Below are 40,691 nucleotides of genomic sequence, written 5' to 3'. Positions count from 1 at the left end.
AAGTTCTATCCTTATTCATCATGTAAGTACCGTTTTAATGACTAACACGAAGAGAATAAAGAATAAAGAATAAAAAAACTCTATTAGAACATAATAAAACCACCAAATTGATAATACAGTTCAGGATATTTAAATAATTTCATTAAAGCCATTGTTAGTATCTGTATCTTTGTTATAATGCGCCTATGTGCCGGGGTGGCGGAATTGGTAGACGCGCCGGATTCAAAATCCGGTGATGGTGACATCGTGTCGGTTCGACTCCGACCCTCGGTACCAATGAACTATTTTGCAACAGTTCTTAATAGTTCATAATCGCACATAGCCTCTTGATTTTTATTGTAATAATACAGGCTCTTTCGGCTCTTTCGCATTAAAGGGGGAAGCTTTAATCACCCGCAGAGCACCTTAACACGCACCCTGTAATTTGCAAAATTCCTAAATCCATAAGCCATTTATAGCAACATCACAAAGTGGAGACCTTGATTATACCTTTGGCTTCATCAAGGCTACAGAGCTATAAAAATCAAATCATTTCCTTACAAAACTCCTTTGTTTTGATTTGGGGAGGACAAGAGTGCTTTTAAAGGGCTGTCGCCAAAATCGGAACCTATAGCTTTGATAAGACTGAGGTATTCTTTACTATTAGGTAAGCGGACAGTAATGTCATTCTCTTGTTCCTTAATACCAGCCAAAACATCATTAAAATTGTTGAGAGTCATCAATTTAATCTCTTCTTTTAATTGTTTTGCCAGATTCACTTGAGGAACATCTACCGAGAAAAAGCCGAAAGTACTACGAAGAAGGTTACGCCCTTCTGCAACCTTAGTGTAAAAGCTATCAAAAGTATCAGTATTAGAGTAACTGCCTCTGCTATTTATGTAACTGTTAATTCTTAAGATCGCCTGACATTTAAAATTAATTAAATCGTTTTGCGCATCAAGAGACGAATGGCCTGTATTCTCCGGTATTTCTTTTTCTGTAGACTTTTTACTTTTTACAACAGCTTCATTTTCTTGCTCAATAATATTTTCTAAGATACTTCCTGATTCTACACTATATTCATCTACAATAAGAGTTGGTTCCATTTGAACAGCTAACACTTCATTGATGGCGTGATTTTTTTCCTCTGAAGTACCGCCTTGTATATGACTCATAGTTAAGAGTGCTGATTCTGCCTGGCCCCAATGTCTAGGACTTGCTTTACCAAGAAGGCTGTTGTATCCAATATATGAAATTCCGTGGATGACTCGTTCTCCGGGCTCACCATCATGACCATGACGAAAACGTAGATTATAGTTTGTTTTCTTAGGCGCCTCTAAAAGTTCCAGATCATTCAGGCGTGTCCACAAAAATGCCTTGATTGGGTTACCACTCGTTGGTGCCCCAATGATTGCTTTATACATAAGGCTATTTTTATCTGTAAGTCCATTTTGAAACACCGCATTTAACTCATCTAAAACCTGCGCCATATTATCGACCGACTCATAAATATCCAGGCGCTTCTCTGGAGGAAGAAAGGTCTTCATCGCTTGTTCAATCATATTAGGCGTAATGGGTGCATGTGCCATAATATCAATACCACCGTCTTCCGTTCGCACATAATCAACAAGCTTTAATGCAGGAAGATAAGCCGTTTGAAGCATCTTCTCCACTTCAGCATAAGGAATAATTTTTTTATCGATTAATTGTTTCAAGCGAATTAATGAATGGCAAGGGTTTAATTCAATTGATGGTATTTTTCCAGGCAGCAACATCCCCTTTAAGTAGTTACCTAAAAGTGCCTTATCATGATTAGAAATTAAGATGGTGCCGCGTAGATTAGGGAAACTCTCTCGTAACTCAGTTAGAACAATGAGATTTAAGATATCATTACTGCCCCGATCAGCGAGCATATCCCCAAAACAGCGCACATGAATGCCTTCAGGCACATGAGCCGCAGCAAATCCTTTTTTTACGATATCCCTGAATAGTTCACAGTGCTTGGCAGTTAATTTAGTTACTTTTGTTTCTGCATCAAGAGCATAAATATCTATTAATTGATCATAAGCCTTTTGATCTATATTGATAATTCCGGCCTCATACAAGTATCTTATTAATACGATGGCATTACCGTGAGTATCTCCAACGGAATAGGAGGTATTAGGCGTTGGTTCAGTATAAGAACCTGGAAGATCTCTTAATTTAGAAACATCATGACTAACAAGTTTTTTACTGTCTTTTGGCATTACATCTCCCCTAATCAATAAAGGCATAATTTTAATATGATTACAGAATAAATAATCAATATGATTCCTTATTAATACTTAAGATTAAAAATTGAAATATACATCAACATCAATATCGTCCTTATCTTGAAGCCCCTGATGTGAATCACAGCAGGAAAGAACATCTATTCCCGCATCAATATTCTGCAGGGTCACGCCCCAATTGTTTTGTATATCCTGGTAAGATTCGACCGATTGCTTATGAAAAAAACAATGGCCTAAATCATATTTCATTATTTTAAGCTCAGTCGGATTGGGGGAGTGTGAAACGCTTAATTTGCGCTTATTTACAACAATAAAATTTTGATCTGAAGACTCATCCTCTGAATCATCGGATGAAAGAGTACTGTCAGCATATTCTTCTAACTCATCTACCCATAAATCTCCATCAGTGCTTAATTTAATAATTGACTGGAATGGTACATCCTTTATATGTTCATAGGCACTCTTGAATAAATCAAATCGTTGTTTAATCTTCTCAATCAATTGCAATTTTAGTGAGATTAAATCGTCTGTGTTTGCAACGACCTGATCCATAACAATACTGGTTATTCCGTTGACATCCATCGAGGTGAAGCGGGATAGAAAATCCATTTTTTCTTTATGCGCCTCTTCGCTATGTAAAAGATACAAAAGCTCATCCTTAAAATTTCCGGAATTGTCACTAATACTTTCCCAAAGCCCCTTTGAATGGTGCTCACCCACCAAATAATACATTAGCTTTTTTCTGATTGAATTCACAGTCACTTCATCATCAGTAAAATAGTGATAAAAACTACATTCAGGATCAATTTTAACGGCAGTAAGCTGGTTATGCGTGCAGGTCAATCCAAAATTGCCGGGATTTAAGTCAACGTCATTTAAAAACAGACTGGCAATCAAAATTTCTGTTAGCTTAACAATTGGTAGTGTAGCGTGTTGCTCTTTTACATGAGTTGATCCACTGATTATAGACTTCCCATATATACGTAATTGATTCCCATCGTCTTCAACACAATCAGCCCATTCTTTAAAGAGATCAACATGCTTTGATAACTGCCAATAATTCCCTTTATTATCAACTCCCAAAGACATTTTTGGCTGTGGCTCTCCTAGCAGAAGGAGGTACATATTTCCCGCAGCAACAGCTAGCGAAATTTTAAAATGTTGAGTCGATTTGTCATCTGACGTTATTACGTTTTCTAAACTCAAAGATCCATTATTAGCATGCCAAATATCTTTTTCGTCGTTCACATTAGTGGCAATTATAGTGCCTGGAATCTTCTTTAGGCTGTATGTATTGTCAGCAACCCTTATGATCAAGTCGTCTAATTCAGATTTAAAATACATCTCGAGTATTTACTTATTGTTTGCCGATAATGCTTATCATCCTATATGAAAAGGATTAAGGAATTATTAACCTATTAGTCCTAATCCTATTTCCAAATATCCTTATCTTCGAGAATTTATGAGATAATCGCCAATGTTTATCACAATATCTGCACTAAATAAATACAATCATTGAGAAGTTTATATCTAATAAAACAATTCCTGATCCCAATAGCATATACCCCATTGAAGGAGTAACAAGAACCGTTTTTTTTAAACATCATAAAAAACCCACAGATTATTGTAGGAGATTACACCTACTATGATGATCCGGAAGATGTTTATAATTTTGAAAAAAATGCACTTTATTTATTTGAATTCATGGGAGATAGGCTCATTATTGGCAAATTTTGTCAAATAGCCACAGGCGTTAGATTTATTATGAATGGCTCCAATCATGCAATGGATGGAGTCTCAACTTATCCATTTAAAGTATTTGGTGATTCCTGGTCAGAAGCTTCGATGAATGTCGTAAATAAAGGCGATACAATCATTGGAAATGACGTATGGATAGGTAATTCAGCCACCATCATGCAAGGAATTAAAATTGGCGATGGCGCCATTATTGGAACGAACAGTCTCGTTACAAAAGACGTTGCTCCTTATTCGATTGTTGGTGGAAACCCTGCCCGCGTAATAAGAAAACGATTTGATGATGAGTCTATCGAGTTCCTTACCAACCTCTGCTGGTGGAATTGGGATGCAGATAAAATCACTCAACATTTAAAAGCAATTACCGAAGGCTCTATTGAGTACTTAAAAAAAGTAAAATAGCTTGCAATATGCTATGAACCAGAATCAATCCTGCGCCAAAATATTATTTTTGGCGTCAGCGATTTTCGGGATCAGATTTAGGGTTTGAACGATGGTTACTTTCCAATAGGATTAAAATTCCCTTCGTTTAATCCTATTTCTTGTTGCTGCGTTTGATTCGTTTGATCTTTAATCAACACGAGAAATGGTATAAAAGCCAAAGCCAATAGAACGGACAGCTGATATAGGCCAACCCAACCAATATTCATTTGAATACTGGCAGCAAGAGGACCTGAGAGTATTCGTGGCAATGTGGATAAAGCGACTAAAATAGAAAATTGGGTTCCAGTAAATTGTTTGTTTACTATACGCATAAACAAAGCAACCAAGGCGGTTGAGCCCATACCGGCAGCAAAATTATCAGAAACTACGGCAATGGCCAGCATCAGTGTATTTTTTCCGGTCATGGCTAAAACAACAAATAATACATTTGTAAATGCTTGCAATAATCCAAACAAAAGCAACGAACGATACAGAGAATACTTCATCAGAATAAAACCTGCCGTTAATCCTCCTAACAATATGGAGCTAATTCCCAACATTTTATTAATATAGCCAATAGTATCTAATGAAAATCCCAATCCCTGAATCAAAAATGGCATAACTATACCACTGGTTGTGGTCGTAAAGGCCTCACCTAACTTATAACAAAAGACAAACATTAATAAATAAATAATTTTCGGACGACTAAATAACTCTTTAACAGGTAAGATAAAAGAAAGAGCAAAATTGGTTTTCTCATTAATTTCGACAGAAGGTTCTTGACTAAATAAAGTAGCCCCCATCCCGACTATCATCAATAATCCCATAAATCTGTAGGTAAACGCCCATCCAAAATGCCCTGCCATCACTAAAGCAAGACCGCCGGATAACAGTAAGGCCAATCGATAACCCAAAACAGCTAGGGAAGCTCCCAAGGCGTGTTCAGGTACAGGAAGATACTCAGCCCTATGGGCATCAATTGCGACGTCCTGAGTAGCAGAAAAGCAAGCGAGTATTAAAGCGAGAAAAGCTAAAAGCCTGGGGTATTCTTCAGGGGTAAACCAGGCCATTAAATTAAAGCCAAGCAATAATAAAAATTGCATAGTCAAAATCCAGCTACGTCTTTTACCCAGCTGAAATAATGAATAGCGATCTAAAATTGGTCCCCAGAAAATGCGATAAGCATAAGGAAGACTCACCAGACTCAATGCCCCTGTAGCAAGAACGGACATACCACTGTAAGCATACCAGGCTTGTAAGGTACTGCTGATCAACGCCATGGGCAGGCCTGAAGAAAAACCTAAAATGAAAACGATAAAGAGGCGTTTGTTCATTTTTTTAGATCACACAAAGAGAAATGATGAAGAAATGAGTTCACCCTGAATCAGAATATCCAGGGTGAATAGGCAGTTAATTATGCTGCAGCTTTTTTCACGGAGATCAAATGAATTTTAAAAATTAATGTTTCATTTGGTCCAATAGGTCCGCCAACACTGCGTGAGCCATAAGCCAGAGCTGAAGGAACAACTATTTCCCATGTAGAGCCAGCAGGCATTAATTGTAATGCTTCAGTCCAACCGGGAATTACCTGTGACACCTGAAACGTTGCTGGTTTACCAGTTTTTTCAGTGCTATCAAACACAGTTCCGTCAATTAAACGACCGGTATATTCAACAGTAACAGTATCGTTCTTGCCAGGTTTTGCGCCTGTGCCAGCTTCAATAATTTTATATTGTAAACCGCTTGGTAACACTACTACACCAGGTTTGCCTTTATTCTCAACTAAAAAAGCTTCGCCTTTAGCTTTATTTTCGTCTGATTTTTTGTTGAATTCAGATGTACGTTTTGCCATCAAATCTTTTTGGAATTTATTAAGAACATCTTTCATTTGCTGTTCGGTCAAAATTAATTGAGCACCAGTCATTCCATCTTGCATTCCTTTAGCTAATGCTTCTGGATTAACATCAATACCTTGATTTTTAAAATTTTTTCCTAAATCAGCACCAATACTGTAAGACAGTTTGTCTTTATCAGTAGGTAATGAGGTAGCATCGGTTGCAGCCATTGCTGTTGACATTGCCAGCCCCATGACGGCCGCAGTGACCAATTTCATCTTCATAAACAATCCCCTTTTAGTCTTTCTTTAAGTACATATCTTCCTTAATTGAATATCGAAAGATATAGAACATTGTAAAAATGCCCATTCATTCTGCCTAAATTCATGTAAAATTACCAGTATTCACCATGATTTAATTACAAATAGACAAACAGCCAATATCCTTCTACACTTGCCACTAATTAGAACAAGAGATTTAAAGAGTATGAACATCAGTGTATTCGATTTATTTTCCATAGGTATTGGTCCCTCAAGTTCTCACACAGTAGGCCCGATGTCTGCCGCAAATGCATTTTTACAATTGCTTGAAGAACAGCACGTTTTTGACAAGACACAACGGGTTAAAGTAGAGCTTTATGGCTCCCTGGCTTTGACCGGTAAAGGTCATGGTACTGACAAGGCTATATTAAACGGCTTGGAAAACAAAGCACCAGAAACCGTAGTGCCAGAATCAATGGTGCCGCGTATGCACGAGATATTGAGCACTCACACCCTTAATCTGGCAAGCAAAAAAAACATTCCTTTTAATGAAGCAACCGATTTTTTGTTTCTACAAAAAGAATTACTGCCTAAGCATACAAACGGAATGCGCTTTATTGCGTTTGATGAACAAGAGACTGTTTTAAGCAGCCAGGTTTATTATTCAATTGGCGGCGGCTTTATTATAACAGAAGAAGATTTTAACCAATCCACTGAAGACGGAGCACCGCCTCCTTTTCCATTCTCAACTGCCGACCAGCTGTTAAAATTATGCGAAAAGAATGGAATGACCATCGCTGAACTCATGATGGCTAATGAAAAAACCTGGCGAAGCACCGAAGAAATTCATCAAGGAATTCTCGCTATTGCCAAAGTAATGGATGATTGTATAGCCAGCGGATGCAAGCACGACGGAATATTACCAGGTGGCCTTAACTTAAAGAGACGTGCGCCTGATTTGTATAAAAAACTGATGGAGCAAAAAGGAGTCAAAAGCGTTTTTGAACAATCAGACATCATGAATCAGTTAAATCTTTACGCCATGGCTGTTAATGAAGAAAACGCAGCGGGCGGACGGATTGTAACTGCTCCAACCAATGGAGCCGCAGGCATTATTCCGGCAGTTCTCAAATATTGTCAGCAAGCACATGACAAAATGAGCAATGAGGATGTATACACCTATTTTCTCACTGCTGCAGCCATAGGCATACTCTATAAGAAAGGGGCATCAATTTCAGGAGCAGAAGTAGGCTGCCAGGGAGAAGTTGGCGTCGCTTCATCAATGGCAGCAGCTGGCCTGACTGCTGTTCTTGGAGGAACTGTCGCTCAGGTTGAAAACGCTGCCGAAATAGCAATGGAGCATCATTTGGGGATGACCTGCGATCCAGTACTGGGACTAGTACAAATACCGTGCATAGAACGAAATGCCATGGGATCAGTCAAGGCCGTGAATGCAACGCGTATGGCTTTGATTGGTGATGGACAACATCACATATCTCTGGACAAAGTTATCAAAACAATGAAACAGACCGGTATGGACATGCAAAGCATCTATAAAGAAACATCAATGGGTGGATTGGCTGTTAATTTACCTGAGTGTTGATCCAGGGGTAGCGATAAAAAATGTACTGAGCTCCTTTTGATGTTCCTTAGCATTACATCCTGACTCCTGTATTACGACTTCGTCTAATACGGGTTACTTCTCTCTGTTCTAGCTGTATTCTATCTATTCTTTTTGTAAAACAGGTTTGAACTAATAAAAGAACGAATACGAGGCTCCATAATCCTGCCAATACAGTTACAAAACCAATCAAGGAATTAGTACTTATCCACCCAATAACAATCACCGAAATGGTTGCCGTAACCATATTGATAAAACTCATCATGGCAGCACCACTGGCTTTATCGGCAACAGAATTGGATGCAATGAATGAACCTCCGGCAAAAAGCAATCCACTGAACAGATATAAGGATAAGGTGCAGGAAAAAAACAAAATCACTGAAGTAAGCTGATAACAGGAAATCAACAGTAAACAACTTAGGCCTAAAACAGTCCCCGACAAACCCAATTGCACTACATTATTCCCAGAAAATCGCAACAGCAACAATTTCGCCAACAATCCTCCGGCTAACATTCCCGTCATATTAAAGAGATTCCAATACCCATATTCCGCTGGTGATAATTTGAATAAATCAATTGCAATCTGTGGGCCTACGGCTGAAAAACAATAACCAATAGCGGAGCATAGGCCAACAACTATGGAGTAAATGACTAAAGTACCAGAATTCAAGGCATCTTTATAACCTATCATAATAACCTTCCAATTCAATGGTTGGGGGGTTGTTAAGGTTTCACTAAAAACCCTGGTTCCCCAAAGCATTATAGCTCCGTGCGCTAGCAATAAATAAAAACAATAGGTCCAGGATGTGTATTCAGTAATAATCCCTCCGAGAATCACAGCGCTCCCGATACCCAAAGTGAACGATAAAATAGTATAGGCAATAGCTGTTTTTCTTTGTTCCGGTGGGAGCCACTCATTAATAAGCATAAAAGTACAGGCCAAACCACTAGCAGCCCCTAATGCACTAATTAAACGACCCCAAATAAGCAAACCAAAGGAATAATGATTAATACCAATAAGGCATATCAGAACACCTATACAATTAATTACTAAACCAATACGTAAGGCGATAACACGGCCGAATCGATTGGCTAATGGCCCATAGATTAATTGTCCGATAACATAACCAATTAAAAAAGCAGAAACCATCCATTCAACTTGCCCTTGAAGCAAGCCAAACTGATACTGAATTTCCGGCAAGGCAGGAGTGATTATTGTTGCAGAAAAAGAGGCAATTGAAATATAACTTAATAACCAGCTCACATAAAATAAAGGCATTTAAATACTCCTAAAACGGATAGTGAGACAGCAATGGATAATTAAAATCACCCAAAGCAGTACTACAGACACTAAAAATAATTGCGAGGCGATAACAATAAGCACTTTACGCAAAATTCAATGTGCCTTACATTTATTTTAATTATTAAATTAATTTTAATAAACACTAGAAATAGTCAACATTAATTAACATTATATTAACAATTGGAATTCAGAACACTGTTTTCACGGAGAATGCCGATGAGTACTAATAATTAATTAATAACTTCCAGGCCGTTGATGAGTTTTTAGTAAAAAATAAATCGCTTACGGCATGGCCTGCAACAGCAGCGAGATGCTCATTAATATAAAGAAGTGGAATTCTGTCTCTAAGCCAGGGCGGAATTCCCCATTGTTGAAACAGTTTTTTTAATTGCTTCGTTTGGCCATGCCAGGAAAAGCGTTCTCCCCCCTGCCGAAATTTTATCGTTATTCGAGCATTGTCAGGTATGTTTAATCCTTCATCAGCTTTTTTGGCAGTCATGACAAACCCAGTATCGTTTAAATTTAAAGGGCTAGGAAAATCAGTCCATTCGATAGATGATGGCAGAATAGCCTCTTTCATTTTATCAAGATACAGATAAGACTGATAACGGCGAATAGAAATATTATTCCAACTGACCACAGGCATGCAGTCTTCACCAGCAAAAATCACTTCATGGATAATACGTTGAAAAGTTGCTGTAGAAGGCAAACGAATTTGATTTTTTTTTAACCAAACACGCAATATGTTAGCAATACGATCAACACCCAACGATTTTACTGGCTCAATAAAAATCGAATGGAGCGTGCGATTTAACTCAGGACAGTCCTGAAGCGCAAGCTCGTCAAGATTAACACGGGCTTGCTGACAATGTCCCGCCGTTCTGGCAATATTGCCAGCAACCCCCGGCCAGCGAGATGCTAGCAGAGGTATAATCTGCTGTCTTAGGAAGTTACGCGAATAGTACGTGTCGTCATTGCTTTCATCCGTAATCCAGGTCAAATGATTATTTACGGCATAGTTCTCAATTTGCCTGCGCGTATGTGATAGAAAAGGCCTGACCAAGCTCCCTGCTCCCAAAGCTGCGGATTCAGGCATGGCTGCCAAACCATCTATTCCAGTGCCTCTGAACAGCTGTAAGAGGAGTGTTTCCGCCTGATCATCCAAATGATGCCCTAAAAGCAAACATCCATCAGCTTCTAATAGCGAAGTAAACACTTTATAGCGGGCATTTCGCGCGCCCTCTTCTATATTTGTTGAGCGATCGAAATCAACAGATTCAGTGAAAAACTCAATTGCTAAATTATCGCAAAAATCAGAACAATGTTTTTGCCAGGATAATGCATTGGGGCTTATGCCATGATTGACATGTACGGCGAACAATTTATTGCGTAATGAGGAATAAGAGGCAAGAAGGTGCAACAAGACTGTAGAGTCTAGTCCACCGCTAAACCCTACAATTAATCGTTCATATTCTTCCAGTTGAGCAAGCCACGGCGTGCTCAATAACAGCTTACTCACATGCCCCCATTGCCATAAACTTCTGATATCTCAATTCGATTAATCGATCAGCAGGTATTTTTTTCAATGCCTGCAATTCACTAATCAATATTTGTTTTAATCTTTTGGCCATGTCATCCAGATCACGATGAGCCCCACCTAGTGGTTCAGGAATAACCATATCTACCAGCTTGTTTTCAAATATTTTATCAGCAGTAATTCCCATAGCACGAGCAGCCTCACTGGCTTTTGCAGCATCTTTCCATAATATTGAGGCACAACCTTCTGGTGAAATCACGGAATAAATGCCAAATTGCAGCATTAATACTCTATCACCGACTCCAATAGCCAAAGCACCACCAGAACCCGCCTCACCAGTAACCGTACAGATGATAGGCGTTTTTAAGCGCGACATGGCAAAAAGATTACGCGCAATTGCCTCAGATTGGTTTCGTTCTTCTGCCCCAATACCTGGATAAGCTCCAGCAGTATCAATAAAAGTAAATACCGGCATTTTAAATTTTTCAGCCATTTGCATCAGTCGCAAGGCTTTTCTATATTCTTCAGGTCGTGCCATACCGAAATTTCTATATACTTTTTCCTTGGTACGCTTACCTTTTTGGTGCCCTAATACGACAACAGGCTCATCATTCAATCGTGCCAAGCCTCCAATAATAGCGGGCGCTGAAGAATAGCTTCTATCCCCATGCAACTCCTGAAAATCAGTGAAGATATGTTCAATGTAATCTGTAGTCTGTGGTCTTAGCGGGTGCCTCGCCATTTGAGCCACTTGCCAAGGCTCCAGACTCGAAAAAACATTAGCCGTTAGCTCAGAGCATTTAGCTTCAAGACGGGCAATTTCCTCACTTAAATTAACTTCATTATCACTTCCAACCATGCGGAGTGCTTCAATTTTTTGATTCAACTCTTCAATGGGTTGCTCAAAATCCAAAAATTGTCGGCTCATCGATTACTCTTTGTTGAATTAAATATCATGGTATATGATACTCTTAACCGTTAATAGACGCTAGATTCAAAGCACTCGATATGATAATAACTGGATTTACCCCATTAAATACACAAAACTGCATTCTAAATGAGTCACGTATTGATCTTTGGCAGTTCTCCCTTGAGCATGAATTGCATGTAGCAGAGCAGTTACTTAATGCTGATGAGCGTGCTCGGGCAGACAGATTTTACTTTAGCAGGCACAAAAGACGCTTTAGCACAGCCAGAGCTACTTTGAGAATTATCCTGGCGCGTTATTTGAATACAGCTCCGGAACGTCTTGAATTTATTTATAATTCGTATGGAAAGCCCACCGTTATTAACTCGCAAAAATTGCAATTTAATATAAGCCATACTGGTGATCTGGCCATGCTCGCAGTGGGTAAAGGCTATCCGATGGGCGTGGACATTGAAAAATATTCCGCAAGACCTTATGAAGGAATAGCGAAAAGCTTATTTTCCGAACAAGAGTTTATGGAACTTAAAAAAGCGCCAGCATCAATGAAAGCGGCTCTTTTTTTTCACGTATGGGCTCAGAAAGAGGCGTTTATTAAAGCCAGCGGTTTAGGGCTTTCTTATCCCACAAAAGAATTTCATGTGCCCACCATCATCCCAACCAAGCAGTTAGTAGATGATCCTTTGCACAATATGACCTGGCAATTGCGCACATTCATGCCAAAAGTAGCATGTAGTGGCGCACTATGTCATCACCCGACGGTACGAGAAATTCGCCATGGATTGATTCAATTGCATCAAAATGCCAGTTTAAAGTTTTAAGATATGATGCAATTTAATCCATCACAAAAGATTCTGCTCCAGATCCTTGGGGATGGCCTTTGCCATAGTGGGAATGAATTAGGTCAAGCTCTGGGTATTACTCGATCGGCTATCTGGAAACAAATGAATCAGCTTATAGAGCTAGGGATCCCAATTATTCGCATAGCACACCAAGGATACAAATTATCGACTCCCCTTCATCTGTTAAATGAATCAGAACTCATCAATCAAATGAAATTGCATGATTTTAAAATGCCATTCAAACTGCATCTATTTACTTCAATAGATTCAACCAATCGATATTTAAAAGATATTCCTTTAAGCCCATTCCTGGATATTTGTTGTGCTGAAATTCAAACTCATGGTCGAGGCCGGTTTGGCAGACAATGGTATTCACCGTTTGGAGAAAATATTTACTGTTCCAGCCGATGGAATTTAAATTGCGATCTAAGCCGCCTGTCTGGATTAAGCCTGATAACCAGTTTGGCAGTATTAAATACGTTAACCCAATTCATTCCAACTGATGATGTCAAGATCAAATGGCCCAATGACATTCTTTGGGGCAATAAAAAACTGTGTGGAATCCTGATTGAAATAATTGCTGAATCCAACGGAAACGCCCAAGTAATTATCGGAATTGGACTTAATGTAAACACAGACACCCAGAACCACTCTACCCCGGAAAAACCATGGGGCTCGTTATTTGAACTATCCAATCAACGATTTAATCGTAATCTTCTGCTCGCGGCCCTATTAAGCAATTTAGAACGCTATATTAATCATTTTATAAGTACCGATCTCGGCAAGTTTCTCGATGATTGGAATAAATACGACTATCTGGCAGGTAAACACATTGAGGTCACTCAATCTCTTACCAAGCTCTCAGGTACGGCGAGAGGAATCAATGCTTCAGGGCAATTGATCCTACAGGATGAACAAGGGGTATTCCATGCACTATCATCAGGAGATACTTCACTGCATTCAAATTATTCCGATACGTTAGAATAATAAACGTTCGCGAGAAAAAATCGTACAACATTTCTCAAAAATACTATGGCTGTTCCATAAAAAATAGCGTCTTTCCAAGCGAAGCGAGGAATCTCCTGCAAACCGATCTGATTTTTGCTAGAACATAGATTAAAAAGAGCTTTTAAGCTCCTCGTTATGATTAGATATATTATTTTGAACGAGCTACAAAAATACCTCGAAGAAATTGAAAGGTATGAGCTTGAGGCCGCTACAGAAAAAATGGATTGAGATGACTCTACTCTTGATATGATTCTAGCTGCGGCTTTCTAATGATATTTGCTATTCTGCAGGAGATTCCTCGCTTCGCTCGGAAAGACGTCTCTTTTTTAAGAGGGTAGCAGTAAAGATAGCAAGAGCGTTTGACCGCCTAGAATTCTGCGTGCAGTTTCAACGCCCAATGGATTCCCATCGAAAAATAGATCTCTAGCACGAAATATAATTAGCCTTAATTTTAAATTATTCAAAAATCGTGCCAGTCAAGACTGTTTTTTTAATTTTTTTGTTGTTAATATGACGTTCCAGATAGGTACATCGATAATTTCCTCTTGTGGATATTTTTTTTCACAACACATGTTTTATCCCCAAACCAAATAGTTTATTCGCATCTAACCTCTTGCCGAATATAGCTTATCGTAATTTATTATTCATAAATCAGTTGATATCTTATCCACATTTTCTGTGGATATCTCTGTGAATAGCCTCTTAGTCACCTATGAATTCAGAGATAAATAAACTGAATGTGATTGATTCATAAAGCCACTAGAAGCAATAAGGCAGTCTTCTGTTCTACGAATGGCCTGAAATTCAGATTGTATTGAAGAAGAGAAGGGAGCTATATATCTTGAGATGAAGAACGAAGGGGTTAAGTTGAGTAGCTATTTATTGGGTTGCTGGTTCGTCCCGAGCAGTATTAAGTACTCGGAACTGGATGTACTGCGAGGAAATCAATTTATGCTGGTTGCTCAGAATCATCAGATTCTTTTTCTTGTTGTATCCGTAAATAAATTTCTTCGCGATGAACTGAAACATCTTTTGGTGCGTTAATGCCTAAACGAACCTGATTGCCTTTAACACCTAACACAGTAATGTTTACATCATCACCAATGATTAATGTCTCACCTATACGTCGAGTCAAAATTAACATGACTAAATCTCCCTAATGAGGTAGCTACCTACATTCCCATAAAACGCTTCCATGGTGTTCTTGGTAACCACATATTGACTAAAAATTAAACAATAATTGTTGCTCGGATCATATTCTACACGCTGATTATTAACGGAGTATTAAGGCCGAGATAATATTTGTCTTAAATTTTCACCAATAATTACCTGTTACAGGTACTGATAATGATACCAATTCGTAGATCAACTGGTATCCGAGCTAATATTAAAAATAGTAAAATCAATGATATGTCATCAAATCAATAAACAATTTACCTTTTAATCTTAGTAAATGCCAGCAAAAAACTAAGAAATATTAAAATTTATAAAAATATAAAATTTTTTTATACATTCACCGTCAAACCATTCATTAAATTAGCAGGAACCGCAAAATGTATATTTTTAGGCGGTGCCAGATTTAAATTACTCATTAATACCACATACTCATCTTTGGATTTCACTTGTAATCTGGGGTTATGATTTTTTTCTTGCTCAATAGTGCTAAATTTCCTGGTATTATAATCGTGACCAGGAAACACCATAGTCGAACCAGGTAATATTAATAATTTATGAAAAAGGCTCTCGTATTGCAAACTGGCGCTGCCTCCCTGAAAGTCTGTACGTCCTGTCGCATTGATTAAGAGAGTATCTCCAGTAAAGACTCGATCATTCAATAAAAATGAATAGGAATCAGGAGTGTGCCCAGGAGTATGCAATGCTTTTATAACCAGATCACCAAAAGTTAATAGTTCATTGTCACGAAATTTGTACTTTATAAATTGTGCTTCTGTTTCAATACCCATCATAGATTTACATGTTGTTAAACAGGATAAATCACCTGATCCGGTTATATGATCAGCATGAGTATGAGTATCGATGGAGGCAACTAAATTCAGGCCTACTCGATTAATAAGATCAATATAGCTGTGAGCATGGGATTTTACCGGGTCAATAATGATGCCATGTTTACTGAGAGATGAACCGATTAAATAGGTATAAGTAGACGAATCCGTATCAAATAGTTGGTGAAAAATCACTCGTGACTCCTTAATCCTTAAAGAACACTCACTAGTCAGTAAGTTTGGCTCAATGCCCTTTTAAAAGTCAGGCCAATAGTTCGGGAACATTGTGTTGAGCCCAATTTTCAAATAATTTCGATAACTGGATACTTCCATACTCAGAAATATGGCCATAAGCATCTCGGAGTAATGGCTTACCATCATCTATGAATGAACATTTATCGTTTTTACAAAACAATCTGCTCCTGTCAAAAAATGCAACGTCAGGATTCGATGATTGAATAAAAGAAATAAGTGGATCATATTTTTTAACAATTTCTTTAATCCTGACAGGATCTAGATCACAATTTTCTTTAGACTTCCCGAAAGGTCTCGCGTAACACCCTCTTATATCAAAATCAACAGGTATATGAGGATAAAATACAATGACTCTAGCCCCACTTGCTTCAATTAAATCAATTCGTTCTTTCAGATGAAGAATATATTCCTTATCTGGATTAGGATTAATTCCATCAATGATTACAAATTTAAGGGAGCCTGAATTGATAATATTATTAATTAATTTCTGTTGCTCAGCATGCCTGTATCCGACACAAGGACCGTATTCAAGGCCTGGCTTTGATTGGACAAATTTAGTTTCATCAATGTTAGCGGCGTCACATGTACCAATAGATAAAATATTGTGGTGATTGATACTGTTATTTTTCAATAATCCAGGATAAAGCTCATTGGCATAGCTGGTTCCTAAAAGTAACAATGTTGGTTTCTCTTCTGTGCTTGCCATACAAAACCACCAGCCATAATCTTCAGAGCCAGCAAGAGGATATTTATTCAGACAGGTATCATTTTTTGTATAATTCCATAACGGACCAACAAAGGCATCATTGACGTTCTGCAACGCTTTAATATGGTCACGAGATTGCAACCCGTCATGGCCGAATATATTCAGTCCTGCACCAGCAAGGAGCACCATCAGAAGAATAGGCACAAATGCTTTAGCATTTCTATTTTTGCCAAAGCGAATAGGCTTCTCGATAAATCTGTAGGTAAGCCATGAAAGCAGCACTGCTAAAAGTATGGCAGCAATTCTCGTACCTCTTGAAGGTGTTCCATTTTCAAGAATTCGTGCAAAAGCTAAAAGAGGCCAATGCCAAAGGTATAAAGGGAAGCTGATAAGCCCAACCCAGACAATGAATTTGTTTGATAAAAAAGTTTGATTAACCCAGGCGTTCGCACCAGCAGAAATGATAAGTAAAGCCCCCATAATAGGGAATATAGCCCAATAGCCAGGAAAAGCTCGTTCTTTAGTAATAAAAAACAGACCAACGACAATAAACACAATACCTAAAATAGATTGAATATTCCTTAATGTAGCGCCATTATTTTCGGGTGATGACACATAAATAATAGAGACAAGGAATTTATCCAATTTTATTTTTAAATCGTTAAACAGTTCGGTCTTGTAAATATTAAGATACGCTAACGAAGCTCCGGCAAGCAGCTCCCAAAAACGTGTTTGCGGCAAATAAAAAGCGGCGATGGAATTACTTCGTATTGTATACAGGTTAAATAAAAATGATATTAATAATAGAGTAATAGTGATTGTTAAATAATTAAATCTCTTTTTCCAGCTGAACCATAAAATAAAAGGCCATACAAAATAGAACTGTTCTTCAATTCCTAAAGACCACAGGTGCAGTAAAGGTTTAGTTTCGGCCAGATTATCAAAATAACCACTTTCAGACAGGAGGATAAAATTTGAGGAAAAAATTGCACCACTGGAAATATGTTTGCCAAGCTGTTTGTATTCATCTGCATATAAAACGAACCAACCAAATACTATACATCCCGATAAAACCAAAATCAGGGCTGGAAAAATACGAAGTATTCGGCGTTTATAAAACTCAAGAAAACTAAAATGATTATGTTCCAGACCGGTAAAAACAATTGTCGAAATCAGAAAGCCTGAAATAACAAAGAATATGTCAACACCAATAAAACCACCTTTAACCCAATTTGGAAAGGCATGAAATAGGACTACTAGGCTAACCGCAAGAGCGCGAAGACCATCAATGTCCGCGCGATAACCAGGATTTTTTTTCATTTAATTCTAAAACTCTAAATTAAGTTTCGGAAACATTGGAAATCGTTTTTCTATTAAATAATAGATAGGCAATATAATAGCTAATTGAAGACAAATGACCCCAGCGAGATTCAGTTTATTAGCTTGAAAAAACAACAATAAAAATAAAAAAGTCACATTAATCATGGTTTGACCTAATAAAATTTTGTAGGAATCAATCCCTGATTGTTTTAACCGCTGATAAGCATGCTTTTTATGTCCAGCAAACCACTCTTCTTTATTAATCATTCTTCGTACTAATGTAATAGTGGCATCAAAAAGAAACAGGCTGTTTAGCAAAAACCAATAAACAATTGGAATATCATATTGTTCCTGACCAATAACCGCAATGGCGATAGTAATAAAGCCCAGAGTTGCACTTCCGACATCCCCCATAAATAATTTTGCGGGCGGAAAATTAAACCACAAAAAACCCAGGAGACATATAATCAGAGACATACAATAGTATTGATATAGAAAAGCAGAATGAACATTTAAAAACAAGGTATATGCGGCTAATAAAAATAAAGCCTGGGAAGCACAAAATCCATCAAGTCCATCCATAAAATTAAAGTGATTTATTGCCCAAATCACGATAAAAAACAGAAAAGCTACAATCACATACTGATTTGAAATTGAAAACCAAATAAAATCCAAAGATTCAGGCTGCATATAAAAAGTTACTAAAAAGGCAACAATACATTGAACCAAAAGTCTTAACTTGGCAGTCAGATTATATAAATCATCAAGAAAACCAATTAAAGCTAATAAAAAGATGCTCCCCATTAAAATCCATTGCCCAGAAGCAAATAATTGCTTGTAATAAGAAATCAGGGGTATAGCCAATAAAGATAAGCCAATAAAGATAAGCCCACCGCCCCTTACTGTGGGAATAACATGTAAGGATCGGGAGTTTGGTTTATCCATAAGTTTCGTATTTTGTGCCAATACACAAAAAATACGAGTCAAAACAACGGAAGCTAGAAACAAAAAAATACTATAACTTATATTCATTCTGATACCATTTTACTGTTTTAGCTAAACCCTCCGCCGAACTTACTGGAGGACGCCATCCTAATTGGGATTTCAATTTATGATTATTCACTTCTAAAGAACCGAACAATCTTCTATTCATGTTGCTTAACCCCAAGAGCTTGAAAAGATGTATTATTCCTGGAACAGCAAATAATCTTGATTTAACATTCATCTCTTGAGCAATAAGGCCTAGCAGGTCTGATAACGACCAGGCATCATCATCAGCAACTAAATAAAGTTGATTTGCGGCACCAGGTTCTGTTGCGACAGTACAAATCGCAGATACCAAATTTTCAATGAAAACAAAATTACGCTTATTATCCACCTTTCCAAAAGGTAGCGGCCAGCCTTTGTTAACCAATTGAAGCATTTTCAAGAAATTGGCTTTAACACCAGGCCCAAATATTAACGGAGGCCGTAAAATAACCACTTCCATCTCCGTTTGCTTGCTGATAGCTTGTAACTCTTGTTCTGCATATAATTTGCTTAAGCCATAAGGATCATCGGGCTGTGTCAAGCTGTCTTCTGTAAACGGTTTATCAAAAGTAAACTCGCCATTCACTTTAATAGAACTCAGAAAGACAAAACGTTTTACTCCATACTGCGCAGCTTGCTGCGCCAGATTTTTAGTGGCAGTACTGTTTACCTTGCAATACTCATCCAGAGAAGTAGTACCAGTCTCTACTTTCTCCTTCATAATGTGCACCCGAGCTGCCAAATGGATGACTATATCGATATCTTTAAGCACTTCGCTCCAGTCAGACTGAAGTTCTAATCGATTTATTACTGTTTGTTCCGCTTGAAGCCAGTCAACCTTCTGAGAGACGGCGCAGCGTACCTCATGGCCGTTTTGCAAAAGAGCTGGAACCAAACTGCGTCCGACAAAACCTGTAGCTCCTGTGACTAATATTTTAGACATAACCAACCTTAATGAATACTGTATTTTATCCCATTACCCTAATGAGTCTACCTTCCCGTGGCTAATAGGTCTGGTTTCGTAGCTCACATTAGCCCCCGTATTACGTTACGCAACTACAACATCTTTACGTAATGGCAGTCCCAGAATCCTTATGGATATGCAAAGAGCATAGGTAGTTTCGTAGCCTGCATTAGCGCAGCGTAATGCAAGAAAGTAGCTTGACTCCCGCGACAACCTTCACCTGCGCACATAGGGATTTAGACCAGAGTGTCAACAAATCCTAAGCAGGATTATGAGTGTACGCTTTTCTTCTAAGAGTTGACCCACTAAATAATTGTTCTAATTTATCAAATAATAGAGAGGACCGAAAGTGCTGATTATAAAAATCAACTCCATCTCGCCCCATCAATTGACGCTCTTCCACACTCAGCTCAGATAGGGCACATAAATTTTTAACCAAGGCATCAACATCACCAGAAGGTCCAACCAGCCCACTTCCCGACTCTCTGATCACATCAGCAGCTTCCCCATCCACCATACCAATGATAGGCTTACCTGTTGCCAGATATGCCTGCAATTTTCCAGGAATAGTTCGGGAAAAAATTTCAATTTTTTTAAGTGACACAAGCAATGCATCAGCACAAGAAAATAATCCAGGCATCTCGCTTACCGGATGCCTGCCAAGAAGAGTTATATTATTTAATTTACGCGTGTTAATTTCATTTTTTACCCATGGCAACATGAGGCCATCACCTACAATTATCAAACGAATTGAAGGGTTATCTTTTAGCTGTTCAAAAGCATTAATAATGGAAGGAAAATCTTGGGCCTCACCTAAATTACCAGCGAACATTACCGTAAAGACTCCATCGACTTTCTGTAGTAATTGGCACTGTTCTGAGTCCCCTGTATTAGCAATAATATCCTCGCTCCAACTGGGGAAATACACCAGGCGATCATCATGCACCTTGCGAGTACAATAACCTAATATATTCGATTTGAATGATTTCGACTGGAATAAAATATAATCCGCGCGATTATAAATCCAGGAAACAACCCAACCAACACTTTTAAGAATATGCTTATTAGACACAACGCCTACAGCTGATAAAGTATCAGGCCATAAATCCAATACCCAAAGAAAAACTGGAGCATTTTTTACTCGTCCAATAACGATAGCGGGTATTGCAGCCATAATAGGAGAGACGGCGTAAACAAAAATCGCATCAAATTTTCGTTTACGTAATTTAAACAAGCCTAAAACTGACGCACTTAAAAAAAAGGTCAAGTAGTTCAGCATAAGGGTCAAACTACGCTTACCTCTGGGCAACATTGGAACTCGTACAATTTCAGCTCCTTTGTATTGGCAAAACGCTCCCTTATTTTCTTTATACTGCGCAAACACTTTACCATCAGGATAATTAGGCAGACCGGTTAATACAGTTACGTTATGACCTTTCTTCACAAAACCTTCAACGAGATCATTTATTCTCATGTTTTCAGGCCAGAAATATTGAGTCACAATAAGAATGTTCTGCTTGTCATTATTCATAATAATTAATACTCAACCAAAATATCGTTAACTGTTCCAGCTATTTTTAGTATCGCTTCCAAACAACTCGATTTATATAATCGACATAACTATGAATAATGCGGATCACTTTCTCTGAAACATTGGGCATACTGTAGTCGCTAACCTGACGAACAGTTCGCTCATCACTCCCTCGGGCCTGAAAATCCAGAATATTCAAAGATTGTAACACTCGGGCAGTATCTAACCCCACCATCATTACAGATGCTTCTTCCATCCCTTCCGGACGCTCATGAGCTTCGCGTATATTCAAGGCTGGAAAATTAAGAATTGAGGATTCTTCAGAAATAGTGCCGCTATCCGATAAAACTGCTTTAGATGAAATTTGTAATTTATTATAGTCTTTAAATCCTAGAGGTTTAATTAATTTAACCAATGGATGAAATTGAATGTCCATGCTATCAAAACGCTTTTGCGTTCTTGGATGAGTAGAGATAATTACTGGATATTGATAGTGTCCAGCAATACTATTGAGCATAGTGACTAATTTCAATAAATTTTTATCTGAACTAATATTCTCTTCCCGGTGTGCGCTTACAAGGAAGAATTTGCCCTCAGTTAATGCCAGATCAGTTAAAACTCTTGAGTTATCAATTCCGTGTCTATAATAATTCAACACTTCAAACATTGGGCTGCCTGTCTTAATAATCATGTCAGCAGGCAATCCTTCCTGCAATAAATAATCGCGGGCAATGGTACTGTAAGTGAGGTTCATATCCGCCGTATGATCCACTATACGTCGATTAATTTCCTCCGGAACACGCATATCAAAACACCGGTTTCCTGCCTCCATATGAAACGTAGGAATTTGGTGTCGTTTTGCCGGGAGTACGGCCATACAACTGTTCGTATCTCCTAATACCAAAAGAGCTTCTGGTTTTATTTCAGGTAACAATCTATCTACTTCAATAATCACCTTGCCTATAGTTTCCGCACTGGTCGCTCCTGCTGCATTCAGAAAAAAGTCTGGTTTGCGAATATTCAGATCCTGGAAAAAAATCTCATTCAACTCATAATCATAATTTTGACCAGTATGCACCAAAGTATGAGAACAGTGTTCATCAAGCTTCGCTATGACTCTTGAAAGGCGAATAATCTCCGGTCGTGTTCCAACCACAGTCATTACTTTTAGTTTGTTCATTCATATCTCACAAGCATAGGTATCTGGGTGATCTCTATCAAAAATTTCATTTGCCCATAACATCACTATCATCTCAGTATCACCGATATTTGTTATATCATGAGTCCAGCCAGGCACTGTTTCAACAATCTCAGGCTTATCACCATTGGTGATGATTTCGTAATATTCCTGGGTAGCAATATGACGGAATCTGAAGCATGCAGCTCCAGTTATGACTAAGAATTTCTCAGTCTTGGAATGATGGTAATGGCCACCCCGGGTTATACCAGGATGCGCTGTAAAGTAAGAAAATTGCCCCGCATTTTTGGTTTTAAGCATTTCGACAAATGTTCCTCGCGGATCACTGTGCTTGGTTAATTCATATGAAAACCGTTCTTTAGGTAAATAACTTACATAAGTTGAATATAATGCTCGGGTAAAGCCTGTACCAACATCTTCAGTTATCAGATTAGTACGGGTATCGTGAAAGGCGGTAATTTGAGAAACCAATTCACCTACGGTTGTTTTATATATGGGTGATACCTGGCAAAATTGGGCGTTATGAAACTCGTTTCCATCCAACTTATTAATAAAATCTGCAACTACATCATCAATATAAACTAAATTAATTTCTGCAGATGGGTTATTAATCTGCACAGGTAAATCTCGTGCAATATTGTGGCAAAACGTTGCAACGGCTGAATTATAATTTGGCTTAGTCCATTTCCCAAATACATTAGGTAGTTGATAAATATAAACAGCTGAGTTGTTCTCTTTAGCAAAATGCGACAAGACTTCTTCTGCACTTTTTTTGCTTATTCCATAAGGATTGGATAACACCGCTTGGGTTGACGAAGAAAACAGCACCGGTATTTTTTTATTGCTTACTTTTATTGCTTCGCACAAAGCCTGGGTCAAATCTCTGTTGACGGTATTGAAATCCTCTAATTCCTGAGGTCGATTAACTCCGGCAAAATGAAATACGAAATCCACCTCTTTGACCATCTCAAAAAGCTCAAAGCTTTCATTTGCTCTGGTAAAAGTTACAATATCGATGTCTTTACGTTCCATTAATTTGGCTTTTAGATTACGCCCTATAAAGCCCTCTGCCCCCGTAATCAGTATCTTCATAATTAATCCTCAAGTCCTGAATAATTACCTCGTTGAGCTTCACGGATAAAATTAAGATTTAATAACAATTTTTGCATGCCAGAAACATCAAGCTGAGTCGTATTGTGTGAATTATAATCTTCGGAATTTGAAATTTTTTCTTCACCAAGCTCTACAAATTTCTCATAATTTAAATCACGTAAATCTGGTGGAATACGGTAATAAAGCCCTAAGTCTTCTGCCGCAGCCATTTCTTCTCGACTCAATAAAGCCTCGTATTGTTTTTCACCATGACGAGTACCAATTATTTTTATGGGGTAATGCTCATCATCAGCTAAAATATGGGCAACAGCTCTTGCGAGATTATGCAGAGTAGCTGCAGGTGCTTTTTGAACAAAAATATCGCCATTTTTGCCGTTGTTAAATGCATATAAAACCAGATCCACTGCATTTTCCAAAGTCATCATAAAGCGGGTCATATTAGGGTCAGTAATAGTTAACGGTTTGTTAAGTCTAATCTGGTCAGCAAATAAAGGGATAACAGAACCACGGGAGGCCATTACATTTCCATAACGTGTTCCACAAATTACCGTTTTGTTTTCATCCAGGTTACGTGATTTGGCAACCATAACCTTTTCCATCATTGCTTTAGAAATTCCCATGGCATTTATGGGATAAACAGCCTTGTCAGTACTAAGACAAACAACACGGCTCACTGAATTATGAATCGCTGCTTCAAGCACATTCTCTGTTCCAATAATATTGGTTTTTACTGCTTCCATCGGGTGGAATTCACATGAAGGAACTTGCTTTAGTGCTGCGGCATGGAAGATATAATCCACATCACGGGTAGCATTTAATACCGCTTGATAATCGCGGACATCACCAATATAAAACTTCAACTTATCATTAGAGTATAATTTTCTCATGTCGTCTTGTTTTTTCTCATCCCGACTAAAAATCCGAATCTCCCGAATATCAGTATCAAGAAATCGCTTGAGAACAACATTTCCAAAAGAACCTGTTCCACCGGTTATTAATAAAGTTTTATTTGCAAACATATAAATCCTGAAAAATCATATGATAATAAATAGTTAGGCATGAATTAAAGCTGATGATGTTATTAATTTATCCTTTTCAATAGTGCCCGGATAATTTATTAACACGGCCTTATAAGGTCCTTTAAATACAAAAAGGCTCCCCGCTGATGCACCAATGATTCCAAACTCTGCAATTAAACGGCTTATATCATCTAAAGAACCAGCACCACCTAAAACGGTAACCGGCACTTTAATATGGTCGATAATTTTTTCTACAAGCGACAAATCGTACCCTTTCATTACACCATCATTATCAATTGAATTAAGTACTATTTCCCCTACCCCGTTTTGTTGGAGTAGTCGGGAAAATTCAATGGGACATTTTCCTGTATTTACTTTGCCATTATGTGTCCATAATTCATATTTTTTACTAAAGCGTCGACGCTTGATATCCAAAACAGCGACGACACTTTGGCGACCAATCTTTTCAGCGATATCCAACATTAAATTTGGCGTATCAATCGCTGCGGAGCTAATCGCAATTTTCTCAACACCTAATCCGATAATCGTGTTCGCCTGACTTGCTGATTTTATCCCACCACCGTAGCACAATGGCATTTGACATTCACTAGCCAAATGTTCAATTAATTTAAAATTGGGCGCTTCACCATTTACAGTCGCAGAAATATCTAAAACAATGAGTTCATCAACCTGTTTTTCATTAAAAATTCTGACTGCATTAATTGGGTCGCCTACATATTTAGGATCAGTAAACTTTACTGTTTTAACCAGACCTTTATTTTGTATCAACAGACATGGGATAATTCTTGGACGTAACATTTGCTACAGCTCCGCAAAATTGTTAAGTAAACGAGCACCATAGTGATGACTTTTTTCGGGATGAAACTGAACCCCGTAAATGTTGTGCTGGTTGACAGCACAAGTAAATTTCTTACCATATTCTACTTCAGCCAGAATATGCTCATTATGTTCGCATTCAAAGTAATATGAATGTAGAAAATAGAACCGCGCATCCTGTTCCAATCCAGAAAATAATAAATTACCACCGACAGGATTAACGTCATTCCACCCCATATGAGGAAGTGCAAATTTAGATGAAGAAGATAATTCATCCATTTTCTTTACAGTACCATTAATAAAACCAAGCCCAGGCATCATCCCTTCATCGCTGGAATTTGCTAGTATTTGCATACCGACGCAAATACCCAGTACAGGGACATGCTGCTCCTGTACTAGCTGAGTCATTATTTCTCTCATGCCAGAATCGTTCAATCGCTGCATTGCATGATCAAAAGCACCAACTCCAGGCAATATAAGCTTGGTGGTGCCATTCAAGTCTTGTGCGCATTGAGCAACACTTACTGCTATGTTTAATCTTTTATAAACATTAATAAAAGCAGAAATATTTCCTAAGCCGTAGTCAATAATTTTTATCATCGAAAAAGTCTTTTTTCCAAACCAAACATCTGCATTACATAAGCCCCAATACTAATCAGTGGTCTTTTATTTTTGTAATCCCGATAAGTTTTATTTACGCCTTTAAAGATAGCATTTAACTCATCAACACTCAGCTCTAATTTATTAGCAACATACTCAAATTCTTGTACTAAAAATTGCTCATCCATTTCAGGTCTTGAGATCCGGTTTAATGCATCTTCTCGCGACATTTGCCCAGTCATAATCAGGCTGGAAAAATGGGCGCGCCGCTTCTCATAGCCAAATTTTCTAGGCATCCAATAATCTTCATAGAAACGTGTAAAACGCGACTCATGGTGTTTATGTAAATATTTTACCCACCCAAATCGCTCAAACAGTAATTGTTCCGCATCATTTTTATTGAAAGGAACAAAATTTAGCGGCTTGACAACCTCCATTCCTAAAACGTACTTATAATAAAGTTTATAAGTCAAAATATCTACTAAGGGGAACTTATCTAAAGATTTTTTGCCAAACTTCTTATGAATGTCTTTAAATAGCATTTTATCTATTCCAGGATATCCGCCCCATTCTTCGGGTTCACGGCAACACTCAGTAGAATAGTTTGAACCGGTCAATACGTATTTAATTTTATGCTTTTTTGCAAATTTATAGAGCGCTGAAAAAAATGCAGCATCCTGAGGAAGATCCTGATCCGCAATATTTGACTTTAAAAAAGCAGTCTGCAAATCCTTCATTTCTTCCCAATCGATTACTTCGGTATAAAGATCAAGACCTAGTCCATCAACCAGCTTTTCTATATTGCCTACACTCTGCTCTGTATTCCACCCGGCATCTACATGAAACAGTAAAGGACGCAGTCCCATTATTTCTTTAGCAACATAAGCAGTGTAAGAACTGTCCAATCCACCGCTTAAACCAATAATACAGTCAAAATCCTTACCCTTGCCTGCTTTTTTTATTTTCTCAGCAACAGCCAATAAGGCTTGCTCGCCCTGGCTGTCTGTGTTCCAGATAGGTACTATGTTTTTGGAAAAATTAGCGCAATAGTCGCACATTCCATATTCATCAAACTTTATACCAGGATCGCTAGTATCCATAATGCATTTTGTGCAAATTTTATAATTGTTACCTGTCATAAATAAATCCAAAAATAATTAAAAAGTTCATTCAGTCTAAGAAGCTATTAATAAATTATTATATTTCTGTGTTATCGAACGAAACATCTCAGATACATTGTCATAATCTTCTATAAAAAACACCGAATGGCCTAATGACTTATATTCATCTCCAAGAGCTGAATTATACGTAATCATCAAGTCCGTTAATGGTAAATAATTTATAAATTCAATCTCTTTTTTTAAATGGACAAAATTATGTTTGTAATCGTACAACGGATGTAACTTTATAAATATTTTAATATTTGAGAACTCTTGAGTTTTTTCAATAAATTCCAACTCACTGGCAACAGCTGAAACCGATGATGCCAGGAATACAGTCACAACACCATTAACTCGTATATCTTTCAACTCAAGCTTAGGCTTAATATGTTTTAAATGGGATATGTTCTTATAATATTTGCCAAAGACTTCGGCTGTTTCCTGATGGTACAGATACAAACTGTTAACGCTTCCAAATTCGAAAGGAAAATGAATATCATTGCTTATTCTGCCATGCTGAACAATAAACAATTGATTGCCACATAGATGAGAAGCCAAATAGGTCCAGCGCTCATAATGACTATTAAGAAGCACACTAGATGTTCCAGTCACACTGATCTGTTTTAGTAAGACTGCATAAAGTGTGAGTTTATATAAATCATATAAATGCAGTTTTAAGCTATTGTAGGTCAGATTAGGAAGCGTATTCTTATTTTTCCGTAATAAAGACATCACCTGAAATGATAATCGTACTGCGTGCAATTTCTGACTTAAAGTCAAACATTTTGATAGCGCTATGACTCCAAGATTAATATTGTGAATATTTAGTTCTTCTAATAAACTGAAATCATATAAGGTTTTATTGTCTTCGACAAAACCAAAGCATGATTTATTATTGTTTCTGTTTGAAGAAATGAAAAGAGAACAAAGAAATTGAATACTGATAAAAGGTAATAATACAAAGAGCCAGCAATAATTATATACCCTAGAACACAACATAAATAATTTATATTTTTTATTAGATAAATTGCATACCCTGGCAATTTTAAATAAAAACTTGTCAGGGTAATTTAATTCACTATTTGCAAACAAATAGGACTTCTGTGCTATTTCTAAAGCAATCTCATTCATATACGCTTGAAAAACCAACTCATTCATTTATGAAGCCCTAACCGTTGGTATTTTGTATAATGTACATTTCGTGTATAGGTAAATTAAACTGTAGAAAAATAAAATCACCAAAAAGTCCCATGGTACTAATGTAGATCTTAACGTCGAGAACAATCTAAAAAACTCAAAAAGATAAAGTAACGCAAAACCCGCATGAAAATCACAGAAGCGTTGATATAATTTTGAAAGGATAAAAATATAAAGAAGCAAAGGAAACCAACCGAAGATAAAGCCATAAAAATTAAAATACAAATCGGTAACCAAGGGCCATTGCTGAGTTGCCGATTCTAAATACCATTGATTAGGAAAATAGAACTTCGTTAACATGATTGATAAATCAAAATCAGCAGAAGGATCATATTGGGAAAAAAACTGTAAATATTTTATCAATGGATAGTATAAAGTATTAAGTAGCCCGCTCGGAAAATCATGCAAGACCATATCATGGAGATAAAACACATTAAAATAAGACATCATATATTCAACATGCATGGCTAAAGAAGAATAATAACCATCTGAACGAACATAATTAGCAAAAAATAAGAATAAGAAAAACGCTGTTCCAAAAATGACAAGCCTTTTATTCGTGATCTTGATTGGTTGTAAATAGGGATAAAAGTAAATAATTAAAAAAACGGGATACCTACTTTTTAGTCCTTGAAAGTATGCAAAAAAGAGCATCAATAACAAGGAAGCTCCGATAAGCAATATCTTACGAATTCCGTCACTTTTCCAAGTAATCAAACCAAGAAGATAGCAAATTAATGGCGATAGAAAAACGATGAAAAAATTTATAACCCCCAAACCTTTTCTATTTTGTAAATACGCTTCCTGATAATGATGTATCCATAAATTCAGACCACCTGATTGGTGGATAAAAACAACATATAAAAATAAAACAACGAACAAAAGCACCCAAAAATTAATCATAAGAACTGATACGGGAGCGGGCTTTTGGGGAGTATAATTTCTACAAAAATAATGAAAACCAAAAAAAATAAACGAAAAAGAGATAATAATATGCTGAAAGACCTTGGGCATAAACTCTAACCAATCAGGCGGGGACCAAGGCAGCGACAAGGAGACAGAAAAATAGCTAAAACAAAACAATATTATCGTTGGTAAAACCACATAAAGAAAATAAAAAGCAAATACAATGTTATTGGGATGAAACAAATTTTGCGGTCTATGCAAGTAATAACTAACTAGAATGATTAAATCTATAGAACAAATCAATGCCCAGGAAACTTTTTCAACCAAGGATAAGGAACATAGAACAGCTATAATAAATACAAACAAGGCGATTTGACAATTTGAGCGAACAAAATTTAAAAGCTCTTTTACGCCCCAATCGCGTCTTGTAGCAGTTAACATTGTCATTTACCCTAAACCCCTTTTAAGCACTATATATTCCATTAATAATTTTGATAACCACATCGGCAAGGTATCGATTACCTTCTAAAGTCAGGTGAGAGTCTACTGGATGAAGATACTTTTGACAACAAACAGCATTAAAATCGAATACATCAAAATTATTACATTGAGACTTGATCTGTTTTATTTCCTCATTATAAAAGTCAATAATTGCAGCCTGTTTGGGAGTATGCACTGCCTGATCATGTAATTGTGGGGTTATTGTTATATAAATGAATTTAATCTTGGTAAATCTGTTTATTATTTTTGTAAATTTATTAACAAGGGCTTCCGTTGAGACCATTGGATGGCAATAAATATACTTAAGCCAAAAGGATCTAATATATGAAATGGATTTCCGTAATATTCTACATATTATATTTCTCGAACGAAATAATGTCCTGGGCAGAGGCCTGGGAAAACAATCAACCAAGCCCGCCTGTATAATAACCAACTTATAAGTGCTATCTTCGAGTTTTTTATCAAGAATATCCAAAAGCTCATCCAGCAATCTAAAGGCTTCAAAATCACTCTCCATTTTGAGCTCGCGAGATTTTGCAAATGATTCGTTTACCAAAACAGGCCAAGTCTTATCATAAGGAACATCAATTACACCAGAATGAATCCGCTCAACTCCAAAACTATCACCAATTAATAATACTTCAGGCATTTGCGCTCCAAACAACAATAGATAAATAATTCCAAGGTCTGTTTACATTTAAGTCTATAATTCCTGGCATGCCGTGGTTTTCACCGCACAAGACGCAGGGCGTAGGTTTTGGCATTAAAGATCAACAACCACTTAGATGTCTTAACGTATCGTATTCGCCTATCAATTAGATGATAGAATGTTCTTTTTCAATAGCTGTTGTCTAGATACAAAGGATGAGTTCGATTATTTCATAATGAAACGTAGGAAATACTGAGCTACAGATTTTATGTAAATCTATCATAAAAAATCAAGAGAGCAGATTCTGCATAATCCATCCCAGCGTACTCAAGCTAGCTAAAAACATTATGGACAGTTTTAATAATGGCATACAAGCTTGCTTAAGCGTAGGTTCAAGCCGAACAGCAACAGCGCCATAAACCACTCCAAATAACGTATATGAAAAAATTAGCCCAATAGCAGCACCTATGGTACCAAAATTTTTTATAAGCAGATACATTATAAAGAAATTTGTAGCACCTATACCTAGCCCCAAATAAGATAACGCACCTGTTTTACGATTTAAGTACATGTATGAAGCAAAAAACACGTAATATATAGAAAAAGAAAAGGCTACGCCAATTAAGCTAATAAGCATATATATACAAGCGCTTTTTGTGGGAATAAAATGCAAAAAGCTCTCATTTAACCACCACCCGAACAATAAGAAAACGATGAGTGCAAAAAGAATTAAAGCAATGTATCTGGCCATTTTTACCACAAATTTTGCGTTCCGCCACAGTTCAGGTTCTTGCATTATCCGGGGAGGCAATGATGTGGTCACTCCGGTGACTAACAACAACACAATTTGAGCAACAGTAAAAGCAATTCCATATATACCAATTGCCTTATTTCCCTGTAACATTCCAAGTAAAATACGATCGCTTGAAACGCTGATCCATAGAGCGGCAGTATGAGGTAATGTAGCCATCGAATACTTTAATATTTCTTTTATTGTGATTGATTCGATGCCTTCACTTGCTCCTCGCAATTGCCTGAAAGCACAACTCAATGCCCCAATATTCATGAGCACTCCCAACATAATTTGAAGTTCTAAAACTTGTTTTAACGAAATAAAACCACAAAAAGCACTAATAATTATGCCGATAAATCCTAAAGTTTTTGCTAGTGATACAACTAGAATTTGATTTACATTTTCTTTACCTTGTAACACAGCAAATGCCAGATAGAAAATAGCCTCTACTGAACCAAGCAATAATCCAAAGGCTATTTCATTCGAAAACTCTAGCAGAAACTCTGTTGCTAAAATACAAAAAAATAGTAACGTCACGCTACAGGATGAATAAGCCAATAATCTTTTCGTTATGTGTTGATTTACTTTTGCCTCTCTCATGAGTGCGACGGTTAAATTCAGGGTAATAATGGGAACTAATAATTGACTTATTGTCTGCACTAAAATATAAAACCCAATTTCGGAAATGGTGAAAACCCGCGTGAAGATTAAAGACGCCAGGAATATAGTGCCTCGTTGTAATCCTGTACTTGTCGCATATAATAAAACTAAACGCAGCATTATAATCACCTGTTATCAGCTCCAAAATTAGAGCCATCAAAAAAATTTAAATGTTTGAAGTGCCAGCTAACATATCGCTAACTTAAATCAAAATGGGTTGATTTTTTAGCATATGAGCACACAAAATCATAGCGATAATGAACAAATTAGGTTTCATTTAGAATAGTGGACTTGAATCAATGTTGTAATAATTAATAATTTGGAGAACACTTTTTCTTTGATTCTCACTAATCTGTATTCAGTAAAACAAGCAATAAAATAGGCGATATAGATGGATAGTACCGTACCAAATATTAAACCCTTTATACCCTGTAATTCAAAATATTCTTTAATATAAGTAAGCACCGTGTAATGAGTTAAAAAAAGAGTGAAACTCAATCCAGCTAATTTTTTGATAGGATTTTTGATTTTCATTAAATATTTTAATAATGCGCCTCGATAGTTGCATAGAACATAAAGAAACAAGGCAAATAAAATCCCGGAAATTAAGTTAACGGCATCTTTAGTATAAAAATAGCCGACTGCTGAGGTCATCAAAAAAAATAATATAAGAAAATGATGAATATTAGGGTTTACACGGTTCCAAATGCTGTATTTTTGCAAGTAAGCGCACAAACCACCCACAGCCCAGATAATCCATATATGCCCAGCTTCTCCCTGAGCATTAAGGAAAACTGTATAATAAAAACCAGCTAGAATAAATAATGAAGCTAAGATTATATTTTTTTTAAAAAAGAAAATACCACCAAAAAATATGTATATCCACCATTCATACATTAAACTCCAAATTGGGCGCATTGTGCCATATGGCATTGAAGGGATCAGGAATATGTTTTTAATTAAAACGGTATTATTAGTGTTGTTAGTTACCAAATCCAGATTTAGCGTAGTATAGTTTTTGAAAAGAAAATCTACGATAATAACGAACACAATAGAAGGAATAAGAGTAAGGTAAATTCTAAGCACCCTATTAAACAAATAATTTCCTAACCCGGCATTGCTATACCTTGATTTTTGTTTTAGTACGCTGCCTACTATCAAATAACCGGAAAGATAAAAAAAACCAATAACAGCTATAGATTGCGGATGAGGAAATACCCTAGGGAAAAAACCATCAAAATACCCCCAAAAAAAACCAAATCCATGACCAATTACAACAATGAATGCGAGTGCAAATCTAATTAAATCAACCAGCACACGTTGAGCATCATTAATTTGCTCTTCCGACACATCAGTTCTCCTCTAATTCGCACTATGTGTTTAAATCAGGCATATCCTGCCATTTTTTCATAGATAGGGAACATCTCAATTTGCTCTTGTATCGAACATAGATGTTCGCAAGAGTTATTGATAAAATGTTCCGTTTGTCGATATAATCCAGGCTTAAATTCTACGTCCAAATTATTATCGATTGGTACGTCATTAATCTGCACACTGCCATGCAACTGGATTTGCAATTTCTCCATTGGCCTGAATATTAACCTGCTTTTATTAGTAAATATTTCCAAGGACCAACGACCAGGAGATTTCCAATTACCATTATAGGAAAACAACGTATCATCGAACGTTGTGCCACTGCCTGAAAAAATTGCTGACTCAGGATGCCAATCCAGAGTTCCAGACACCATGCTGTTTAAAGTATGTGGTTTTCCACCCAAATGGAATGCCAAATCAGTTACATGAGTAGTGTTTGCTATGAATAAACGAGATTTAATTAAGCTATTTTTTATGACCTTGACTATAGTGTCTGTCCATTCAGTTAACTCAAAATTAAATGAAGTTACCCCTCCATCCTCTTGAATAATTTCTCTTGCTTTTAACACCGAGCTATAAAATCTCCTGTTATAGCCAATATAAACCTCTGCATTTTGCACTGTGGCACATTGGCCTAAATGAATTAACTCCTCTAAAAACAGAGTGCCAGGTTTCTCAACTAAAATCCGTTTTACCCCTGCTTTAAGTAAAGATAATGTGACTTCATAGAGACAATCTGCTCCTACTGCAACAATGCATTCCTCAGGAATGTTCTCATTTTCTTTTAAAAATAAATCCAGCCCACCTAATAGCACTGGTTGTTTTGTTTTGGCTTCAAAATTTAGCGCGCTCTCTTTTCCACGACCAATAACAACTGCATTTAAATTCAAGGCTTTTAGCACATGAAAATAATCAATTGCCATGCCTCCGGAACCAATTAAGCCAATAGTTTTTGCACTCATATGTTCTCCAATATCAGGTAATAGGACACTCTTCGGGTCTACGTCCTGTAGATGCTGCAATATGATCTAATAAAAATTCTAATAATGTTTGATGAATAATACTTGAATCAGCGTAATTAGGTAGGTCACATTGTGATGTTGTTAATATTTGATTTGCGGTCAAGTCAGTAAGATTGCTTTGATAAACCATATCAAAACTAATGGTATCAACAAGCACATTGTCAGTATGAAACACAGACATTTTACCATTTGTTTCATCAACAAGTAATCGCTCTTTGGATGTTATTATTTCGATCAGTAAAGGCTGACTACTGTTTTTTATACTCACCAGATCAAACGTATGCCCGTTTTTAAATTGACCTGTAATGTTTCCTGTAAATTCAATAAATCCATTTCGTTTGCTTGCAATAACTTCATCATCCAGCTTATTGTCAATAATAGAGTAATTAACCTCTCCACATAACATTGAAAAAAGATCGATAAAATGAATTGCGTTACACCCCAATCCCCAATGGCCGCCGACCACTCTAAACTCGATAGAAGGCTCTTCGGTTAATCGCTGTTTTAATTGTTTATAAATAGCAAACGCGCGTCTCGCACAATTCACCCAAACATTAACATCAGATGCTTTGAACAGAGAATTAGCTGTTTCGTAATCAGCCAAACGCTGAAATAATACTTTTTCTAGTACGATATTTTTTACCCTTTTTTTCTCAAGCAATTCCTGAACTACTTTTAATCTGACATCAGAATTGGTAGCAATGATACATAAGTCTATATTATCGGATAGTTCTTCTATCCTGCTTTTAAAAGTAATCCTTTTAATACTATCATTCTGCTCTATTGAATTGAGCCGTTCTTTAGTCATATTGACGGATTCAATATTGGGCTCAACTACCTCTATTGCAGCCTCAATATTTAATTTGGTTAAACCTTGAAGATGCCTGCTGCCTAATTGGCCAGAACCTATTACAACAATATTTTTCATTAGCTTACCTGTCATGTAAATTTCGTGTTTATAAAGAAAAACCATCATCAACGACTAAATTCTGCCCACACATATACTCTGAGTCTTCTGAAAGCAAGAACATGATTGTGCCTACCACGTCTTTAGCATCTAACATTCCCTTCACTCTGGAATACCCGCGATATGCATCAACAAACGACTCTGGTTGCGCAGCCAGAATACCACCAGGACTTACAGAGTTAACCCTGAACCGGGTATTTTTCATATAAGTTGAAGTAAATTTGGAAAGATGTATCAAAGCAGACTTAATCGCTGCATATTCAACAGGCATAGTCATTGGTGTATTGTCATAAATATCAAAGCGCGGAGGAATAACACCGTATATAGAAGAAATATTGACCAACGAAAATGAATTGCCTGTATCCATGGAATATTTGGCACACTGTTGCATAAACAAAAAGTAGCCGCCTAAATGGAGGGAAAGATTTTCTGAAAAATCCTCAAAAGTGACATTAAAAAAATCCCGTCCATAATTTTTATTGCGAGGATAAGCCGTATTCACGGCACCATGAAGAGCACCATGAAGATGGACGGCTTGATTAATCACACCCTGTATGGATTCAACATTAGTTATATCTGCAGTAAAAAAACTGGCTCTGTCATGATTGTTTAGTGCCAATTTAAGTCCATCAAGTGCTTCATTACTGTTATCAACGGCTATTAAAAAAGCGCCCTGCTCTAAAATAGCAGAGGACATAGCTTTTCCAAGAGTGCCAGCAGCACCAATAACCATAATGACTTTATGATTCAAATTCATATTTACCTCGATTATAAATAGACTCAGCAAGCATAAAATCAATATCATCGTCAATATCAACGGCTCTGTTTTTAGGCACCACCACTGAGCTCACTTTCCCTGCAAACAAACCATTTTTTGTCATGATAAAATCTGGCCTGGTGACATAAGCAACCGTAGTTATATCATACAGATCTGGTGCATCTTGTCTGCGCTTAATTGTTGCATCGCCTAGTACCAATTTACTTGTGCCATCTCCTACCCTGGTCACCATATTAAAATAAGGACTACGAGCAGCAGGAGTCACGGCTAACACAACATCGGTATCTTCTTTTAAAGCCATGAGGCATTGTTCTACATCGATAACTGCTCTTAATGGACTGGTGGTTGGTAAACTCAAAAATACATCAAAATACTCGCCACGTTGATTTAAGAACTCTATAGCATGCCTCCAGGCATCCCATTCAGAAGCAGTGCTTGTTGCCAGGGACGCTGGTCGTTTGATTACATCCGCCCCATATTCATGTGCTACAGCAGCTATATCATCTGAATCGGTGGATACAAAAATTTTTTTTACCGCAGGTATGTTCTGCGCTACTCGTATTGAGTGTGCTAACAATGGCACCCCCCCCAAATGCTTGATATTTTTTCCGGGCAAACCGACAGAACCGCCTCTAGCGAAAATAAATGCATATACGCTCACTTAATAAAATCTCCAATAGCTATATTTTGATTACTTTCAGCCGAACGCTTCAGAGCGTCAATTACCTGAAGTACATACAGTCCTTGCTGCAAGCCAACTTCAGGCGCGCCACCAGCCCCAACCTTCGAAAAATGTACCAGTTGATCGAGATACATCCTGTTATAATCATATTCAGGATCACTAAAAATCGTCTCTTGTTGCTCTTTCGATTTCCTGAGCTCAATGCTGTTATTTAACAGATTCCATACTAAGGTTCCAAACTCTCCTACAATCTTACACACCCGCGTTGGCGCCCTTTGCAGAAAATCCATATTAAGTTGAGCAATTAACCCATTATTAATAGATAGAATGGCAGCCACTCTATCTTCAACATCAATCTCAAGAGCTCCTGTCGTTCTGGTGTTACAAAATGCATTATCAAACGGACCAAATAACCATGTTAAATAATCTATTTCATGGCTTAATTCCAATAAAACCCCACCACCCAATTTTTTTTGAGCAGAGACATTACTTCTATAATCTGATGCGGGACGCCAGTCTGGTAAATACTGACCGACATCAATGAATACAGAATAAAGAGTTCCCAGAATCTTCTGCTCCAGGAGTTTTTTTAAATAAACGGCTGAGGTTAAATATCTTAAATTATATGCAACCCCAATTTTTTGTTGATTTGTTATCAGTTGTTCACGATATGCAGCAAAAGTTGATAAGCAATTGGAAAGTGGTTTTTCAATAAGAACAGGTATTCCTCTATTTAATAACTCAGTTGCGTGGTGTAAATGAAAGGGTGAAGGGCTGGCTACAATAGCGAATTTAAAATAGGTTTGCGCCGTGTCTTTTATATCTAGATATGTAACATCTGCCCCAACCTCATCGGGTTGTACGTGCCTGCCCGATGCGGAGATGCAGGCAACAGCGGTACCAGGATACAATTTTTTCAGATTTGCGATATGGCGTCGCGCAATACTTCCACTGCCAATGACTAAATAACTTGATAAATCACTCATAGGTTTCCAAATTCATATCAAAACATTCCGCACATCTCTTGAGCGTCCACCTGCACTTTTTTAACCAATCAATATACTCCAGATTATTGAATAAGTAATTAAAACGCTAAGAGCTGTTGCTATCCCCAACCTTCGTCTCACGCGTTGTGCGTGGAAGCCGTGAATAAACCACAGCACGTCGGGGCTTTAGACTGAAATATAAAAAACTCTAACGCAACAACTCATTCAAACTTTGAATTACTCGATTAATATCATGAGCATTTAAATTAGATCCCGAAGGCAAACAAACACCATGATCAAATAAATAATCAGATACACTAAAATCTTCTGAATGCGGATAATAGACAGTACCTGAAAATAATGGTTGGCGATGCATAGGCTTCCAGGTTCTTCTTGCCTCAATATGATACAGCTTTAATTGCTCAATAATAGATTCAGGTCTTAATGAAGAGTGTTCAGATTTAATTATCATCGTTGAAAGCCAGCGCGTACTATAACCATTAGAAATTTCCGGCATCATTTCGATAAAGGGTATGGTTTGAAAGGCGTCTTTGTATTGATTAAACACTTTACGCCTCGAGGTAACACGCTGATTTAATACTTTTAACTGTCCTCGACCAATACCTGCAAGAACATTACTCATTCTATAATTATAGCCAACGACACTGTGTTCATAATGTGGTGCAGGATCACGAGCCTGTGTGGCTAAAAATCGCGCTCGCTCAATCAGGCTCTCATCGTCAGAAACTAACATCCCTCCACCCGAGGTGGTAATAATTTTGTTTCCATTAAAGGAAAAAACACCCAAGGTTCCAAATGTACCACTGTGTTTTTTGTTATAGGTGGCACCTAACGACTCTGCGGCATCCTCTATTATGGGAACATTATAGTCATTACATAGTGTGCATAACGCCTCATAATTAGCGCTTTGACCATATAAATTAACGATAATTACCGCTTTAGGTAATTTATTATTAGATTTAGCGTCGCTCAGTGCACGTTCCAGTGCTGCTGGCGACATATTCCAGGTATCCAAATCTGAATCGATAAATACAGGTGTTGCCCCCTGATACATGATTGGATTCACGGTTGCGACAAAGGTAAAGCTCGATGCAAAAACCACATCTCCTGCTTTCACATCCAAAAGCACTAAAGCTAAATGTAGGGCAGCTGTTCCTGAACTTAACGCGACTGCTGCTTTAATATTAATATATTCTGCCACCTCTTTCTCAAAAGCATCCACATTAGGACCTAATGGCGCTACCCAATTTGTTGCAAAAGCTTCCTGTACAAATTGCTGCTCGAACTCACCGATGTGTGGTGATGAAAGTAAAATATTTGATGGCAACTCTTTTCTATGAATCAAACGAACAGGTCTTCCCTGCTTATCAAGTAAGGGAATATGATCAAATTCATGCTCCTTCATCAAATTATAGGCATCCTGAACAGATGAGGAGAGTGGAAGCGATTTAGAAATACATTCGGGTAATTCCGTCAGTTGAGACTCAAGAGTACAGCCTCTTAATAATAGGCGTCTAATATCTCCATCAGTTACTGTTCTGATAAAGCAATCGTGTTCATCTACTAGAAACAGTACGCCTTGCGCAGTTTCATTCAATTTACTCAAAGCTGTTTTTAATTCGTAGCTCTTTTGGACATATAAATCTTGAATATTAATCATTTTATTCCTTTGATACGGCAGGGACACCCATAACAGTCATCTGTTCTTTTACATCTTTAAGTACTACGGAGCCAGCAGCAATAATTGCTCCATCACCAATAGTCACTCCCGGAAGAATCGTAGCTCCGGCACCGACCAAGACCCCTTTTCCTACAGTTACGCGACCACCCAAAGTACAATTAGGTGCTATGTGAGAGAAATCCCCGACTTTAACCTCATGATCAACGATGGCGCCATGATTTATAATTGAACTTTTACCAATATAACATTCAGGAGCAAGCACTGCTTGAGCTGCAATAAAGGAGCCTTGCTCTATATGTGCTAATTTAGAAATTATTGCTGCGGGATGAATCACAGTATAGAGGGAGGAGAACGCACTGATTTGATTGAAAATACGTTCTCGAATGCTATTTGTTCCTATTGCTATATGGATTTTACCAGAAAATTCGGATAATGATTCCATAGTTGAATCAATTAAAAAGCCATAGAGTTCTTTACCTAATAGTTCTCTATCGCTGTCGCAAAGAGTTATTTGACAAAGAGGTTCACAGAGTGAAAGTGCGTCGAGAACCACTTTACAATGTCCACCACAACCTACTATTTTTAATCGTTCAGTATGCATTGCTTTTATTTAAAATTTGAGTGTCCAAAGTAATGGTTTTTAACAGCTGATAACAACGTTCGCTGGCCTTCCCATCCCCGTAAATATTTTTATAAGCCTTTTTCGGTCGTTCCAGTACTTCGTTTATATTGGCAAAAACAGACTCATAAGAAGCGCTGGAATGGATCACATTATCACCGTATTCACGAAGATTTTGCCGGCTACCAATATTGACCACCAATAAATTAAAGGAGGCTGCTTCTATAATACCACTACTGGAATTTCCTAACATTAAATCAGCGTTCGCCAAACAATTGATGTACTCACTTCGTTCTAAATGTTTTATTATAATTACATCGGAACGAATGTCATACTCTTGCAACGCGTCTCTAATTAATTGT

General features: G+C 37.3%; 36 protein-coding genes and 1 tRNA gene. 5 read left to right on the top strand and 32 right to left on the bottom strand.

Annotated elements, in window-relative coordinates:
- The first annotated feature begins 189 nt into the window (after window positions 1-189).
- Window positions 190-276: transfer RNA gene (locus Q0495_RS04540), tRNA-Leu, on the top strand.
- A 260-nt stretch (window positions 277-536) separates the two neighbouring features.
- Here Q0495_RS04540 and Q0495_RS04535 read toward each other — a convergent pair.
- On the bottom strand, window positions 537-2,225 hold the full coding sequence (locus Q0495_RS04535) for a hypothetical protein (protein ID WP_298623587.1): 1,689 nt from the start codon (window positions 2,223-2,225) through the stop codon (window positions 537-539).
- Between the two features lie 84 nt (window positions 2,226-2,309).
- Window positions 2,310-3,593: a hypothetical protein gene (locus Q0495_RS04530; protein WP_298623585.1), complete on the bottom strand. Its 1,284-nt coding sequence runs from the start codon at window positions 3,591-3,593 to the stop codon at window positions 2,310-2,312.
- A 420-nt stretch (window positions 3,594-4,013) separates the two neighbouring features.
- Between Q0495_RS04530 and Q0495_RS04525 the strand changes: the two genes are divergently transcribed.
- On the top strand, window positions 4,014-4,406 hold the full coding sequence (locus tag Q0495_RS04525) for a CatB-related O-acetyltransferase (protein WP_298623583.1): 393 nt from the start codon (window positions 4,014-4,016) through the stop codon (window positions 4,404-4,406).
- 95 nt (window positions 4,407-4,501) lie between these two features.
- On the opposite strand, the gene Q0495_RS04520 is transcribed toward Q0495_RS04525, so the two are convergent.
- Complete coding sequence (locus Q0495_RS04520) at window positions 4,502-5,761, bottom strand: MFS transporter (protein WP_298623581.1); 1,260 nt, start codon at window positions 5,759-5,761, stop codon at window positions 4,502-4,504.
- An 80-nt stretch (window positions 5,762-5,841) separates the two neighbouring features.
- A complete protein-coding gene (locus Q0495_RS04515; protein ID WP_298623579.1) occupies window positions 5,842-6,546 on the bottom strand; it encodes an FKBP-type peptidyl-prolyl cis-trans isomerase in 705 nt (234 codons plus the stop codon).
- Window positions 6,547-6,748: 202 nt separating this feature from the next.
- Between Q0495_RS04515 and Q0495_RS04510 the strand changes: the two genes are divergently transcribed.
- A complete protein-coding gene (locus Q0495_RS04510; protein ID WP_298623577.1) occupies window positions 6,749-8,125 on the top strand; it encodes an L-serine ammonia-lyase in 1,377 nt (458 codons plus the stop codon).
- Between the two features lie 52 nt (window positions 8,126-8,177).
- Here Q0495_RS04510 and Q0495_RS04505 read toward each other — a convergent pair whose 3' ends face one another.
- From Q0495_RS04505 to Q0495_RS04495, 3 genes are all read right to left on the bottom strand, one after another.
- A complete protein-coding gene (locus Q0495_RS04505) occupies window positions 8,178-9,422 on the bottom strand; it encodes an MFS transporter (RefSeq protein ID WP_298623575.1) in 1,245 nt (414 codons plus the stop codon).
- Window positions 9,423-9,669: 247 nt separating this feature from the next.
- On the bottom strand, window positions 9,670-10,965 hold the full coding sequence (tilS, locus tag Q0495_RS04500; RefSeq protein ID WP_298623573.1) for a tRNA lysidine(34) synthetase TilS: 1,296 nt from the start codon (window positions 10,963-10,965) through the stop codon (window positions 9,670-9,672).
- Window positions 10,958-11,911, bottom strand: a complete 954-nt coding sequence (locus tag Q0495_RS04495) for an acetyl-CoA carboxylase carboxyltransferase subunit alpha (RefSeq protein WP_298623571.1) — start codon at window positions 11,909-11,911, stop codon at window positions 10,958-10,960. The genes tilS and Q0495_RS04495 overlap by 8 nt, the downstream gene beginning before the upstream one ends.
- Window positions 11,912-11,991: 80 nt before the next feature.
- Here Q0495_RS04495 and Q0495_RS04490 point away from each other — a divergent pair, with 80 nt between their 5' ends.
- The gene (locus Q0495_RS04490; RefSeq protein ID WP_298623569.1) at window positions 11,992-12,729 is read left to right on the top strand and encodes a 4'-phosphopantetheinyl transferase superfamily protein; all 738 of its coding nucleotides are present in this window, start codon (window positions 11,992-11,994) and stop codon (window positions 12,727-12,729) included.
- A 3-nt stretch (window positions 12,730-12,732) separates the two neighbouring features.
- Window positions 12,733-13,737, top strand: a complete 1,005-nt coding sequence (locus Q0495_RS04485) for a biotin--[acetyl-CoA-carboxylase] ligase (RefSeq protein WP_298623567.1) — start codon at window positions 12,733-12,735, stop codon at window positions 13,735-13,737.
- 970 nt (window positions 13,738-14,707) lie between these two features.
- Here Q0495_RS04485 and csrA read toward each other — a convergent pair.
- The 25 genes from csrA to Q0495_RS04360 form a co-directional block, all read right to left on the bottom strand.
- The gene (csrA, locus tag Q0495_RS04480; RefSeq protein WP_298623564.1) at window positions 14,708-14,902 is read right to left on the bottom strand and encodes a carbon storage regulator CsrA; all 195 of its coding nucleotides are present in this window, start codon (window positions 14,900-14,902) and stop codon (window positions 14,708-14,710) included.
- Between the two features lie 361 nt (window positions 14,903-15,263).
- A complete protein-coding gene (locus Q0495_RS04475) occupies window positions 15,264-15,956 on the bottom strand; it encodes an MBL fold metallo-hydrolase (RefSeq protein ID WP_298623562.1) in 693 nt (230 codons plus the stop codon).
- Window positions 15,957-16,023: 67 nt separating this feature from the next.
- Window positions 16,024-18,042, bottom strand: a complete 2,019-nt coding sequence (locus Q0495_RS04470) for an acyltransferase family protein (RefSeq protein WP_298623561.1) — start codon at window positions 18,040-18,042, stop codon at window positions 16,024-16,026.
- Window positions 18,043-18,048: 6 nt separating this feature from the next.
- Window positions 18,049-19,074 carry a glycosyltransferase family 4 protein gene (locus Q0495_RS04465; protein ID WP_298623559.1) on the bottom strand — a complete coding sequence of 342 codons (1,026 nt, stop codon included), beginning with the start codon at window positions 19,072-19,074 and terminating at the stop codon, window positions 18,049-18,051.
- Window positions 19,058-20,014, bottom strand: a complete 957-nt coding sequence (locus Q0495_RS04460) for an NAD-dependent epimerase/dehydratase family protein (protein ID WP_298623558.1) — start codon at window positions 20,012-20,014, stop codon at window positions 19,058-19,060. The genes Q0495_RS04465 and Q0495_RS04460 overlap by 17 nt, the downstream gene beginning before the upstream one ends.
- 280 nt (window positions 20,015-20,294) lie before the next feature.
- Window positions 20,295-21,566, bottom strand: a complete 1,272-nt coding sequence (locus Q0495_RS04455) for a glycosyltransferase family 4 protein (RefSeq protein ID WP_298623557.1) — start codon at window positions 21,564-21,566, stop codon at window positions 20,295-20,297.
- Window positions 21,567-21,612: 46 nt separating this feature from the next.
- Entirely contained in the window at window positions 21,613-22,746 is a 1,134-nt protein-coding gene (wecB, locus tag Q0495_RS04450) for a non-hydrolyzing UDP-N-acetylglucosamine 2-epimerase (protein WP_298623556.1), read from the bottom strand.
- Window positions 22,747-23,856 (bottom strand): capsular polysaccharide biosynthesis protein CapF, encoded by a 1,110-nt coding sequence (locus tag Q0495_RS04445; protein ID WP_298623555.1) that lies wholly within the window; start codon window positions 23,854-23,856, stop codon window positions 22,747-22,749.
- Between the two features lie 2 nt (window positions 23,857-23,858).
- The gene (locus Q0495_RS04440) at window positions 23,859-24,896 is read right to left on the bottom strand and encodes a polysaccharide biosynthesis protein (RefSeq protein WP_298623553.1); all 1,038 of its coding nucleotides are present in this window, start codon (window positions 24,894-24,896) and stop codon (window positions 23,859-23,861) included.
- 33 nt (window positions 24,897-24,929) lie between these two features.
- Window positions 24,930-25,715, bottom strand: coding sequence for an AglZ/HisF2 family acetamidino modification protein (locus Q0495_RS04435; RefSeq protein WP_298623551.1), 786 nt, complete (start codon window positions 25,713-25,715; stop codon window positions 24,930-24,932).
- Between the two features lie 3 nt (window positions 25,716-25,718).
- Entirely contained in the window at window positions 25,719-26,333 is a 615-nt protein-coding gene (gene hisH / locus Q0495_RS04430; protein ID WP_298623549.1) for an imidazole glycerol phosphate synthase subunit HisH, read from the bottom strand.
- Window positions 26,330-27,472 carry an N-acetyl sugar amidotransferase gene (locus Q0495_RS04425; RefSeq protein WP_298623547.1) on the bottom strand — a complete coding sequence of 381 codons (1,143 nt, stop codon included), beginning with the start codon at window positions 27,470-27,472 and terminating at the stop codon, window positions 26,330-26,332. Before Q0495_RS04425 ends, hisH begins: the two co-directional genes overlap by 4 nt.
- 36 nt (window positions 27,473-27,508) lie before the next feature.
- Window positions 27,509-28,651 carry a hypothetical protein gene (locus tag Q0495_RS04420; protein ID WP_298623544.1) on the bottom strand — a complete coding sequence of 381 codons (1,143 nt, stop codon included), beginning with the start codon at window positions 28,649-28,651 and terminating at the stop codon, window positions 27,509-27,511.
- A complete protein-coding gene (locus Q0495_RS04415) occupies window positions 28,652-30,043 on the bottom strand; it encodes a hypothetical protein (RefSeq protein WP_298623542.1) in 1,392 nt (463 codons plus the stop codon). It abuts the gene before it with no gap.
- Window positions 30,044-30,059: 16 nt separating this feature from the next.
- Window positions 30,060-30,746, bottom strand: a complete 687-nt coding sequence (locus Q0495_RS04410; protein ID WP_298623541.1) for a hypothetical protein — start codon at window positions 30,744-30,746, stop codon at window positions 30,060-30,062.
- Window positions 30,747-31,035: 289 nt separating this feature from the next.
- A complete protein-coding gene (locus Q0495_RS04405) occupies window positions 31,036-32,319 on the bottom strand; it encodes an oligosaccharide flippase family protein (RefSeq protein ID WP_298623539.1) in 1,284 nt (427 codons plus the stop codon).
- Window positions 32,320-32,472: 153 nt separating this feature from the next.
- Window positions 32,473-33,516 (bottom strand): acyltransferase family protein, encoded by a 1,044-nt coding sequence (locus Q0495_RS04400; RefSeq protein WP_298623537.1) that lies wholly within the window; start codon window positions 33,514-33,516, stop codon window positions 32,473-32,475.
- Window positions 33,517-33,584: 68 nt separating this feature from the next.
- The gene (locus Q0495_RS04395) at window positions 33,585-34,535 is read right to left on the bottom strand and encodes a Gfo/Idh/MocA family oxidoreductase (RefSeq protein ID WP_298623534.1); all 951 of its coding nucleotides are present in this window, start codon (window positions 34,533-34,535) and stop codon (window positions 33,585-33,587) included.
- A 13-nt stretch (window positions 34,536-34,548) separates the two neighbouring features.
- Window positions 34,549-35,523 (bottom strand): Gfo/Idh/MocA family oxidoreductase, encoded by a 975-nt coding sequence (locus tag Q0495_RS04390; RefSeq protein WP_298623532.1) that lies wholly within the window; start codon window positions 35,521-35,523, stop codon window positions 34,549-34,551.
- A gap of 28 nt (window positions 35,524-35,551) precedes the next feature.
- Window positions 35,552-36,319 (bottom strand): oxidoreductase, encoded by a 768-nt coding sequence (locus tag Q0495_RS04385; protein ID WP_298623530.1) that lies wholly within the window; start codon window positions 36,317-36,319, stop codon window positions 35,552-35,554.
- Window positions 36,303-37,001, bottom strand: coding sequence for an acylneuraminate cytidylyltransferase family protein (locus Q0495_RS04380; protein ID WP_298623529.1), 699 nt, complete (start codon window positions 36,999-37,001; stop codon window positions 36,303-36,305). The genes Q0495_RS04385 and Q0495_RS04380 overlap by 17 nt, the downstream gene beginning before the upstream one ends.
- Window positions 36,998-38,008: a Gfo/Idh/MocA family oxidoreductase gene (locus Q0495_RS04375; protein ID WP_298623528.1), complete on the bottom strand. Its 1,011-nt coding sequence runs from the start codon at window positions 38,006-38,008 to the stop codon at window positions 36,998-37,000. The genes Q0495_RS04380 and Q0495_RS04375 overlap by 4 nt, the downstream gene beginning before the upstream one ends.
- A 208-nt stretch (window positions 38,009-38,216) precedes the next feature.
- Window positions 38,217-39,689, bottom strand: a complete 1,473-nt coding sequence (locus tag Q0495_RS04370) for an aminotransferase class I/II-fold pyridoxal phosphate-dependent enzyme (protein WP_298623526.1) — start codon at window positions 39,687-39,689, stop codon at window positions 38,217-38,219.
- Between the two features lies 1 nt (window position 39,690).
- Window positions 39,691-40,311: an acetyltransferase gene (locus Q0495_RS04365; protein ID WP_298623524.1), complete on the bottom strand. Its 621-nt coding sequence runs from the start codon at window positions 40,309-40,311 to the stop codon at window positions 39,691-39,693.
- Window positions 40,301-40,691 (bottom strand): UDP-N-acetylglucosamine 2-epimerase (locus Q0495_RS04360; protein ID WP_298623522.1); only part of this gene is annotated, 391 nt, incomplete at its 5' end. The genes Q0495_RS04365 and Q0495_RS04360, both read right to left, overlap by 11 nt.

It is taken from the genome of uncultured Legionella sp. (genome assembly GCF_937871865.1).
Lineage (GTDB): Bacteria > Pseudomonadota > Gammaproteobacteria > Legionellales > Legionellaceae > Legionella.
This window is presented reverse-complemented; position numbering and strand designations above follow the sequence as displayed.

Coding starts and splice junctions, on each gene's coding strand:
- Q0495_RS04485 (WP_298623567.1), top strand. CDS start 12,733: ATGATGCAATTTAATCCATCACAAAAGATTCTGCTCCAGATCCTTGGG.
- Q0495_RS04495 (WP_298623571.1), bottom strand. CDS start 11,911: ATGAGCCGACAATTTTTGGATTTTGAGCAACCCATTGAAGAGTTGAAT.
- Q0495_RS04535 (WP_298623587.1), bottom strand. CDS start 2,225: ATGCCAAAAGACAGTAAAAAACTTGTTAGTCATGATGTTTCTAAATTA.
- Q0495_RS04515 (WP_298623579.1), bottom strand. CDS start 6,546: ATGAAGATGAAATTGGTCACTGCGGCCGTCATGGGGCTGGCAATGTCA.
- Q0495_RS04425 (WP_298623547.1), bottom strand. CDS start 27,472: ATGACAGGTAACAATTATAAAATTTGCACAAAATGCATTATGGATACT.
- Q0495_RS04390 (WP_298623532.1), bottom strand. CDS start 35,523: ATGAAAAATATTGTTGTAATAGGTTCTGGCCAATTAGGCAGCAGGCAT.
- Q0495_RS04455 (WP_298623557.1), bottom strand. CDS start 21,566: ATGAATAATGACAAGCAGAACATTCTTATTGTGACTCAATATTTCTGG.
- Q0495_RS04520 (WP_298623581.1), bottom strand. CDS start 5,761: ATGAACAAACGCCTCTTTATCGTTTTCATTTTAGGTTTTTCTTCAGGC.
- Q0495_RS04370 (WP_298623526.1), bottom strand. CDS start 39,689: ATGATTAATATTCAAGATTTATATGTCCAAAAGAGCTACGAATTAAAA.
- Q0495_RS04420 (WP_298623544.1), bottom strand. CDS start 28,651: ATGAATGAGTTGGTTTTTCAAGCGTATATGAATGAGATTGCTTTAGAA.
- Q0495_RS04365 (WP_298623524.1), bottom strand. CDS start 40,311: ATGCATACTGAACGATTAAAAATAGTAGGTTGTGGTGGACATTGTAAA.
- Q0495_RS04440 (WP_298623553.1), bottom strand. CDS start 24,896: ATGTTTGCAAATAAAACTTTATTAATAACCGGTGGAACAGGTTCTTTT.
- Q0495_RS04385 (WP_298623530.1), bottom strand. CDS start 36,319: ATGAATTTGAATCATAAAGTCATTATGGTTATTGGTGCTGCTGGCACT.
- Q0495_RS04465 (WP_298623559.1), bottom strand. CDS start 19,074: ATGAATATAAGTTATAGTATTTTTTTGTTTCTAGCTTCCGTTGTTTTG.
- Q0495_RS04435 (WP_298623551.1), bottom strand. CDS start 25,715: ATGTTACGTCCAAGAATTATCCCATGTCTGTTGATACAAAATAAAGGT.
- Q0495_RS04395 (WP_298623534.1), bottom strand. CDS start 34,535: ATGAGTGCAAAAACTATTGGCTTAATTGGTTCCGGAGGCATGGCAATT.
- Q0495_RS04460 (WP_298623558.1), bottom strand. CDS start 20,014: ATGTCTAAAATATTAGTCACAGGAGCTACAGGTTTTGTCGGACGCAGT.
- Q0495_RS04410 (WP_298623541.1), bottom strand. CDS start 30,746: ATGCCTGAAGTATTATTAATTGGTGATAGTTTTGGAGTTGAGCGGATT.
- Q0495_RS04470 (WP_298623561.1), bottom strand. CDS start 18,042: ATGAAAAAAAATCCTGGTTATCGCGCGGACATTGATGGTCTTCGCGCT.
- Q0495_RS04525 (WP_298623583.1), top strand. CDS start 4,014: ATGAATGGCTCCAATCATGCAATGGATGGAGTCTCAACTTATCCATTT.
- Q0495_RS04505 (WP_298623575.1), bottom strand. CDS start 9,422: ATGCCTTTATTTTATGTGAGCTGGTTATTAAGTTATATTTCAATTGCC.
- Q0495_RS04445 (WP_298623555.1), bottom strand. CDS start 23,856: ATGAAGATACTGATTACGGGGGCAGAGGGCTTTATAGGGCGTAATCTA.
- wecB (WP_298623556.1), bottom strand. CDS start 22,746: ATGAACAAACTAAAAGTAATGACTGTGGTTGGAACACGACCGGAGATT.
- hisH (WP_298623549.1), bottom strand. CDS start 26,333: ATGATAAAAATTATTGACTACGGCTTAGGAAATATTTCTGCTTTTATT.
- csrA (WP_298623564.1), bottom strand. CDS start 14,902: ATGTTAATTTTGACTCGACGTATAGGTGAGACATTAATCATTGGTGAT.
- Q0495_RS04490 (WP_298623569.1), top strand. CDS start 11,992: ATGATAATAACTGGATTTACCCCATTAAATACACAAAACTGCATTCTA.
- Q0495_RS04530 (WP_298623585.1), bottom strand. CDS start 3,593: ATGTATTTTAAATCTGAATTAGACGACTTGATCATAAGGGTTGCTGAC.
- Q0495_RS04405 (WP_298623539.1), bottom strand. CDS start 32,319: ATGCTGCGTTTAGTTTTATTATATGCGACAAGTACAGGATTACAACGA.
- Q0495_RS04375 (WP_298623528.1), bottom strand. CDS start 38,008: ATGAGTGATTTATCAAGTTATTTAGTCATTGGCAGTGGAAGTATTGCG.
- Q0495_RS04510 (WP_298623577.1), top strand. CDS start 6,749: ATGAACATCAGTGTATTCGATTTATTTTCCATAGGTATTGGTCCCTCA.
- Q0495_RS04415 (WP_298623542.1), bottom strand. CDS start 30,043: ATGACAATGTTAACTGCTACAAGACGCGATTGGGGCGTAAAAGAGCTT.